This window comes from Arthrobacter sp. MMS24-S77 (genome assembly GCF_054888235.1).
In genome coordinates, this window is the sequence record NZ_JBTZRN010000001.1 from 452,259 (window position 1) to 509,929 (window position 57,671).

Below are 57,671 nucleotides of genomic sequence, written 5' to 3' on the forward strand. Positions count from 1 at the left end.
CGAAGGTGCACGAACTGACGGGCCTCGCGCCGACCGTGGCTCTGCACATCCCGTGGGACAAAGTGGACGATTACGCGGCCCTCCGCGAGTACGCTGCCGGTCTTGGCGTGGGACTGGGAACCATCAACTCCAATACGTTCCAGGACGACGAATACAAGTACGGCTCCCTGACGTCCTCTGACGCAGCCGTGCGCCGCCGCGCCATCCACCATCATCTGGAATGCATCGACATCATGCACGCCACCGGCTCCCGGGACCTGAAGATCTGGCTGGCAGACGGCACCAACTACCCGGGCCAGGATGACATGCGGGGCCGCCAGGACCGCCTGGCCGAGTCGCTGCGGGAAATCTATGCGGCCCTAGGCCAGAACCAGCGCCTGGTGCTGGAGTACAAGTTCTTCGAGCCGGCTTTCTACCACACCGACGTTCCGGACTGGGGTACGTCCTACGCACAGACCCTTGCCCTGGGGGAGAAGGCCTTCGTCTGCCTGGATACCGGCCACCATGCCCCGGGCACGAACATCGAGTTCATCGTGATGCAGTTGTTGCGTCTGGGCAAGCTCGGATCCTTCGACTTCAACTCCCGCTTCTACGCCGACGACGACCTGATCGTTGGGGCCGCGGATCCGTTCCAGTTGTTCCGCATCATGCACGAGGTCATCCGCGGCGGCGGCTTCGGGAAAGATTCGGGCGTTGCCCTGATGCTGGACCAGTGCCACAACTTGGAGGAGAAGATCCCGGGCCAGATCCGCTCGGTGCTCAACGTCCAGGAAATGACGGCCCGCGCACTGCTTATCGACGGCGCTGCGCTGGCCGAGGCACAGCGCGAGGGCGATGTCCTGGCCGCCAACGGCATCTTCAACGATGCCTTCTATACAGATGTCCGGCCCGTCCTGGCCGAGTGGCGTGAATCGCGTGGCCTGCCCGCGGACCCGATGACCGCGTTCAAGGCGAGCGGCTACCAGAAGAAGATCAACGAGGACCGCGTGGGCGGCCAGCAAGCCGGATGGGGCGCGTAAGCATGAACATGCAGAACACAACGAACAAGACTGTTGAAGAACTGATCACCCGTTCCAACCGCCTGGGCGCGGACAAGCGGAACACCAACTTCGCCGGAGGGAACACCTCCGCGAAGGGCACAGAAAAAGACCCTGTCACCGGCGAAGATGTCGAGCTCCTCTGGGTCAAAGGTTCCGGCGGCGACCTGGGAACCCTAAAGGCCGAAAACCTGGCTGTTTTGAGCCTTGACCGGCTGCAGGCACTCAAGGCCGTTTACCCCGGCGTCGAGCGTGAAGACGAAATGGTGTCCGCGTTCGATTACTGCCTGTTCGGCAAGGGCGGCGCCGCGCCGTCAATCGATACCGCGATGCACGGACTCGTCGACGCAGCGCACGTGGACCACCTGCACCCGGACTCGGGCATCGCGATTGCGACGGCGGTGGACGGCGAAGCGCTGACCTCCAAGATCTTCGGCGAGAAGGTCGTGTGGGTTCCGTGGCGCCGCCCCGGTTTCCAGCTGGGACTGGACATCGCCGCGATCAAGGAAGCCAACCCGCAGGCAGTCGGCACCATCCTTGGCGGCCACGGCATCACCGCTTGGGGCGCCACGAGCGAGGAAGCCGAAGCCAACTCCCTGTGGATCATCGAGCAGGCCGAACGCTACATCGCCCAGAACGGCAAAGCCGAGCCTTTCGGCGCCAAACTCCCCGGCTACGCCGCGCTTCCGGAAGCCGAAAGGAAAGCCAAAGCAGCCGCCCTGGCCCCGGTGATCCGCGGCATCGCTTCGGCCGACAAGCCGCAGCTGGGCCACTTCAGCGACGATCCCCGTGTCCTGGAATTCCTCGAAAGTGCCGAGCATCCCCGCCTCGGGGCGCTGGGCACCTCCTGCCCGGACCACTTCCTGCGCACCAAGGTGAAACCCCTGGTCCTGGACCTGCCCGCCGACGCCGGCATTGAGGAGAGCATCGATCGCCTCAAGGAACTGCACGCCGCATACCGCGAGGATTACCAGGCCTACTACGACCGCCACGCGGACGAAAACAGCCCGGCCCTGCGCGGCGCGGACCCTGCCATCGTCCTGGTCCCCGGCGTCGGAATGTTCTCCTACGGCAAGGACAAGCAGACCGCCAGGGTTGCGGGCGAGTTCTACCTCAACGCGATCAACGTGATGCGGGGTGCCGAAGCCATCTCCTCCTACGCCCCGATCGAGGAATCCGAGAAATTCCGGATCGAATACTGGGCCCTTGAGGAAGCCAAGCTCGCGCGGATGCCAAAGCCAAAGTCCCATGCCACGCGCATCGCTTTGGTGACCGGCGCGGCGTCGGGCATTGGGAAGGCGATCGCCACCCGCCTCGCCGCGGAGGGCGCCTGCGTGGTCATCGCGGACCTCAACCTGGACAACGCGCAGGCTGTTGCCGCCGAACTCGGCGGCGCGGACGTCGCCATCGGAATCCAGGCTGACGTCACCGACGAAGCCCAGGTGGCCGCGGCTGTCCAGGAAGCCGTCCTGGCTTTCGGCGGATTGGACCTGATCGTGAACAACGCGGGCCTGTCCATCTCCAAGCCCTTGCTGGAAACAACGGAGAAGGACTGGGACCTGCAGCACAACGTCATGGCCAAGGGCTCGTTCCTGGTCTCGAAGGCCGCGGCGAAGGTCATGATCGACCAGGGCATGGGAGGAGACATCGTCTACATCTCCTCCAAGAACTCGGTGTTCGCCGGCCCGAACAACATCGCCTACTCGGCCACCAAGGCAGACCAGGCCCACCAGGTGCGTCTGTTGGCCGCGGAGCTGGGCGAGTACGGCATCCGCGTCAACGGCATCAACCCCGACGGCGTGGTCCGCGGTTCCGGTATCTTCGCCGGCGGTTGGGGCGCCAAGCGCGCCGCCGTCTACGGTGTCGACGAGCAGGAACTGGGCAAGTACTACGCCCAGCGCACGCTGCTCAAGCGCGAAGTCCTGCCCGAGCACGTCGCCAACGCGGCCGCCGTCCTGACCAGCAACGAACTCTCGCACACCACGGGCCTGCACATCCCGGTGGACGCGGGGGTCGCCGCGGCCTTCCTGCGATGAGCGGGCAATTGTTCGCCGCGGTTGATATCGGGGCGTCGTCCGGCCGCGTCATGCTCGGCCGCGTGGGCGAGGATAGCGCCTCGCTGGAAACGGTGCACCGTTTCCCTAACGGCGTGGTAGAGCTCGACGGCGGACTCCACTGGGACTTCGACGCTCTGTTCGAGGAGGTGCTCAAGGGACTTGCGGCGGCCGCTGAAACGGCCGCCGCGAGCGGTGAGCGGATCGTCAGCATCGGCATCGACACGTGGGCCATCGACTACGGGCTGGTTGATGCCTCCGGCACACTCCTCGCGCAGCCGTTCAGCTACCGCGACGAGCGGGGCCGCACCGCCGTCGCGAACGTCCACACGGTGCTGGACCCGGCGCGGCTCTACGCCACCACCGGGCTGCAATTCCTGCAGTTCAATACGATCTACCAGCTCGCTACCGAGCGGGAACTGCGCGGCGTGCAGGCATTGCTGATTCCGGACCTGATCGCGTTCAAACTCACCGGACAGCGCCGGACCGAGGCCACCAATGCGTCCACCACCGGGCTCTTCGACGCCGTCGCGGGGGAGTGGGCCACCGAACTTTTCAAGCCGCTCGGCCTGCCCAAAAACCTGTTCCCCGCCATCATTCAGCCCGGCGAAACCGTGGGCACGCTGCTAACAGACATCGCAGCCCGGACCGGGTTGCCGGCGGAGACTGCGGTGGTTGCCGTGGGATCGCACGACACCGCTTCGGCCGTGGCAGCGGTACCGGCGTCGCGAGAAGACTTCGCCTACATCTCTTCCGGGACATGGTCCTTGGTGGGCGTGGAACTGGATTCCCCGGTCCTTGGCGAAGCAAGCCGGCTGGCCAACTTCACCAACGAGCGGGGGGTCGATGGCACCATCAGGTACCTGCGCAACGTGGGCGGGCTGTGGCTGCTCAGTGAATGCATGCGCACCTGGGCTCTTGAAGGGCACGCGCCGTCGCTGGCCAGTCTGCTCGACGCCGCGGCGGCACTGTCCGCCGGCGGACCCCAAATCAACGCAGACGATCCGGCGTTCATCGCCCCGGATAACATGCCCGAGCGGATCCGATCCGCGGTGCGCGCCACGGGTGCCGTCCTCCCGGACCGGCCTGCCGCCGTCGTGCGCTGCATTCTGGACAGCCTAGCCGCCGGCTACGCGAGAACCCTGGCACGCGCCGAAGAACTGTCCGGAAAGCGGACGTCCGTGGTCCACATCGTGGGCGGCGGCTCGCAAAACCGTTTGCTGTGCCAGCTCACAGCGGATGCCACCGGCAAAACGGTTGTTGCTGGTCCAGTGGAGGCCACGGCGCTTGGGAACGTCTTGGTACAGGCACGCGCAGCTGCCCGGGAGGATCGCAGTCTCCAAGAAATGCGCCGACTCGTAGCCGCCAGTTCAATGCTGCAACGCTACGAGCCCGCCCGCGCGGGAACGGCGGCACTCCAGGAATTGAGTCCGTGAGTAGTATTGGATCACTTATTGATTCGATTCATATAGCGGGAGGTCAACGTGCCGAACAACTTGGGCGCCAAGCTGAAGGATGTCGCGGTCCTGGCCCAGGTTTCCGTCGGTACGGTGTCAAATGTCTTGAACAAACCCGAGCAGGTCTCGGCCGACAAGAAGAACCGCGTCCTGGCCGCAATCGACCAGCTTGGATTCGTGCGCAACGAATCGGCCAGAAGCCTGCGGTCGGGTTCCAGCAGGAGCCTGGGCATGCTGGTTCTGGATGTCCGGAACCCCTTCTTCACGGATGTGGCGCTCGGAGCCGAGGACGTAGCCGATGCCCACAAACACTCATTCATCCTGGCCAACAGCGCGGAAAGCAGCGACCGGGAGCAGTCCTACCTTGACCTCTTTGAACAACAGCGAGTCCAAGGCATCCTGATTACTCCGTTGGGGGATGTCATCGAGCGTCTTGAGGTCATGCGCTCCCGTGGCATACCTTCAGTGCTCGTGGATCGACTCGCGAGGACCGGCGACTTCTGCTCAGTTTCAGTCGATGATGCAGCGGGCGGGAGGGCCGCGATGGAGCACCTCCTCAGCGTCGGTTCAACGCGTCCAGCCTTTGTTGGGGGGCCGTTTACCCTTCAACAGGTTGATGATCGCTACCATGGTGCCCTTGCCGCAACCGAGGCGGCAGGCGTCCGGCTTCAGTTGTTTGAAACGCCGAACCTGAAGTTCGAGCGCGGCCGCGACATTGGCGACGTGATCAACGATCTCGAGCCGGACGCGCGCCCTGACGGCGTTTTTGCCGCCAACGACCAGCTCGCCCTCGGGCTCCTGCAATCCTTCACCGCGCACGGGCTGCGGGTACCCGAGGACATCGCGATTGTGGGCTTCGATGATATTGACTTCGCCTCCCAATCAAGCATCCCTCTCACGTCCATCAGGCAGCCACGGCAACTGATCGGCGAACGCGCGGCCGAACTCCTTTTCGACGAAATCGACAACGGGCCCGAACACGGACACCAGCAAGTCGTGTTTACGCCGGAACTTGTTGTACGACGGAGCAGCCAGCGCACCTGAGTGGATGATGGTCCGGGGTTCGCTTCTGAAGATCGCTTTTTTAGAGGCCATCTGCTGGCCTAGTCGAGTGCCAACCAGTAGGCCGAACCGTCCGCCGTGCGGCTTACGATACCGGAGTCCACGAGGTACCGCCTGAGCATCGGCACGTCGTTGGTGAGCTGGGCCAGGCGCTCGTTCAGCTCTTGTTCCGCCACGCGATCGCCGCTGTCCAGGATGCGCCCGGCTACCCATGCGAGAAGCTTGAGTCGCTCTGTTTCCCGGGCGGGATAGCGATCGATGCGGCCGTCTGCCGTCAAGAAGCGCTCGACGCCGGACCTGCGGGGCGCGGACGGGAGGCTCGCTAGTGCGTCTCGGAAGACATGTCCGCGAATGCGGTAGTGCACGCTGCCTTCGGTCTCGACCGTCTCGACAAGCCCCGCTTCGGTCAGGAGCCCGAGCGCCCGTGCGAATTTCGCTGGCGAGAGTTTTCCTGGCGTGAGTTTCGCCGGCACGAGCGAGCCGCCAATGCTGATCTCAGCAAAGACCCTCCGAGCCTCGGCGTTCGCCAGCGCCGCGAGCACGCGCCGCGCATCCGGCGTCGTCGATGAGTCACTCCCCATATGCCCCAGCATAGGCACAATGAGGCACTGCAGGGGGCGGGCGCCGTCGTGACCTTCTTTGGTTTTGGAAAGCGCTTGCGACACGGCGAGTCGCGTCATTCCGGAGCAAAGCAAAAGGCCCCCGATCCCTTGTAAACAAAGGGAAGCAGGGGCCTCGCTACTTGGCGGTGACGGTGGGATTTGAAACCTTTTCAGCCCCAATGAGGGCATGAAAAACCCCTAGAATTCAAGGATTTTGGTTACCTCAAATCACCCGTTTTTACATCGGATGTGCCCAAAATGTGCCCAAAAAGTGCCCACCGACGACTTGCGAACTTTCTGCGGGCAAGCCATGTCCGCCTGGCTCGACACCCCTTTAACCGTCCTTGAGCCGGCGGACAGATCGTCGGGAAGACAGTGCCGCCCGGCACGTCAATTTTTGGCTGGGTCACGCCGGCTCAAGGACTGTTCCAGTATTACCGTGTTTTGGCTGCTGTCCTTATGTTGTTACCGGGTGAAGTTCGGCGGCCATTGTAGGGTCGTGGCTACCCAGGGGAGGCGGGTATGGCTTTGGCTGCTGTGCCGGACGACTCGTGCGTGACGGCTTCGAAGGATTGGCCGCCCGCCACCCCCGCGATGACCCCGACCGCTGATTGAGAGACGCGACACGATCGCCGGATAAGGACACGACGGCGCGGTCACCAGATGGCGGGAACGACAGGAACCGATCGAACTATCAATTGCCCGCGAGGAAGCAGTTCGGTTGGCTCGCCGCGTTCGCGAAGTGACCACTCAACTTGCTGCGAACCAGAAGCGCATGACCGAGCTGATCCAGCAAAGCCCCGCGGCGCCGCTATTGGAGATGGTGGGCGCCGGGGCTGTCACAGTCGCTACTGTCCTGACAGCTTGATCACATCCAGGAAGGGTCCGCAGTGAGGCTGCCTTCGCCTCACTGGCAGGCGTGAATCCCTTGCCAGCCTCAAGCGGTAACACTGTCCGACACAGACTCAACCGCGGCGGTGATAGACGCCTAGACCGAGCCTTGCGCACCATCACCCTGACTCGGATGGTCCACGACCCCGGAACACGGGAGTACGTCACCAAACGCACCCAAGAAGGACGTAGCTACCGGGAAATCCGCAGATCCCTCAAGCGCTACATCGCCCGAACCCTCTACCGCCAGCTCAACACCCTTATACGCCACTGCGTAACCAGGGATGCCCCATGTTGCAGAGGTTGAAGCAGCCCGCGGTTAAGGAAGCGATTATCAATGACGCGCGATCCTTTATGGGGAGGCTAAATTAGGTACCTAAAGCCGGGGGTACCAGCTACCGCGCGGCCGACTCAGCTACGCCCGCCCCGATGGAACGAGACAGAGTGACCGCTTACGAAGACGTACTCGACTGGATCGCTACCCGACACTGGTGGCAGCAATGCGCATTGGCACGCATTGCGAGCGGTGAAAAGATCGACGAGAACGAGTATGAGGAGATCGCTAAGAGCATGTTCGCGGAGCCGCCCGTTGCTCCGGACGGCGGCTGGCTCGCATCGGTCGCCGCCCCTCAGAACGCCAATCACGAACCCGTGCGGATCATCTCTGTCAAAGGAGTGGCGAATGTCAATCAACTTGCCGAGAACCAGGAGCTGACGTTCGAGCCGGACGGTCTGACCGTCGTGTACGGCAACAATGGCAGCGGGAAATCCGGCTACGCACGCATCCTGCAGTCCATGGTGCGCGTCCGTCACCGTGCAGACATCCTCCCGGACGTTTTTGCTGAATCTCCGGGAGAGCAGTCGGGCCAGGTGACGTTCCTCATCGCGCAGACGGAACACACCTCGTTGCTCGGGTCCACCGCCGATCCTGCCCTCGGTCGCGTCGCCCTCTATGACGAGCACTGCGGAGACACTTACCTCAACTCGGAGGCCGAGATCTCCTACCGACCTTCCGCGGTGCAGCTTCTTGACGACCTCTCCACAGTGACCGCCGGCGTGCGACGTGTCATCGACGGGTGGAAGACCGAGAAGAGCGTTCCCGGAGCTCTCCCCGTCGTCACCGATATAGGATCGGCAGCCACGTTCCTGGGGGCTCTCACGGCCAAGACGACGGACGCAGAGATCGCCGCGATCACCGCTTGCCCTCACGACGTCGATCAGAAGCTGAGGTCTCAGGTCGAGGAAGTGGCGCGGCTCCGGACTGCTGATCCTGCGCAGGAGAAGCAGAAGCTGCTCCGCACGGCCGATGCACTAAATCTGGTCGCTAATCACCTGTCCGGCCTCGACCGCTCGTTCGGCTCCGCGGTGCACGAGAAGCTCAAAGGGCTGCGCGAGAGCGCGAAGGTGGCCCAGGAAGCGGCGGACGCAGCGTCCTTGACCGTGTTCGGAGACGAGCCGCTCGCCGGCATCGGGTCGCCGGTCTGGAAAGCGCTGTGGCAAGCGGCGGAGAAGTACTCGCTCGTTGCTTACCCGGGACACGACTTCCCGCACGCAGACGACGGAGCAGTCTGCGTCCTGTGCCAGCAGTCCCTTGATGGCGGAGGAGCAGCACGGCTAGAACGGTTTCACGAGTTCGTCTCGGACACGACGGCTAAGGACGCCGAGTCGGCCAAGAAGGAGCTCGAAGCTGTCCTCGCGGCTCTGGGCCGGCAGCCGGTCGAGAGCCAATCGGTCGCAGTCGCCATCGCAGCGGTAGAGCAGTCAGAACCGGGGTCCTCCGCGCGGGTCCAGTCGCTATTCGACGCATTCCGTGCACGCCAGGCAGCCATGATCGCCGATGAACAGCCGGCGGACGTAAGCGTCGTCGCTGACATCACCGCACTTGCCGCCCATGAGAAAAGCCTCCGCGACCAAGCCGGCTCAATAGATGCCGCTGATTTCGCCGAACGTCTCGCTCAGGCCCAAACCGACGAGAACCGGCTGCGTGACCAGATCGCAATGCGGGACGGGAAGCCCCAGATCGAGTCGGAACGCGCCCGCCTGCTCGAGTACACGGTGCTCAATGACAAGTTCTCCGAGGCGAACACGCGCGCCATCACCGACAAGGTGGGCGAGCTGACGAAGAAGTACGTGACCGAAGAAGCCCGAGACCGTTTCACACGCGAAACCGACCGGCTCGAACTGGAGCGAGTCACCTTCAAGGCAACCAGGTCGCGCCAAGGAATGGGCCTGCTCCACAAGGCCGACTTCTTGAACGCGCGGGCAGGCGCGCGCCTCGGTGAGGTACTCTCCGAAGGCGAGCAGACGGCGCTCGGCTTCGCCGGATTCCTGACCGAAGTGCACTTCGACACAAGCAAGTCGGCGCTGGTGTTCGACGACCCCGTGTCCTCGCTCGACCACATGCGGCGAGAGGCCGTCGCCAGCCGGATCACAGACCTGGCGGGAGAGCGGCAGGTAATCGTCTTCACGCATGACATCGCCTTCACGATGATCCTTCGCAAGACCGCAGAAGCAGCGAACGTCCCCTTCGCGACCCGCGGGATCGAACGCAAGCGCAAGATTGGCCCAGGGTTCACCACGCTCAAGCATCCCTGGACGGCGCAGGATGCCGCGCAACGCGTCGATACTCTGCGGCAGGAGGTCGCAGCGCTACGACGTGACGAAGAAGGCATGTCCGATCCGGACTACCAGCGCGCCACCGAGGAAATCGCGGGTCACATGTCGCAGACATGGGAACGCATCATTAGCCAAGTACTGGCCGAGCCGCTTGTGGACTATCGAACCTTGGAGGTCCGCGTCGGGAAACTTAGAGTCATCGGCCGAGTTACTCCTGACGACATCAAGACGTACGACGATTCCTACAGCAGAATCTCTGGTTGGGCTTCCCGTCATGATCCGCACCCCGAGCTGAACTACACGCCGCCATCGGTGGATACCCTCAAGGCCGAGATCGAGGTGCTCGATACATGGTTGAAAAGCGTCAAGAAGTACCAAGGGAGCTGACGTTGGAGTTGGACGAGAAGGTCTCGTAGCTCAAGCGATCTATTGCTTCGCCTCGTATCCCTAGCGTTTTGAGGCACCTTGGTTATGAGACACACATTCCCTTCGGTTCCGAGAATGGTTCATCTGCCCGTAAAAAGCCTTTAGCCGAACCGGACCCAAGCACGTTACTACCAACGTACAATCTGTCATTGATCGCTCCGATTCAGATCGCGCGGGAAAGCTTCGTGAGGCTTTGGAGCACTAGACAACGACCGGGGAAGTCTTTGCTGTTGTCCCGGCCCGGTCCCGCCCTCGCTAGGCCGCGGTCGGCCGGGAGGCTCCCTGTCCGCTGCCAAGACCGCCGAAGTCCCTCACGAGGTGAAGGGTGAGGCTGCCTCGTCGGCGGTTCTGTGGACGTCTCCGGTCCGGATTTGAATCCAATCTCTTCGCGCGCTGCCGCAGTGAGACTACCCCTCTAGGAAGCCCCGCCACACTCGACAGCGTTGCCGTACGGCGTTACGATGAGAAAAACGTAAACGAAAAAAACGAAAAAACGACAAGCGTAAAAACAGAAACTAGAGAGCCTGCTGCCATGAGCATAAGTCCCGCCGCCGTTAAGGAAACCTTCTTCGCCCCCGAAGCTCCAAGGACTGGGCAAATTTACGACTTCATCGAGGCGCACACTGAGCGGACTGGGGCTGCGCCGCGGCCGCAATTCTTCCTGTCAGGATCCACCGCCGGCGATCAGGTGGAGATCCCTTCTGAAATCTACGATGTGCTGGTCAAAGCTGTTGAAGCTATGCGTAAGGGACTGGCCGTCACAATCACTCCGAGTTCCATGACGCTCACTACACAACAGGCCGCAGAACTCCTTGGCGTGACGCGCCCCACACTCGTGAAGCTTCTTGATGCAGGCAAAATTCCGTTTGAGAAACCTGCCACCCATCGGCGAGTCAGGCTCGAGGATGTTCTGGCTTTCAAGAACGAGAGGAAAGCAGAGCAGTACGCAGCATTAGCTTCACTTGGTGACATCGATGATGAAGACCCAGCGGCCCTTATTGAGGACCTGAAGTACGCTCGAGCGGAAGCAGGCCGCAGGCGCCGAGCTCGGCAAGTGAAACTATAGGGAGCATGTTCACCGCCCTTCTTGACAGTTGTGTCCTCTGGCCCAGCACTCAACGTGACTTTTTGCTCTCGCTGGCGTTCGAGGGGGCGTACCGCTTTGTCTTCAGCGAAGCCATTATCGAAGAGGTTGAGGTCAATGAGGAGCGGAAACGCATCAAACGGGGTGATTCAGAAAAGGATGCCGCGAAAAAGGCGCTTCACCTGAGTACTCAGCTCCGGCTTCACTTTCCGGATTCGATCGTGAGGAACTGGGAAGGGCTGGACGGGTCCTATGGATTGCCCGACCCCGACGATGAACACGTGCTGGCCGCGGCGGTTGTCGGTGGAGCGGGCAGTATCGTTACTGCTAACTTTCGAGACTTCCCAGCCGACAAGATCCCGAGTGGTATCCAGATTGTCAGCGCGAAAGATTTTGCCTACGAAACAGTCTCCATGCGACCGGACCTAGGCGTCTCAGCAATCCAAGCAATGGCCAGCCGGTCCGGGACCAAACATGCCGAGCAGTCAGCGATGGAGATCCTGGACACGCTTGACAGGCTGTATTGCCTGGAAGCGGCAACTTCCCTAATCCGAGAGCTTCTGTAGCCTCGGCTACGGATCGCCCACGAAGAGCTGGCAAACCGGGTGAAGCGCCTGCTTGTAAGACTGCGAGCGGCGAACGGAGGCCGCTGCGTCCCGTAAAGGATCACTTTTCGCGCACGAAACGGTTGCGCTCCACCTCAAGCAGGCCCACGTCGAGCGTCATGCTGGTTTCGCGCTATCCCTTTGGGGGGTTGGGATCATTTCCATAGGAGTTCTTTCCACCGATCTTTCCGTTGAGATTGCGGATCGTGTGTTCGACTCCGCGATCACGAGCCATGGCTCTGAGCGGTCGGCACCTTCGGCCAGCGATGGGAAGTGCGACGTCTAACTCTAGATTCGCAGGCCCATGTCCCGTGTCGAATGGGAGGGCTGGTACGGGTGCACATTTTCCGTGGCGGGTCCGGTGCGGGGATGGATAACAGGGGAGAGCTTCGTCTGGAGTCGTTGGCGTTGGTTTTGCATGTCGGGTTCTTCCCAGCTGACAGGGGTTCCGAGCGGGTTTGTGTTGTCGGTGATGGCCCAGCGGTCCCGGTAGATGAGGATTTCCCGTAGCGTTCGCCGTCGCCGGTCCGGGTCTGGGATGTTCTGGAGTTGCGAGGCAAGGGCCTGCACCCATGGTTCCTGGCTGGTGGGGATGTGTGCGGCTACGAGTTTGGCGCGGTTGCGGATGCGCTGTTCGACCTGGGTAACAAGGTTGCTCAGGTCGGGACGGTTGCCGGGGCACCGGACGAGCCCCTCGGGTGCTCCGTCTCGGTTGGCGGCGGTGTGCAGCCGGTTGTGGATGATGGCCGTCAGGTCGCGGACTTCGCCGCGGGGCGTCATTGCGTTGAGCACTTCGTGCTCGGCCAGGTTCCGGTCATGTGCTGCCAGCTGCTTCCATGCGGCGACGGCGGGCCCCCATGCCGGGGAGCGCCGCAGGTCCCCGGCCGAGCCTGGGGAGTTGGTGGTGAGGAAATCGGTGAGGTCCTCGTCGGCGGCGAGTTGGGTGAGGTAGTCGTGCTCGGCGGCGAGCTGTTGGAGGGTATCGGTGCTGTCCTGGAGTTCCTGCCGGGTTTCGTGTGCGGTGTGTTCGGCGCCTTCGGTGGCCAGGACTTCGCCGAGGATCTCCGGCCAGCCAGGCAGACTTGTCGGATCAATCCGTTCGTCCGCGTCGGTGTCGGGTTCGACGATGTAGGCGGTGTTCTTGGTCCGGCCGCGGGTCATGCCGACGTAGAACAGTTCGCGGGTGAGTCTGCCTTCGGTGACGGCGATGTGCCCGGTGTCGACGGTGATTCCCTGCGAGCGGTGTGCTGTGGTCGCGTACCCCAATTCTGTAAACCCGGACAGGTAGCTCCGGTCAAGGTTGATGGTGGCGCCGGTGTCGTTTCTGACGCAGGGCACGGTGCCGGCTTTGGTGGGGTGTGCGGTGATGGTCAGGAGGGTGCCGTTGCTGATGAACCCGCCCAGGCTGTCCCTGATCCTTCGGTCGTTGCGACGGGCCAGGATCACATCCCCACACCCGGCTGTGAGGCCGTCGGCCAGGGGCACGGTGTGCCGGGTGTCAACGGCTCCTGTGGCGGCCCGGTCGTCCTGGGCGCGCCGGTTGAGGATGGTCACGGTGTCATTGTCGGGGGCGATGAGGATGGAGGCCAGTCCCGTTTTCTCGTCGTCGGCCCATCCCTTGTAGGCCGCCTCGATCATCCGGTGGTCGTTTCCCGCCTGGATCCGGCCGTGTCGCTGGTACTGAAGGATCCCGTCCCAGTTCCCTGCCCGCAGCTGGAGCGATGCGGCGTTTTCCCAGGCGTGGGTGAAGCGGTGCAGTGAGGTCAGCCTCACTGCCCGGCCGGTGCGGTCGAGCCAGCCGAGCATCCCGCCGGCGTCGATGGAGTCCAGCTGGGCAGGGTCACCGACCAGCACGAGTTTCGCTCCTGCCGTGGCCGCCATTCCGGTGAGGGCGGCGAGCTGGTAGGTGGGGACCATGGATGCTTCGTCGATGATGACGAGCTGGCCGGGGTGGAGCTGCCAGCGGGACTGTTCGGCCGTGACGGTGGCGAGGAGCTGTGCCGCCTGCCGCCGCCGCCTCTGCGTCGGGCCGGCAGCACGTGGGTGTTCGAGGGCGTGTTCGGCGAGGAGGTAGCGGCGGGCGCGGTTGGCTGCTCCGGGGCCGTTGGATTCGTAGAGCCATTTCGTCACGTTCTCCGCTCCGAGTCCCAACGCGTCACCGAGGACGTCGGCGGACACGGCGGCCGGGGCGAGGGCGACCACGCTGCCGGGGCCGTGGACCTGTTGCCAGCCATCGCTCACGGCCTTCATCGTGGCGGTCTTCCCTGCCCCGGCCGGGCCGGTGAGCGCGTCCAGACGGCGCCGGCTGGTCAGGACCTGGATGGCGGCGTCCTGCTGGTCCGCGAACAGGCCAGGCCCCGCCCTGCCGGGCGTGGCGGTGACGGCGTCGACGGCGTCCCAAAGCTCCAGCCCGGGCGCGTCGGTGGCGTGGCTGGCGGCCATGATGGCTTCCTCGTCGGCAAGGATGCGGGCGTTGGTGAAGACCGTTCCGGTGACCGGGTCGAAGACCGTGTGCCCGTCGGTGGCGAGATCGGCCCGGGCGTTGTCGGGGGCGGTGTACCGGTAGTCGTTGAGGGGGACAGAGAGCGTCTGGGCGTCGTCGGCGAGGGCTTCGATCATCGCTGTGCGTTCGGCCGGGCTGGCCATCCGGATGTCGGCGCAGACGCGTTCGGCCTCGGCGAGTAGATTCCACCGGTTCCAGGTGGCGCGTTTTTGGGCGACCAGGTCCATCACCAGCCGCCCGGTGACCTGCCGCCATTCCGGGGACAGGTCCGCGCCTGTGAGGGGCCGGGTGCGGGACCGGTCGACAGTGCCGGTAATCAAATGTTCCGGCGTGCAGCCAAGGCCGTCGGCCCGGCGACGCCAGGACGTGAGCCGCTCGGCCAACGGTACAGGTTGGGCGTCCTTGGCCGTCCGGGTGGAGAGGGTGGCCTGCTGCCGCAGCTTCAGGACAGTCGAGTCGGAGGGATCGGTCCCGTGCTCAAGGTTCCAGAGCCGGACCAGCCGGTCCTTCTCGAGTTCGATGATCCGTGCCCGGGCGGAGAACTCCGTGATCAGCCCGGCATCGACCCCGGATAGCTCGCGGCCGGGGTTGCGTTCTATCGAGGCCGGTGCCCGCAGCTCAGTCTCGGTTCCCAAGCTGCGCCGCAGCTCGTCGAAGAGCAAGCCGTTGTAATGCTCACTGGCCGCGACGACCGCCTTGTACAGGGTCCGGGAATCGAGAGTGGCCCACGCCCCGTCGCTGGTTCGTTGGACGCGGTTGGCGATGACCAGGTGGGTGTGCAGTTGCGGGTCACCGGCCCGGGATTCCCAATGATCAAACGCGGCGGCGATGGCTCCGCGGACCGGGACGTGGGCCACGCCGTTGCGGCCCGTCCGGGTGCCGATGGCCCGGCACTCGAGCCAGACCAGGGTGTCCCGTAGGGCACGGTGATGCGCCGCCAACACCCGGTCCCGGACGGCTTGCGGGCTGAGCGCCCACAGGACCGAGACCGACTTCGGAACACTGAACGTCAAGTCGAACCCGGCAACCGGGTAACGCGCGGACGTTCCGGTCTTCGGTCCCGGCCCTGCCGGGACGGTGGCCCGCTGCCCGTGTCGGCGGCCCAGCGGCTCACCGGTGACCGGATGCAGCGCTCCTTCGAAGACTGCCCTTGCCGAATCATCCGTCAGGACGGTGCCGGGGGCCAGGCCGATGCCGTCCATGCCGGCGCCCAGCCAGGTCCCGGGCGGGTTACCGGATGTCGTGTAGTAGTCCGTCAGATTGCGCACGGTCACATCACCATGGGCCGTGGTCTTCAGCAGGTACTTCACCCCGGCATCCGCAGACAGCCGGGCAATGGACATCGTCACCGCAATGCCCCGGGAACACCCGCGGAGTGCCGGCAAGCGCAGTCCGGGCATGAGGAGGTGATGTCGTTTCGCCGTTGCTTCACGCCCCTTCATCGTCAGCAACGGCTTCAGGCACATGACTACCGGCGGCCTGTCACCTTTCCGTCGATAATGCCCGGTCCCCGCTTGGATGCCAGACGTGTGAAGGCAGGTCATGCGCCGTCGAAAGTTGGGTGAAGGGCCATCCGGGTGGGGACGATCAGGGCGATGGATCCAGCGGCAGAGGGGTCGACAATTCTTGTGTGTGGATCGAGTGTGGTGCCCTTGTCCAAGGTAATGTCAGCGGGATCCGGTGTCGGATGCTTGGTTGCGCCATCGCGTGCGAAGGATGCGGGCAGCCGCCTTCGGGCAGCGGTCGGGGGTGAACACTCTCTTCCGGTTGTCATCAACACGGAAGGCACCGCTCGTGGTCTGGAAGTCGGCGAAGTTCCACACCTGCTCGCCGACGACGGCGGGGATGCAGTCGAAGACCCGATGGTAGGTGTCGAGGAGCGCGACCTGGTAGTCCTCGGTCCATGGCTGATCGAGGACCGAATGCACTCCAGACAGAGTGTCTGCTCCGTACTCTGTGATGATCATCGGCTTCCCGAAGGTTCAGGCAGAAGTCGTGAACCATGTATACCGGGTCGTGGCCTTTTCCACGATGGCACTGTCTTCGTGCTTTCCGAAGCCTCGGAAGTAGAACGGCTCGCCGTTCATGAGGAGTTCCGTACCGCGCACCTCGACGGTTCGCACCCCGACAGGCAGGTAATAGGAGTCAATGATGTGCTCCCCATCCATGACGTCGACGACGAGATCGTAGAGATATGTAGCTCCCGGCTGCCAGAGCACCGCGTCCGCGATGCGAAGTTCCCCCGTGGCTCGGTGTTCCCGCGCGACGAGCATTCCATCGGTACCGCGTACGCTCACGCGCACATCCGCTTCGCCGTCGACGACGGCGACGGAGGGGACGCTGTACAGCCACACAGATCTCGCGAGGCCGCCGTAGTTGAAGAAGTCGTGAAGGTACTTCTGCTGACGGCGACCGTCTTCGGTCACTGTGACGAACCCGGGCGGCATAGTGGATTTGGTGAGTTCGTTGTTGACACCGATGGTGAGACGGAACTCCTCACCGGCGTCGACGAGGGATGTGACGTCCGCTTCGAAAGGTGTGTATCCGCCGATTTGCTCGGCGACGAGTGCGTCGTTGACGAAGACCCTGCCCTCGTGAGTGGCGGCGTCCACCCGGACCCTGATGCGTTCCACGGCCCAGCCGCGGGGGTCGCGAACCGTGCGTTGGTACCAGACCCATCCGACGTGGTCCCGGATGTCCAGGTCTTCATGCTGCCCACGCCGGCCCCGCACGAGAAGCCGGCCCCGGATCCGAAACCGACCGCCCATCGGCGCGTCTTGGCAGTAGGGAATCACCTTGGCTGTTAGGACTGCGAAAATTCAGTCTGTAGCCGCAGTTGACCGGGTGGCTCTCTAGAGGCCACTTGCCATGACCGGCTCGACCTCAACATGCCGGCCTAAGTGCGTCGGAAATCAGCACCAGCGACGCAGGCGAGCTTCTTGTTGAGTTTCCGGGGTAATAGATCGGGACTGCAGGGTTAGCAGCAACCAGTGGTGGGCAGCCTCTGGCCGATCAATTCGTTGCTGTAATGCCGCTTCCGGGCGTCGATTACATGGGCGGCCGGGTCATGGCCTGTGGCGGAAAGGTCGTCGTGCACCGGGGTGAGCAAGTCGTCGACGTCGTGGAGCACTCCTTGTGCCATGACCTTGCGGACCTTCGCAACCGAAGTGATGTCCCGTAGGGGGTCGCCTTCGACGAAGATCAAATCTGCCAGGAAGCCTGGCTGAACCTTGCCCAGTTCGTTCTCGGCTCCCAGAACGATGGCGGCGTTGTGTGTGGCGGTGCGCAGAGTGTCGTAAGGGCTGATGCCATGGGCCACCATGGCGCGCAGATTAAGGTGCGTGCCAACAGCTGTATGGTCAATGGGCGCGTCAGTGCCGTTGATGACAAGGCCGCCGCGGTTCATGATGCGTTGCACGACGGACACTTGCGATGCCAATGCGGTGCGCAATCTCTCGGTTACTGCCGGACTGGATTTCACGAGGTTTGCCTTTTGTGCGAGGGCTTCCAATTCCCAGGGCGGATAGAGCGCCCTTATGCGTCGGTCGATGAGCCATGAATCGTCGTTTGCCAGTAGTACGGATGCGATCGACAGGGTCGGTGTGATGGACATTCCGGTTTCGCCGAAGATGGTGACTACGTCGTCGTAGGCGCGGGCGCGGCGCGTCATCGTTTGTGAATAGCCCAGCCGGTTCGAGCCGAAGAGGTGTTCCACACCGTCCATACCCAGCAGGGCGGCCGGGTAGAGGTAGTGGGAGGTGACCCATCGCCCGTTGCGATGGGCCCGCTGGATTGCGGTGCGTTGCGATGTGATCGGCAATCTGACATAGGTTTTCACCAAGTCGTAGTCGAATCCATCCACCCTGCTCAGCTCGAGTTCGAGGTCGTCGGGGGTGGTGGGACGCATGAAGTTGTAATAGACTCGGCTGCCGTCAATTGCTTCTCCGGTGCCGAAGTAGCGCGGTCCAATCCGACGGCAAGCCTTGATCGCCTCGCGCTCCTCCAGCGCCTGATACACCGGGTCCCCGGGTGATCGGATGGTCGTTATACCGAACGCGAGCCAGATACGGCCCTGACGTGAACCGAAGAATTTGCCCCTCATGTGCGGGTGCACGTGCATGTCGGCCAGACCAGGCATCACCGTAAGATTGCTTGCGTCGATGACCTGCCCGTCGCGGATTTCGGACCGCCGCCCGACGTCGACAATTCGGTCGCCTTCGACGACAATTGCCACGTTCTCGCGAAGCCCCTGGGATTCGCCGTCCCACAGGCGGCCCGCGTGGATGATTGTTCTCTTCGGAGATGACGTACGAATCCGCGGCCAGGCGATAGGGATGGTTTTCGCGGGTCCGCCGCCAGCCGGAATCAGGCGGAGGCGGCCTTGAGAAAGGTATAGCAGTCGTGCCGAGTCGCCGCTCCAAGTGGGTGCATCCGTTACCTCATGTGTCAGCCGCCGTGCAGGGCCTGCCGGGCGACCTGTGCCGTCGACCTGGATGACCCAAAGCGTGCTGCCCATCACGAACGCCATGCGGGAGCCGTCCGGGGACCAGACAGGTCCGTCGTAACCCCTCGTGCTCAGCGAACGGTGTGGGCTTGGATCGAAATGGGTTGTTTTCCCGGTGCGTAGATCGAGCGTGAGGATCTGATTGAACCCTTCGCGGAACCGCCTGGACGACGGCTGCACCGCGGCAAAGGCCAAGACTGCGCCATCGGGCGACCAGGTTGGCCGGCCAGGCTGCCACATCGGTCCAAGGACCTTAGACACCTGGCTCGTTTCGACGTCGGCAACATACGTGGCGCCTTCATGGTCCTGGAAGGCGATCCTTGTGCCATCAGGCGACCACGCCGCCGCAACGGCGGCGAATCCGCAGGCAGTCAGCCGTCGCTCCGCTCCGGTGCTCAGCTCCCGGATCCATATGTCAGGGTTTCCGGACCGGTCCGAGGTGTAGGCGAGAAAGCGATTGTCCGGGGACCAGGCCGGGTCGGTTACGAAGGAATGGCGGGTGAGTCGTTGCGGCTGGCCGCCGTCCACTGGCGTGAGCCACATATCGCCCAACGCGCAGAAGGCGATCTTGCTCGCATCTGGCGACAACGCCGGGCCGACGATACCCATCGGGGAACGCTCGTCCGTCCGTTTCTGCTGCCTGGGAAGTTCCCGGCGCGCGGTGACCCGCGCCCGGGCGGTGAATTCGACGTCGGCGACGGCGCCGGTGGCGAGGTTACGGCGACGGATGCCTCCGTCCGCTGTATAGAGCACCTCACGCGCGGACAGCCAGACCGCCCGGAACGGGAACACGTCCTCGTCCTTCGAACTGACGGTGTTACCCTCCACAACGAGTCTCGTGGGGCCGAAGCCGAAGGGGCCGGGCAGCTGTCCGTCGAAGACTATGTACGCTACGTCGAGTCCGTCGGGGCTCCAGCTCGGGGCGTACACCAGGGCGTCATCGACTTTTGCATGGCGACGGCGACCTCCTGCGGCGTCGACGGAATCGATGGCCACGCCGTCGACGGTGAACGCCAGTCGAGTGCCGTCTGGTGACCAGGCCGGCGTTGCCTCTTCGGACGTGCTGTTGGCCCAGACGGTCACCAGGCCGGAGGTAAGGTTGAGAACATAGATCCCGTAACTGCCTTCGCGATCGGAGGAGAAGGCGATCTGTGTGCCGTCCGGTGAAAATCTGGGTTCACGATGATCAAACGGCCCGGTTGTCAACTGACGCAGATTGGTTCCGTCGGCATCCACTTGCCAAATGTGAAAATTGCCGGAACGGTACGACTGAAAGACGATGGTCTTGCCGTCCGGTGACCAGTCAGGTTGTGTTGCGTCGGCAAATTCGTCGCTGATAGGACTGGCTTCGCCACCGGAAATAGGCAAGGTCCACAGCACCCCGAGCAGATCGAGTGCTAAAGAGGAACCGTCCGGCGAGACGGTGGCGCAAATATTGGTGCCCTCGTGCAGCTCAACCCACCGCTCCTCCGGCTGCCGCTTCTGCGCCTGTGGCGCGTGAACCGCTTCCTGGATCACAGCTGACCAGTCCAGCCCGAGGGAAGCTCTTTTCCGCGCAATCGACGCGATGGTGTTGTTTTCCTGCCCATCGTTCTCCTCTACCGGCCGCACTTCTGCAAATCCGGATTCCTCCAACAGCGAGCGACCCGGATCTCGGCCCTTTGGACAAATTAGGGCAGGGAGGGTCATTGATCAAATAGTGATTTTCGATCGAGAACATCGGGAAAGCCGATAGCGGCATCTGGGGCTGAGCAGGGGGCAAATTCCGAGCCATCAGCGAAGTTGATCGCCGCGATCCAAAACTTCGTCTTCTTTGATGACGTCGTCTTTCCGTACCGTTAGGGCCTATGACCGACATCACAGTTTGCGGCATGACGTGGGCTGGAGGCTGGGCACCCTTCTGTTCGCGGGCTCAGGCACGGATCGGCTTTTCCACCCTCCCCATGTCATTAGAAATAGGAAGTCAGGAACACGTATGAACGCGATGAAGGGAATTACCGACGCTGCAGTGAACGTTGGCGACAGTGTTGAGGTTTTCCGTGCGCAGTTTCCGGTGTTGAAGCGGAAGGTGCATCTTGCAAGCAACGCCCGCGGTGCGATGAGCATGCATGTGCGTGATTCCTACCATGCGTACTTGGACAGTTGGGCGAATGAGGGCACAGCATTTACTGGATGGCTTGATCAGCAGGAGGCTTTCCGGGGCGCGGTGGCGTTACTCATCGGCTCATCGACGGCAGAGGTCGCCGTGACCGCTTCCGTGACTGCCGGACTTGCTTCGTTGCTTTCGGGCATTAACTGGCAGTCCGAGGGTCGGCGGGTGATCGTAGCGGATGACCAGAATTTCCCGTCTGTCATGTATCTGCTCCATGCTCAGGCACGGCACGGTGTGGAAGTCCGCATTGTCCCGGCGGGGAACTCCGAGGCGGCCATCGCCGCGTTCGAAGCCGCCATCGACGATGACTGCAAGCTTGTCTGCGTGTCGCATGTCTCCTTCCGGAACGGGCGCCGCCTGGATCTTGCGCGCCTCTCGGCCGTGGCACACAGGGCCGGGGCCTGGCTGGTCGTTGATGATTATCACTGCGCTGGCACGCGGGTCGTCGACGTCGAAGCTGACGGAGTCGATGTCCTCACCTCGGGCACGGCAAAGTTCCTTCTTGGCAGTCCCGGAGTGGCGTTCTTGTATGTGCGTGACTCACTGTTGGCGGACTTGCACCCGACAATCACGGGATGGTTCGCCCAACGCGACCCGAACGACATGCAGATCGCTGAGCACCGTGAGGCCGATGATGCCAGGCGGTTCCAGGTCGGCTCGACACCGGTGCCGGCAATTTACGGGAGCCGCGCTGGCATCGAAGTGATCGCCTCCGTGGGTCTTCACCGGATCCAGAACCGGATCAGCACACTGACGGCCCAAGCAATCGACGCCATCGAATCTGCGGGATTCGTCACGGACACGCCACGGGACGCGGAGCATCGGGCAGGTCTCGTGGCCATCCGGGCCGACCGGCCGGAGGAGGCGGTGCGCGAGCTCGCGGCACGGGACATCCTCGTCACCACGCGATCAGGAAACATCCGCACGGCGTGGCATTACTACAACACAGAGCAGGACCTAGCGGTGCTGATGAACGCCCTTGAGGACATCGGCGGCCTGCTGGTCCCGCGCCACGCTCTCTGACTATTTCGCCAAAGAAGCTTCGTCCCCTTCCCACCCGCATTCCTCCTTCCAACCCAACGTTCAGTGCAAAGTCGCACGTGCTAAGGAGCAAGAGAATTGAACTATCTTCGTAAGTTGTCTGCCGTCGCAGTCTTCGTCGTCGCCGCCACCCTAACGGGCTGCGGAAGCGACGCCGGAAACAGTTCGGCGCCCACAACCCATGCGGCACCAGGCATCGCGCTGCCAGCCGGCATCAAGCAGGCAGGAGTGGTCAACGTCGCCGGGTACATGGCCTTTCCCCCATACCGCTACCTCGACGCGTCCGGTAAACCGGCCGGCTTCGAAATCGACCTGGCCAAGGCCGTCGCCGGGAAGCTGGGGGTCAAGATCGAATTCCACAGCGTGGAATTCCCCGCACTGATTCCCTCGATTTCCAACGGGCGTTATGACTGGTCGCTGGGGACTCTCAGCGATACCGAAGAGCGCCGCAAGGTCGTCGATATTCTCGACTGGGCGCGGCCGGCTTATGTGGTCCAGGTCCAGGGAGGCAATCCCCACGGAGTCGACCCCGCGCAGCTGTGCGGCGTGACCTTCGGCCACCTTCAAGGCTCCGCACAGGCCTCGGCGTTCGACCTGATCGCCGCCGACTGCGCCAAGCGTGGTGCCCCTGCGCCGAAGCAGATCCTTTTCCAGGACCCCGGAACCCAGATGCAGGCCCTGCAGAACAACCGGTTCGATGCAGCTCTGCAAAACCCTCCGGCAGGGGCCCAAACGCAGCGCGAGACCAAAGGCGCGCTGGTCGTGCTGCCCGGCAAAGTTTCGACCATCCCAGTGGATCCCTCGGGCTGGGTCTTCGCCAAGGGCAATACAGAACTCGAAAAGGCTGTCAGCCAAGCGATCCAATCCCTGATCCAGGACGGCACGTGGGCGAAGATGCTCAAGGACAACGACTTCCTTGACTACGCCATCGTTCCGCCGACGCTCAACACCAAGCCGACCACCTTCTAGTGCGGAGCCTTTTCGATGTCGAGTGAAAAGTCAACCGACCTGGCTCCAAGAATGAGGCTAGGCGATATCCAAGCTCCACCGGCGGGCATGCGCGTCATTGCGCTCCGGCACCCCGTGCGGTGGGCGTCCGCCGCCGTTATCATTCTTCTCCTGTTGTGGTCCGCGAAGGTGCTCGTCACAACGGCAGCATTTGAATGGGACGTGGTGGGCAGCTACCTCTTCAACCCGCTGGTGCTCGACGGCGTGGCGCAGACGCTCGGGATGACCGCCCTGGTGCTCGTGATCGGCATCATCGGGGGGGCGATCATCGCGATTATGCGGCTCTCGCCCAATCCAGTCCTGCACTCGATGGCACATTTCTACCAGTGGTTCTTCCGCGGAACGCCGCCGCTCGTTCAGCTGATCTTCTGGTTCAACCTCTCCTCGGTATTCCCCAAGTTCGAACTGACGCTCTTCGAGCACACGTTCTACAGCATCTCGACCAACAGCCTCATGACACCGTTCGTCTCCGCCCTGCTTGGCCTGGGATTGCCGTTGTCGGCGTATTATTCGGAAATTGTCCGCGCGGGCATCCTCGCCGTCGATGAAGGACAATGGGAGGCTGCCTCTGCCTACGCCCTCACGCCCTTCCAGACGATGCGCCACGTGGTCTTGCCTCAGGCGATGCGCGTCATCATCCCTCCCACGGGAAACGAAGCCATCGGCACCCTGAAGTTCACCTCCTTGGCCACGATCGTCTCCTATTCGGAGCTCCTCCACACGGTCAGCTCGATCTACAACACGAACTTCCAGACGATCCCGCTGCTCATTGTCGCCGCGCTCTGGTACCTCTTCCTGACGAGCGTTTTGAGCATCGGGCAGTACTTCCTGGAGCAGCGCTTCGCCAAAGGAAGCACACGCTCGGCGCGGCAGCCCCTCATTTCCAAGTTCTGGTCGACCATCCTAAGGCAGGTGAAGACGGCATGACTGTCATGGTGTCTGCGGAGGGAATCCGCAAGAGTTACGGCCGGCTCCCCGTACTCAACGGGGTTTCCCTTGAGATCAAGACCGGCGAAGTCTGTTGCCTGCTCGGACCGTCAGGGGCCGGGAAGAGCACCCTTCTGCGCTGCGTCAACCACCTCGAAAGCATCGATGGCGGCCAGCTCGTTGTCGACGGTGAAGTCATCGGTTACCGGGAGAAGTCCGGAAAACTGTACGAAATGCACGGCCGGGATATCGCGAGGCAACGCGCATCGATCGGGATGGTCTTCCAGCATTTCAACCTGTATCCACATATGACAGCGGAACAGAACGTGAGCCTGGCGCAGGTAGCCGTGCACCAGCAGGGGAAGGTTGAGGCCAGGAACCGAAGCCGGGAATTGTTGGAACGCGTGGGCCTGGGCAGCAAGGCCGGAAAGTACCCGCGCCAACTTTCGGGCGGGGAACAACAGCGCGTCGCCATAGCCCGGGCGCTAGCCATTTCCCCGAAGCTGATCCTCTTCGACGAGCCGACGAGCGCCCTGGATCCGGAGCTGGTCGGCGAGGTTCTGGAAACCATTCGCGCGGTCGCGTCGGAGGGAATCACGATGATGGTCGTAACTCACGAAATCGGCTTCGCGCGGGAGGTGGCAGACCGCGTCGTCTTCATGGACGGCGGCGTGGTCGTGGAGCAAGGGCCACCCGGCGAAGTGCTCGAGGCGCCAGCTGAAGGACGGACGAGGGCGTTCCTGGAAAGGGTGCTGTGAGCTGGAACGACCCGGTCGTTCTCTTGAACGACGCCAACGAACCAATTGGGACCTGCCCCAAAGCGGACGCACACCAAGGCGACGGAATCCGCCACTTGGCCTTCTCGTGCTACGCGTTCGACGCGAACGGACGAGTGCTCCTGACCCGGCGTGCATGGACGAAGGAGACCTTCCCCGGTGTCATGACCAACACCTGCTGTGGGCATCCCGTGCCGGGGAGACTCTGGTGGAGGCCGTCAAGCGCCGAATGCGCGACGAACTCAATCTCGAAGTCAACGACCTGCAGTTGGCCTTGCCGGACTTTGAGTACGTCGCACAGAGCAACGAGTATGTTGAGCGGGAGTTCTGCCCTGTCTTTGCGTGCCGGGTGGATCATGACCCCGTCCCCAATCCCGTCGAGGTTGATGAGGCATGGTGGGAGCCGTGGGTTGACGTCGTTGCCCTGGCCGAGGTCCAGCTCTCCCCACTCTCTCCGTGGGCGAGGCTTCAGGTGCCGTTGCTCTCTGCAATGGCCTTACCGGTCTGACGTCAGGGTCGGAGGAGTACCTTCAGGGACTCACGGGCATCCATCGCACGGTACCCCGCTGCCATCTCATCCAGGCCGATCGTGCGGTCGAAGACCAGTCCGGGGTTCACGGTGCCGTCCAGGATTGCGGGCATGAGGCGTTCCACGTAGCCGGCCACGTGGGCGACGCCGCCGGTGAGCGTGATGTTGCGGCCGAACAGGCTTGCGTTGCCCACCGGAGCCTGCTCGTACTGGGGGACGCCGACCCGGGCGATCGTGCCGTCGCTGCGGGCGACACCGATCGCCTGCTCGTAGGCGGGCATGTGCCCGACGGCCTCGAGCACGATTTCCGTGCCGAGGCCGTCGGTGAGCTCCCGGACCCTCGTCACACCCTCGGCGCCGCGTTCGGCGACGACGTCCGTCGCACCGAAGGTGCGGCCGAGGTCGGTGCGCGCGCAGTGGCGGCCCATGAGGATGATCTGCTCGGCGCCGAGCTGCTGGGCGGAGAGGACCGCGAGCAACCCCACGGCCCCGTCACCGATGACAGTGACACGGCTGCCTTCAGTCACGCCGCCCTTGACCGCGGCATGGAATCCCGTTCCGTAGACATCCGCAAGGGTCAGCAAAGAGGGGAGCAGTTCGGAATCCCCACCGACCGGGAGCCGGAAGAGGCTTGTATCGGCCAGAGGGATGCGCACTGCCTCGCCCTGGCCGCCGTCGAACCGGGACCAGTACCCGCCGTGCAAGCACGACGTTGTGTGGCCCGCACGGCAGAAGGAGCACGTGCCGTCCTGATAGGTGAAGGGGGCAAGGACCAGATCACCCTTCTTCAGGCGCCGGACGTCCGCCCCGGTATCTTCGACCACCCCGATGACCTCGTGGCCCATCCGTTTGGGATTGCTGTCCGTCCAGGAATGGTAGGAATGCAGATCTCCGCCGCAGATGCAGCTCAGGACCACGCGGATGACGGCGTCGGTCGGCGACTCTATGACGGGGTCCGGGACGTCCTCAACTCGGACGTCACCGAGACCATAAATGAGGGTGGCGCGCAATGGCGTATCTGCCTTTCAGAGACTTACGGATGCTAGCGGCGGGCCAATTGGGGATCGACTCGCAGGTTGAATTCTTCATGGGTGCTTCAGAGCGCCAGGTCGTCCAAAGGAGCGCCGTCATCGAAGGTCGTGACGCTATCTGTGGTGTTGCCCGTGATCAGTTGGAGGGTGGTGTTACGGAGACGATGAATCGTGCTTTTTCCGGGTGCGGGTTGAGGAATCTGTGGGGGAGCGCGGAGTCGAAGTGGCAGCTGTCTCCCGCGTCGAGGGCGTAGTCAATGGCCTCGAGCTCGACGATGAGTGATCCTTCCAGTACCAGGACGCATTCTTCGGAAATGTGCGTACGGGGGGATTCGGAGGATGCGGCGCCGGGGTCGAGCGTCCCCTCAAGGACTTCGACCTTCCCGCCCGAACGCGACACCTGCGAGTAGGTGAGGTGCCGGTGTGGTGTTGAGACCAGGCGGCGTTCGTCGTGGCGGATCACGGCGACCGGTTCGGGGCCTTCGGTGCGGAATAGATCGAAGAGGGGAATCCGCAGTGCCTCGGCGAGTCGTCTGAGGGATTCCAGGCTTGGGTCGCTCTGGCCCCGTTCGACCTGACTGAGCATGGCGACGGACAGACCTGTTTGTTTGGAGACCTGGCCCAAGGTCAGGCCGCGGCTGCGCCTCAGTTCGCGAATCCGTGATGACAACAAAGCGAGGACATCTCCCTATGGGAATATCCGGGCTGCCGGAGTGGCAGCCCGGACACTCATTGCTAGACCGGCTTCGCTGCCGGTTCGGGTGTGCTGGTGTCTGCGTCGGTTTTGACCGTTGTTTCGGGGATGCCTACTGCGATTGCGGTTGCCGGGGGTCGTTTGGTGAGGAGGCTGACGATGATTGCCAGGAGGAGGTTGATGATCAGTGCCGGGACACCTACGACCATGCCTGGCGGGAAGACGGTGAGCAGTGCCGAGCCCAGCGCGGGGATGGAGACTATGGCTCCTCCGGCGATGGCTCCTGTTGTGAGTCCGGCGGCTGTTGTGCGCCGCCAGAGGAAGGACAGGAAGAGCGCCGGCGCCAGTTGTCCGACCGCGCTGTAGACGCCGGTCATGATGCTGAGCAGGGCGTCGCTGTTGAAGGCTGTGATCAGGACCGCGAGCAGGGTGAAGACAACCACGCTGGTCCGTGTCGCGACGAGGGAGCGCTTCAGAGTGGGTTTGATTTCACCGAGCACGTTCGAGGTGAACATGCTGCTTGCGGTGATCATGATGACGGCGGTTGGCACGAGCGCAACGATCACGCCGCATCCTGCCAGCAGGCCGACGACCCAGTCGGGGTAGTTGTTGGCCACGAAGATCAGCAGTGAGCCGTTTGCCTGCTTGGCGGGCAGGTTGGGCAGGGCCAGGATGGCTGCCAGGGCGATGATGGTGATGAGGACGTAGAAGAGCGAATACAGGGGTTGGACGATCTGGTTCTTGCGCACGGTCGCGGAATTGCGTGCGGTGTATGAAACCTGGAAGGCGTGGGGCAGGGCGAAGGCGCCCAAGGGAGTCAGCAGGAGGAAGCTCATCCACCACCATTCGTTCATGGACGCGAGACCGCCGATTCCGGGCAGGGTTCCCGATTCCGGGTGAACCTTCTTGACTGCGTCGAAGATGCCGCCCAGGCCGTCGACACCTGCGGCGTGTGCCGCGCCCGCGGCCACGATCAAGAGCATCAGAACCAGAAGGACGTCCTTGACCACGGCGACGAAAGCGGCGCTGCGCATGCCTCCTGCGAAGACGAATACGGCGACAAGGAGACCGCCGGCAAAGACGTAGGCGATGGGGGGAATGGCTGTTCCGAAGAGGGTTGCCAGGATGAGGGAGAGCCCGGTGAGCTGGACGCGGGTGTAGAGCAGCAGGGCGATAATGCCGAAGACGGTGATCAGTCCGCCGAACCAGCGGGCGTTGAAGCGGGCGCTGAAGTAGTCACCCATGGTGGTCAGTCCGTGGGCTTTGCCGGCCCGCCCGATCCGGGGCACGAGGAAGTAGCCCACAGGTGCTGCCAGCGCGACGGTTCCCAGGACGTAGTAGCCGGGTGCGCCGCCGCTGAAAATGGCCTGCGATGATCCGAGCAGGGCGGATGCGGTGAATGTCTCGCCTGCGAGGAGGAACCAGAAGAGCCAAGGGCCGAAACGGCGGCCCCCTACTGACCATTCCTGGACGTCCACTTTGGTTCCGCGGGAGGCCAGAAGCATGCCTGCGGCGACGGAGCCGATGACCAGAATGATGCCGATTGCCATGACCATGGTCAGATCCTTTCCAGGTCGCCGTGACGGCGGTCCACAAAATAGACGGCGGCAATGCAGCCGCTCGAGACGATCACGCCGGCGATCATCCACACGAGAAGGAACGGGATGCTCCCGAAGACGTACCCGACGCGGTTCACGGCCGGGATCGCGGCGATGCACCAGAGGTACGGAAGAACAAGAAGCCACCAATGCCGCCTGGGCCTTGGGTGTTCCGAGCGTCCGGATCGAACAGGGGGCTGGGGGAAAGCTCATCACTGTGAGTCACAGTGTCTCCTTTGAAAACAGCGTCCCCTCCGCACGGGCACTTCAACGTGCCCGTTTTCCGGAGGGTCGCCAACCGAAATCAATGATGTTATTCTAGTCACACTTCAATTATTCGTCCAGAGTGAAAACTGGGCGTCCCACTCAGGAGGCAAAATGTCTACAGTTATCCGGGCGCACCGGCTTCTGACGAGCAGCTCTGCGGACATCATCGCCGATGGTGCCGTCGTCGTCGATGGAGCACGCATCGTCGCGGTCGGAACATGGGACGAGGTCGGCCAGGCCGGTCGCGGGTCTGCCGAGGTCGTTGAGCTCGGAGATGTCACCCTCATGCCCGGCCTCTTCGATTGCCATGTGCATTTGTCCTTCGACCCGGCATCTGGAACGACGACGACGGCGGTTACCATCCCTGATGACGAGGCGCTTGAACTCATGCGTTCGAACGCGGGCAAGCTCCTGGACGCGGGAGTGACGACGGCCCGGGACCTGGGCGCACCCGGCACCCTGGGTAGCCGGATCAAGGCAGAGATCGCCTCCGGAGAGACCTCCGGTCCATCGCTGCAGGTCACCAACGCCCCCATCACGGTAAAAGGAGGGCATGCCTTCGCGATGGGTGGGGTCGCCGAAGGGGTCGAAGAGGTCCGCGAAGCCGTTCGGCGCAGGGCCGCTGAAGGCGCGGACCTGGTCAAGGTCATGACGACCGGCGGCTTCATGACGGCCGGTTCGCATCCGTGGCAGACCCGTTACTCCCTTGAGGAACTGCGGGCCATCGTTGAGCAGGCCCACGAGCTTGGCCTGTTGACGACCACCCATGTTCTTGGCGTGGAAGGAATCGACCGGGCCGTCGAGGCCGGCTTCGACGCCATTGAGCACTGCGGCTGGGTCACCGAGTCCGGAACGAAGTTCAACCGGGAGATCGCCCGGAAGATCGTGGAGCGCGGAGTCGTGGTCAGCCCCGCCATGAACACCGCCTGCATGGCCGACAGCTACTTCTGCCCGTGGGACGAACACGACGCGGTGGTGGGCAATCTGCGGGCCCTGCACGATATGGGCGCGCGGATCATTGCGGGAACCGATGCGGGCATCGGCCTGGTGCACTTCGCACGTTTCGCCGACGGGCTCTCGGTCTTCGCCGACGCGGGAATGGGCCCCCGCGAGATCATCGCAAGCGCCACCGACGTCGCGGCGGAAGCCTGCGGCCTCGGCGAGGTGACCGGCAAGCTCGCGCCGGGCCTGCGCGCGGACGTGATCGCCGTCGAGGGCGACCCGACGGAGGACTGGGAAGCACTCAGGCGGCCCATGTTTGTCATGGCCGCCGGACGCCGGCACGAACTGCGCCCTATCCCGCCGCGGGACATCGATCCGGATATGGCGCAGAAGATCCACGACACCCTCACACAAGGGGCCGGCCGTCCCCTCGCCCACGGCCACGACCACTGATCCCAGAGTATTTGGAGCATCCAATGACAACAATGACTCCCGAAGTTTTCCGCGCCCAGTTCCCGGGTCTGGAGCGGAGCGTCCATCTGGCCAGCTGCAGCCAGGGAGCGCTCTCGCGCGAGCTCGCCGGGGAGCTGCTGGACTTCCAAAGCAGCATCATGGAGCGCGGAGCGCCCTGGGACCTGTGGATGGAGAAGGTCGAAGAAGCACGGAACCGCTTCGCGGCGTTCATCGGCGCTTCCCCGCAAGAGATCGCCGTGGTGCCGAACGCGTCCGCCGGGGCATACCAGATCGCATCCACCCAGACATACGGCAACGGCCGGGACCGGATCATTACCAGCGAACTCGAGTTCCCGTCCGTGGCCAACGTCTGGGTGGCCCAGGAAGCGCGTGGCGCTAAAATCGGCTTCGCGCAGGAACACGCGGGAACGGTTTGCGCGGAGGACTATGCCGCCCTCATCGACGAGAGGACCAAGCTCGTCTCGGTTCCCTTGATCACCTACCGCAACGGATCACGCCTGCCCGTGGCCGAGGTGATTCAGATCGCCCGGGCCCACGGCGCAAAAACGTTCATTGACGCCTACCAGGGCGCCGGAGTCGAACCGATCAACGTGCGTGAACTCGGATGCGACTACCTGGTAACGGGCTCGCTCAAATACATGCTGGGCGTGGCAGGGGTGGCGTTCCTTTATGTCCGCGGGGGTCTTACCGATGAAGTCTCCCCTCAGCTGACGGGCTGGTTCGGACGGCGGGACCCGTTCGCCTTCGACCCGAGGGCAGTCGACTACCCCGAAACAGCGAGGCGCTTCGAATCCGGCACCTACGCCGTGCCCGCAGTGTATGCGGCCATCGCAGGAATGAAAATGCTCGCCCAGATTGACCAAACAGAAGTCCAGCGGCACGTCGCAGCCCTCACCCGAGAACTCACGGAGGAACTCACCACAGCAGGGTTGCAGCTGGACTCGCCACTGGACGCAGCCCGCCGGGGACCCCAGGTCGCCCTCATCGACGAGAACCCCTCCGAGCTCGCCGCTTTCCTCGAATCAAAGCACATCATCGCCAGCCCCCGCGGACGCGCCGTGCGCATCGCGTTCCACTACTACAACCTCAGCGAAGACATCACCACACTCCTCAAAGCACTCGACGAATGGCGCCACATTTAAACCATGGGGACTATCTCCGTGCCACCGAGATCCCCGCTGTCTTCCTCCGGTTGGTTCCCGTAAGGAAGACGTGATCAACGCGGGCCACAACTTAAACTGCTGTGCTTCGGCGTGCCATGAGCCTGCCGAAGCAGGCCCTGACCCTTGGCTGGCCCCCAACCTGGGCTGGTCTGCATCGGCAATTAACTACAAAGGACGGTGAGACTGGTGGCCGAGAACGCGCCAGAAGCACGCACGCCAAATGATCGCGCCGCAAATGAGGACACTAACGATCAGCCGGCTGACGCATTCCTGGCCGGGAGCCTTCGCAAGGCGCCTGGCCCATATTTCGGCTCCTTCGGAGGTCGCTGGATGCCCGAGTCCCTCATCGCGACCCTCGACGAGCTCGAGGAGACATTTGAGAAAGCGAAACAGGACCCGGACTTCATCGCGCAGGTCGTTGAGCTCAACCGAAACTACACCGGTCGCCCGTCGCTCCTGACCGAGGCGCAGCGCTTCTCCCAGCATGCCGGCGGTGTCCGTGTGTTTCTCAAGCGCGAGGACCTCAATCACACTGGCTCGCACAAGATCAACAATGTGCTCGGCCAGGCACTCCTTGCCAAGCGCATGGGCAAGACCCGCATCATCGCGGAAACCGGGGCCGGTCAACATGGAGTTGCCAGTGCGACCGCGGCCGCATTGTTGGGTCTGGAGTGCGTCGTGTACATGGGCGCCGAAGACTGTCGCCGACAGGCGCTCAATGTGGCTCGCATGCAGTTGCTCGGCGCGACGGTCGTTCCCGTGACGAACGGCTCGCAAACGCTCAAGGACGCCATCAGCGAGGCGCTCCGGGACTGGGTGGCGAACGTGCGCACGACTCACTACCTGCTGGGCACGGCCGCCGGGGCACACCCCTTCCCCGCCATGGTCCGCTTTTTCCATGAAGTAATCGGAGACGAAGCGCGCGAGCAGATCCTCGCCCAGGCCGGCCGTTTGCCCGATGCCCTATGCGCCTGCATGGGAGGCGGCTCAAACGCGATCGGCTTCTTCCACGGCTTCCTCGACGATCCGTCGGTCCGCCTGTACGGTTTCGAAGCGGGCGGCGAAGGCATCGAGACGGGCCACCATGCGGCGACCATCACGCTCGGCCGCCCCGGCGTCCTGCACGGTGCCCGTACCTACGTCATGCAGGACGAGGACGGGCAGACGATCGAATCCCGCTCGATCTCGGCAGGTCTCGACTACCCGGGTATCGGCCCCGAGCACGCCTATCTGCATGACATCGGCCGCGCGAGCTACGAGCCCGTCACCGATTCCGAGGCCATGAGCGCTTTTGCACTCCTGTGCCGCACGGAGGGCATTATTCCTGCCATCGAGTCTGCACACGCACTCGCTGGAGCGATCAAGGTCGGGCACCGACTTGCGGAGCAGGGCGGTGATCCCGCAGAGCGGATCGTGATCGTCAACCTTTCCGGGCGCGGCGATAAGGACGTCCAGACAGCGGCCGAATGGTTCGGCATGCTCGACGGCAGCGGCCAGATCAGGGGCACCACACTGTCAACAAGAAGACCACACGGCCACGGTGCCGACGCCGCTAGTGAGGAGAACGCATGAGAGGGATGGGAGAGCCTGATGCTGAGGGGGCCAGCCCCAAGCGAAAGGCCGTGAGCAGGGCCGCGGCCGCGATCGATCGGGCCAAGGCGGAAGGCCGTGCCGCCCTCGTGGGGTATCTGCCGGCGGGATACCCCAGCGTGCAGGGGAGCATTGAGGCTGCGATCGAGCTCGCCAGCAACGGCGCGGACATCATCGAGATCGGCATTCCGTACTCCGATCCCGTCATGGACGGGACCCTCATCCAGGCTGCCACTACGGAAGCCCTGGCCAACGGCTTCCGAGTGGCGAGCGTGTTCGACGTCGTCAAGGCAGTCAGCGAGGCGACCGACGCCGCCGTCCTCGTCATGACCTACTGGAACCCGGTCGCGCGTCTGGGCGTCGACGAGTTCGCCCGGCGCCTCGCCGAGGCCGGCGGGGCGGGGATCATCACGCCCGACCTCATCCCGGATGAGGCAGCCGAGTGGCTGGAGGCCTCCGAGAAGTACGGCCTGGACCGGGTCTTCCTCGTCGCGCCGTCCACTTCCCCGGACCGCATGGCGATGACGGTCGCCGCGACGCGCGGATTCACGTACGCGGTTTCCCTCATGGGAGTCACTGGTGCCCGGGAGACCGTCGACGAGAGCGCCCGGCGGGTAGTCGCCGCCGCACGCGATGCGGGCGCGGAGCGCGTCTGTGTAGGCCTAGGAATCTCGCACGCCGGGCACGTCCGGGAGATCGCAGCTTACGCCGACGGCGTGATCGTGGGTACCGCCATCGTGGCCGCCCTCCGCCGGGGTGGCCCCGCTGCTGTCGGACGCCTCGCCGCCGAGCTCAGGGCCGGCCTCGTCCCGGGCCCTGCCGCCCCGTGATGGCAGCTCGCTGCTGACTAGCTTTGTCTGACTTACCGGGCTTCTGTAACCCGGAAGAACCGTCATGCCGACCTGGTCAGGTCGGCATGACGCTGGACAAACCGGCCATCCAGCCCGGTTCGTCAACTCCCAAAGGACCCATCATCACCGCATCATCCCGGTAGACGATTTGAATCCCGGTTCTCCGTCCGGCTTACCTGCGTGCCACTCTTCGAGTCCGGCAAAATGCGTCCAATCCACTAATAGTTCAGTTCATCATCAAGGAGGATGACATGGGAAACGAGCATCAAAACGTACCTCCGGTAGTCCACGTCCAACGCCCAAGCCACCCAGGTGCGTCCATGGCGTTCATATTCAGCACGCTATCGTTCCTGTTCTGGGCCAACATCCTTGGGTATTTGGGACCCGGTGGCAGCCTTGCCGTCGGAGTCGTCCAACTCGCTGTATATGGCAGCTACCTCGCCGGATCGGTGATCCTGTTCAAGCGCGGCGACGACTTCGACGGTAATGTCTTCATGGTCTTCGCGGCGTTCTTCGGAGGAGTCGGCGGTGTGCTTAACGTTGGCTCGACGATCAGCGCGATGCTCGGCCTGCCCTTCTCACCCCAAGTCGGCGGCATCTGCTGGATTTTGGTGGGCGTATTCCTGCTTGCCTGCTCTCCGGCAACGCTAAGAAGCAATATCGTCGACGCGGGTGTGTACGTTCTTGCGGCCCTGGCTCTGCTGACGCTCGGCTTCACGATCATCGGATTCCTACCGACAGTAGGGCTGACGGTTGCGGCATGGCTGCTTTTCGTCGTCGGAATCCTCGGAGTGGTGCTCACGGCATCGATCCTGGGGTCCATTATCGGATACCGCATCCCCCTTGGCCCTGCCATCCTCCGCCCGCGGACAGCCACGCGGGCAAAGAGTGCAGAAACCTTCGCTGCGAGCTTATAGGCGAACGCCGCCGGTACCAGAGTCCTCAGGTGCTGCCGCGTGGACGCCGGAGGGCTTCGGGGAGGCCTTGTGCCCTAGGCTCGCTAGGCCAGCACTGGGCGGGCGCTGTTTTCGACGAGGAAGGCTTCGAGTACCTCGTTGAACACCTCCGGGTATTCCATCATGCTGAATCGGCGCGCCCCGGGAATCCACTCCTGCCGGAAGTTCGGGAGGTCGGCAAGGAGTTCGGGCCTGTCGGGTGATGGGTCCTCGGTTCCACAGATGCCAAGAATGGGGCAGGTGATCCGTCGAAGCTCTTCGCGGAGGAAGGGAATTGAGGTGTAGTACTCCCCGGCCTGCACATAGTGCTCGGCCGCATGCCCGGCGAAGATCTCGACCAGTTGCCGGCGGACCTCCGGCTTGTCGGGCGGGAGAATCGGGAGCATGGTCTGGTAGTTCTCCTCGATGAAGTTCTCGAGCCCTTCCCTTCCCTGCTGAAGGAGCACGTCGCGGAACTTCGAATGCAGGTCCGCAAACGAGAGTTGGTGCCTCTTGCGACGCTCCTCCAGGAGGGGAAAACCATCAAGCTCATACCAGGACGACAAGACCAAGGCCTTCACCCGCTCCGGATGCCGCAGCGCAAACGACACCGCGATGGGAGTGCTCATCGCGACGGCGACGATAGTGGCGCGTTCGATGCCTAGTGCATCGAAGAGTTTCCGCATGTCGCCGGTCTGGTTCCACACGGAATACCCGTAAGGCGGAGCCTCGCTCCTCGCGTGCCCTCGACGGTCGTAGGCGATGCAACGGTAGTTTTCGCCGAAATGCTCGAGTTGCCGGTCGAACAAGCGGGTGCTGTGTGATTCGCCGTGTAGGAAGACGATAGGCTCTCCGGAGCCAACAGTCTCGTAGTGGATGTTGCAGGAATTTGCGTGAATGACTGGCATCTCATCTCCTCGGTCGGCGAAATTGCGGCCGTTCGCATGCCGGAAACGCTAGCAGCGAGGTCGACATTGAAATAGCCGATATTTTGGATGGCCGCCATAGGCCTCAGCTATGGAAGCATGCGGCGATCTTCCAGGACTACGTCCAGGAAATGTGCGGCGGGACCGACGAGCGGCTGTGCATCGCGTCGATGCAGCGCGACGATGAGGCGCCGCACGGAAGCTGCAGCGGGCAGTCGGCGAAGGACAAAGCGTCCGGAGTCGATTTCCTCCTGCTCGAGCGCTATTCGCGGCAAGAAAGCCACGCCGAGGTCGCTTTCGACCATTTTCTTGGCAGCGTCGATGCTGTCGAGGGTGAGCACGGCGGCGGGAGGAATCCCCGCCTCGTGGAGGAGGTTCGAGAGGAGCTGTTCGAAGTCAGACTCCGAGAACATGATCAGTTGAGCCGAGGCGATTTCGTGCAAGGAGATTTCGCCGCCGTTGCTCACCGGGTGGTTGGGACCGTGCACGCAGACGATCTCGTCCTGATGGATCGGGATCGACTCGAGCTCCGGATGTTCCGCATCGCAGGCGAAGCCGAGTTGCACTTCCTCGCGCAGCACGAGATCGACCACCTCGTCGGGGTGGGCCGTACGGACGTTGACGGGCACGTCCGGGAAAGCATCCCGGAACTGTTTGAGCATCGGCGGCAGGACCGTCGTCAGCAGCCCGGGTACCGTCGCGAGCGTGAGAACTCCGGCGTCCCCTGTCGTGAGCTGATTGACCAGCTTCCGCCCTTCGTCGATGGCCTGGATGGCCCGCAGGGCATACGGAAGGAATGCCTTGCCCGCCTCCGACAGCCGCACGCCGCGGGACGTCCGGATGAGAAGTGGAGCACCGAGTTCCTGTTCGAGAGACTGGATCCGGGCGGTCAGTGCCGGCTGTGACAGGAAAGACTTCTCAGCCGCACGGGAAATGCTCTTCTCCCGCACCGTCACGAGAAATCCTTCAAGCTGCGCAAGCATCACCCTTGCAACTATACCGGATAGTTATCGGCAGCGTCGATGGATTCCGTTGATTTCCTTCCCGCGACTGATAGCGAGATGGTCATGGGTGTGGGTTTGGCCGGGTGGGCAGCGGCAAGGTCAGGCGGGGTCCAGGGCGCTTTGCAAGTGGGTGAGCTGCTCATGCCAACGGGGCAGCACTGTGTCTGAGGCGTGCAGGATGAACCGGATGCCGGAAGTGACCGTCGCGTACGATGCCCGTTGTTCCCGCACTGCGCGGAGCATGCCGGTGAAGGTGGTCCGCGGGGGGTTAGTCAGGACAGGTCCTTGCTCCTGGACCGTGAACTTCAGGTCGTAGAGGTTGCCGCCGGCGGCAACCGTCACCAGGAGCCGGCCGTTCCGGCGGAGGTTGGCTGCGCCCGTCGAGCCGTTGTGCAGCAGGATCGCGATCCGGCCATTGCTCGTCAGCACCACTTCAGCGAGGCTGAGCAGGGCAGTGCGCGGCCACCCGTCCTCGTCCACGGTCGTGATGGCGACAGCCTCGCATTCGGCACTCATGGCGCCCCCTGGCCCGAATGTGCCCCCTAGCGCGAGGGCCAAGGCCTCCGGGACCCGGTCGCCGTCGCCGCCCGCGCTCATGAGCGCGGCCCGGCGCCATTGCGCGCCATCTCGAGGTGAAGCCCGCCGTCAACGGGCGGCGGCGAGCCCTCGACCTCGGGGGCAACCAGACGACGGGAGGCGGCTGCCGCGGCTGCAGCGGCGGTGCCCGGCCAGCGTGGCAGCGCCGGGAGCTCGATACCGACCTGGTCCAGCATGCGGCCAACGGATTGATCGATGACGTCCTCGAGGTTCTCCGGGCGGTGGTAGAAGGCCGGTACAGGCGGGAAGATGACCGCTCCGAGCTCCGCTGCCTGGGTCAACAGACGCAGATGCCCCAAGTGCAGCGGAGTCTCGCGCACGGCCAATACAAGGGTCCGACGTTCCTTCAGCATGACATCGGCGGCCCGGACCAGCAGATTGTCTGCGTAAGAGTGCGCAATCCCGGACAAGGTCTTCATGGAGCACGGCACCACGATCATCGCATCCGCGCGGAACGACCCGCTGGCGATCGGGGCGCCGATATCGGAGAAACCGTGCACGACGTCCGCGAGTGCACGGACGTCCTGCGCGGTGTAGTTGGTTTCCAGCTGAAGGTTGAGGGCGCCGGCGCGCGAGAGGACCAGGTGTGTCTCCACATCGGGTACCTCGCGGAGCATCTGGAGTGCGCGCACCCCGAGGATGACGCCGGTGCTGCCGGAGATCCCGATGACGATTTTCTTCTTCACTGATGGACTCCCGTCGAATGGGGACGATTGGCAGGGCTGTTCGCCTGGGCCGGGGACGAACGTACCGAGGACAAACGCGCCGGGATCCGCCAGCCGCGCCGGGCGGCACTCATGCGGTTGGCGACGATGATCCCGGAGCCGGCGCCCAGACCGGGGCCGGGGTGGGTGCTTGCCCCGACCAGATAAAGGTCCCTGACCGGCGTGATGTGTCCGGTGAGGTCGGGCCGGGGTCGCCAGAGCAGGCTCTGGTCAAGGGAGAACGCTCCGCTGGAGCCGTCGCCGCCCACGAAGTTCTCGTTGGCGCGTGCGAGGTCGGTGGGAGACATCGCCACCCGTCGGATGATTGAGCTCTCGAAGTTCGGAATGTGCTTGGCCAGAATCTGCTGGGCCCGGTCCGCGACCCGCTCGCGCAAGTCCTCGGTCCACACACCGTCAGGCGCGTCGATCTGGCCGGCTGCGTCGCCCCGCAGGCGGGAGGGCATCTCGTGCAGCTGGACCGCGAAGATCCACCCGCCCTCGGGCGCTCGCGAGGGGTCGACCGCGACAGGTTGGCCGACCGTCAGCGTCGGGAGGGCGGGGATGAGCCCGCGTTCGGCCTCGTTGACCGATCGGGAGATCGCATCGACCCCGGAGGTGAGGTGGATCGTGGCCGCATCCAGGAGCTGGGGATCGGGCCATTCCGGACGCCCGCTGAGGGCGAAGTGGAGCTGCATGCGGGCGCGGCCGTAGCGGAACCGACGGGCTGCCTGGGCGGCGGCGTGCGCCTCCGGTACGTCCGCGAGCAGGCTGCCGTAGAGCTGGGTCGGCGTCACGCCTGCTACGACTCCGCGCTTGGCGGTGACCAAGGTGCCGTCCGCCAGACGCACGCCGGCGGCTCGCCCGCGCTCGACGAGCACGGCGCCCACCCCGTTGCCGGTGAGGCACGTGCCGCCGGCATCACGGATGATTCCTGCCAGGGCGTCGACGAGCCGGTTCCCGCCCCCTTCGGGGACGGGCGTTCCGCGGGCCTCCAGGGACATGGACATCATGCGCGTCATGAAGCCGGAGGATGGCTGCTCCGGTCCCATGCCCGCGTGCAGCGTCCACGGCGCGAGAAGTGCCTGGGTCGTGGGGGAGCGGAAACGATCGCTCCAGTCCCGGCACGATTCCAGGAGCTCACCGCTGAACTTCAGCAGTCCCTTCATCCCCAGCTGGCGGTAAGCCCCGAGACCGAGCACGACCCCCTGCCGGGAGAGCAGGTCCCCGGACATGATCCCGCGGACCAGGTGCGCGACCTCCTGATGCTCGGCACGCAGCCGGCGCCAGGTCTCCCCGTCTCCGGCTCCGGCCCCCTCGAACGCGGTCATGTTGCGTTCCGGATCGGTCGTTAGGGTCGCCGAGTCGCCATCAGCGGTGAGCCCGCCGGCCGGGACACTGCAGTGGAGGTATCTCAAGCCCCGCGCCGCGAGGTCCTCGGCCAGACGGGCGTAGGCCGCCGAGCCGAGGAACATCGCGTGGCTGATGGCGTATAGATCATGGATGTATCCCGGCGCCAACTCCGTGGTGTGGATCGCGCCCCCGAGGTGGTCCTGCCGCTCGAACACACCGCACCGCCAGCCCTCCTGGGCCAGGAGCGCGGCAGCGGTCAAGGTGTTGATCCCGCTGCCGACGAAGACGGCGTCGTAGTCTGCCATTGTTATTTGGTCCAGCCCAGCTGAGCGCCCCAACGTTCACGGACCCGGCGTGCGAGGTCGGGGCTGACCTCGACGACCGGGGCGAAGTCGCGAAGGCGGTGGTAGGGGCGGCAGGCGTTGATGATCGCCCGCGAAGAGACCCATGGACCCTCGGGGTCGGCCAGCATCGGGTCCAACGGATTCGTAGGTGTGTCCCGGATGATCTGGATGCTCTGCGCGGGGTCGGTTCGTGTGGAGATCGCCCAGATGACGTCGTCGATGTCGGTGACGTCGATGTCATCGTCGACGACGACAACATAGCGGCCCATGGAGACACCGCCGGCAACGAGTGCGGCGGCGGCGCCCACTTGTTGCGCGTGACCGGCGTATCGCTGCTTGATCGAAACGACGTTGAAGAAGTTCGCCGATCCGGTCTCGTATTTCCATGCGGCACTGACACCGGGTATAAGCGCCTGCAACTCGTCGAGCAGCAGCGAGGATTCCAGTGCGGCCCGCCAGAAGGAATGGTCGAAGGGGGGCTTACCCGGCAGGGATCCGTAGACGATCGGCCTGCCGCGGGAGTAGACGCGCTCGACATGGATGACCGGGCGCTTCTCGCGGCCGCCTGCAAAATACCCGGTAAATTCCCCGAACGGGCCCTCCCAATCCTCGTCGTCCGGCTCCACCCATCCCTCGATCGCCAGTTCGGAGGAAGCCGGGATCGGCAGGCCCGTGACCTCGCCCTCGATGACGTCGACCGGTGTGCCTGCGATGGCGCCGGCAACCGAGAGTTCGTTGACGCCGTAGGGGAGGGGCAGTGCCGACGCAAGGTAGATGAGGGGTCCGTGGCCGAAGCTGACAGCTATCGGGGCACGTTCGCCTCGTTCGAGGTACTTGTTCAGATGGATGCCGCCGTGGTTGATGGGCTCGATGAATACACCCAGGGAACGCTCGTCCCGAACCGACACACGGTAGGTGCCGTAATTGACGTCATGGGTCTCCGGATCGCGCGTGATGACGCTGCCGCCCGTCCCCAGGTAGCGGGCGCCGTCGCCCTCGTGCCAGAGCGGGGCGGGATAGGAACGGAGGTCGATCTGATCCCCGCTGAGGATCTCGTTGCAGACCGGGCCGGTTTCCACGACCCGCGGCTGGTACTGCGCGGCAGCAGCTTGCCACTGCCGGGGCAGGCCACGCAGCTGCTCGACCAGTTGGTGCACATCGAGCCCCTCCGGCAGACCGAGCGCGGAGGCCACACGCGCCGGGCTGCCCAGGGAGCAGGAGAGGACACTGCCGGCGCCTTCGTAACCGGGGATCCGGTCAAACAGAAGGGCGCGGCCCCGGTTCTTCGCGTTGAGGTCGGTGATGGCGCCGATCTCGTAATCGAGTTCGGCACCGGAGACTTCATCCAACTCGCCGAGACGGCGGAGTTCGTTCAACCATAGTCGGAGGTCGAATCCGGGGTGGCTGACTTGTTCTTCTGCCGTCGAGGGGGCTGCTTCGGTTTCGCGTGCGCTTGTTGTCATGAAAAAACGCTACGATGGCCGCGCCCATAGATAAAGACGTTCTTTTCGATCGCACCCATCGGCAGAATTTATGGGCTTTTCCCATAGCCGAAGCGTATGCCTCCCATCGAAACAATCAATTAGCTGACTCCGCGGGATCTGAGTAGCGTTCGTGTGACCGGCATCACCGCACTCGTGATGGAGCGCCGCGCCCTCTCATTTGATGGGGCGAACCAAGGCCTTGCGCTTCTGACCGCGAACCGCCTTTCCAAGGCCCGGTTCTGCCCTCAATGCTGTCCGGGAAGACAACTTCTCCCCTTGCTAAAAAGTTCCCCTACACAAATCCCCCTACACAAAGAAGTGTTCCCTGAGGAGGTTTCCATGGATGAAACGACCGAAACGTCCATATTGCAGTCTTCGCCCCCGTCCCCGGGTGGTGCCCCGCCTGGAGCCCTGGCGGGACGTGTCCGCTCCGGGGCATGGGTCATCGCCTGCTGTTGGTTCGCGATCATGGTCGACGGCTACGATTTGATCGTATATGGCACGGTGGTGCCCGCCCTGATCAGCGGTCAGTGGGCCCTCACGCCGGCCCAGGCAGGCCAGATCGGGTCTCTGGCACTGGCCGGGATGATGATCGGCGCGCTGCTCGCCGGCGCACTGACCGATCGCATCGGTCGGCGTCGATTGATGATCGCCTGCGTCGCGTGGTTCTCCGTGGGGATGGCACTTTCGGCCCTGTCGCCGTCACCGGAGCTCTTCGGCCTGACGAGGCTCGCATCCGGCATCGGCCTCGGGGGACTCATGCCCACTGCGATAGCGATGACCCTCGAGTACGCCCGCGCCGGACGGCGCAGCACGGCCAACGCCGTCATGTTCTCCGGGTACTCGATCGGCGGCATCCTGGCCTCGTTGAGTGCGATATGGATTCTCCAGGCTTCGGGCTGGCGCACGATGTTCTGGATCGGGGCGGCGCTTGGCGCTGTGCTGCTAATCGTCATCCTTGCTGCATTGCCCGAGTCGGTCACCTTCCTGGTGGGCCGCGGGCGCCGCGCGGAGGCGACCGCGCTTGCAGCCCGATACGGGATTCAGGTCCCAGACCCGGTCCCCGACGGCGCAGAGCGCACTGGGGTAAGGGCGCTTCTCGATCGCCGCTACGCGGCGACCACCATCCTGTTCTGGCTCGTCGTCGCTTTCGGGCTGCTACTCGTTTATGGGCTGAACACCTGGCTCGCCCAGATCATGCGTGAGGCGGGGTATCCCTTGGGGACCTCGCTGGCCTTCCTCCTCGCCCTGAACGCCGGAGCGATTCTAGGCACTCCGCTGCTCGGCCTGGTCGCCGACCGCATCGGCTCCCGCATCGTCGTGGCCGGTATGTTCGCCGGCGCGGCCGTGTCCATCCTGCTGCTCATGATCCGCTTCCCGACCCCGGTCCTGCTTGCCTTGGTCACGGTAGCGGGAGCATGCACCATCGGCACACAGACACTGCTCACGGCCTTCATTGGCAGCTTCTACCCTGAGCGGTTGCGGGCTGCGGGGCTGGGCTGGGCATTGGGCATCGGTCGGATCGGGGCGATCGCCGGCCCGCTCTACGGCGGATTGATCCTCTCGACCGGCTGGGGTTTGCAAGCCAATTTCCTAGCGTTTGCGGTGCCCGCGCTGCTCGCATCCGTACTGGTGATGCTGATCCGCCGACGGGGACACGGCGGAACCGTAAACGTGACCGCCGCCGCCCAGCAGACGCCAAGCGTTGAAAGCGCGGAAAAGGACACCGCCCGCCAACACTGACGCTGCGGTCCCCCTGAAAGCAGAGGCCGTCCTTAGCGGTATGGGTCGTGGCGGCCTCTGCATCACCCATTCAGGATTGATCTGTTGAGCAAGGCACAGAGACAACTCGTGTGCATCGTCACCAAGACGGTACGCCACGAGGACAATACGACACCAACGCGGCGCACAGAGTCGCCGACCCTCCCATCTATTTCACAAAGGAGTCCCTATGTCACAGCTGACCGGGCTGCTCGCTTCACTCGCTGCAGGCGAGGTGCGCGTGGTCGACTTGACCAACACACTGTCGAACGAAACCCCGACCATCCGTTTGCCGGAGCCATTCGCGAATCTGGTGGATTTCAGCCTCGAGGAAGTTTCGGCCTACAACGAGCCCGGGCCGCTCTGGAAGCACCACAACATCAGCACCGGCGAGCACATCGGAACCCATCTCGACGCACCCGTTCACTGGGCGACAGGCCGGGGCGGGAAGGATGTGTCGCAAATCGAACCCTCGCGGCTGGTCGGCCCCGCCTGCGTGCTCGATGTCACGCGGGAGGCAGCCGCAGATGCGGACTTCCTGGTCGACGTCGAGCACGTCAAGGCGTGGGAAGACCGGCACGGGCCCATTCCCGAGAATGCGTGGCTGCTGGTACGCACGGGTTGGGGCGCGTACGCCCAGGACCCGATCCGGTTCCTCAACGCCGACGAGGCCGGAGCCCACACCCCGGGTTTCACTGTCGAGTGCGCCCGGTGGCTGGCGGACGTGGCGCCCATCTCCGGGGTCGGGGTGGAGACCGTAGGGATCGATGCAGGGCTCGCTCCGACGATGGACCCGATCTTCCCGTTGCACCACTTCCTGCTCGGCGCGGACAAGTACGGCGTCACCTCCCTGCAGAACCTTGACCGGCTCCCGGCCACGGGCGCCGTCATCGTGGTGGCGCCACTGCCGATCCTGGGCGGGACAGGCTCCCCGGCCCGGGTCCTCGCCTTCGTGGACGGAGCCCACGGATGACGACCCCGCTCCACGCCTCAACCAGCCCGGAGGCCCCCTCGGCACCCGTCAGTGAAACCGTCGCCGAATTGGTCGGCCGAACGCTCGCGGAACTGGGCGCCGGACACTGCTTCGGCGTCGTCGGTTCCGGCAATTTCGACGTCACCAATTCTTTGATCCGGCACGGCGTGCCGTACACGGCCGCCCGCCACGAGGGTGGCGCCGCCACCATGGCCGACGCCTTCGCAAGGATGTCCGGTAAAGTTGCCCTGCTTTCCGTCCACCAGGGCTGCGGCCTGACCAACGCCGCAACGGGCATCGGCGAGGCCGCGAAATCACGCACCCCTCTCGTGGTGCTCGCCGCCGAGACGGCCGGCGCCGCGGTGAAGTCGAACTTCGCCATGGACCAGCCAGGCCTTGCCCGATCTATTGGCGCGGTCTCCGAACGGGTCCATTCCGCCGCCTCCGCGGTGGCCGACGTCGTCCGCGCATTCCGCACCGCACAGAACGAACGCCGCACCGTCGTGCTCAATCTGCCCCTCGACGTCCAGACGCAACAGGTGCCCGCCCCGGAGCAGGCCACCCGCATCGATCCTCCCGCCCGGGTCCGCCCTGCCGTATCGAGCGTCGATGCCCTCGCCGACCTCATTCTCGGCGCCCGGCGGCCCGTATTCGTCGCCGGGCGCGGCGGCCGGTACGCCCGGGAGGAGATCCTGGCACTCGCCGCGCACTCAGGGGCGCTTGTGGCGACCTCCGCGGTGGCCAAGGGACTGTTCGCCGGCGAGCCGTTCGGCCTGGGGATCTCGGGCGGGTTCTCTTCCCCGACGACGGCGGAGCTCATCGCAGGCGCGGACCTCATCGTCGGCTTTGGATGCGCCCTGAATATGTGGACCATGCGCCACGGCACCCTGATAGGCAAGAACACCGCCGTCGTGCAGGTCGACGTCGACGACGCCGCCTTGGGCGCCAACCGGCCCATCACCCTGGGTGTCCTCGGCGAGGCCGGCGCCACCGCCGCCGAGGTCCTCGCCGAACTAAAGCGCCGCGGGGCGGCTCCCAGACCGGGGTACCGCACCGAGGAGATCCGGGCCAGAATCGCCACCTCGTCGCGGTGGCAGGACGTGCCGATCCGCGACCTCTACGAGGCCGGTGAAAATGGATCGCGGCGCATAGACCCCCGCGTGCTCACCAGCAGGATCAACGAACTCCTCCCTCCCGAACGCGTGGTCGCTGTCGACTCCGGAAACTTCATGGGCTACCCGAGCCAGTACCTGGACGTCCCGGACGAGAACGGGTTCTGCTTCACCCAGGCCTTCCAGTCAATAGGGCTCGGCCTGGCCACCGCGGTCGGGGCCGCCCTCGCCCAGCCCCGCCGGCTTCCGGTGCTCGGAACCGGCGACGGGGGTTTCCTCATGGGCATCAGCGAGCTTGAAACGGCAGTCCGGCTCCGCCTGCCGTTGCTGTGCATCGTGTATAACGACGCCGCTTACGGTGCGGAAGTACACCACTTCGCGGCAGACAAGTCGGTGGATGTCTCGACGGTGACATTCCCCGAGACCGATATCGCGGCCATCGCCCGCGGCTACGGCTGCCAGGCCATCACCGTCCGGACCCCCGAGGATCTCGCTCCCCTGAGCGCTTGGGCCGGCTCCGGTCCGGACCGGCCCCTCGTCATCGATGCGAAAATCGCCTCAGACGGCGGCGCTTGGTGGCTCGCCGAAGCCTTCAGCGGCCACTGATTGCGGACCACGTAGCCGAGAACGAGGCGGTGCCCCTCCGACTGGATCTCCAGGCGGAGGGGCACCAGCGGCACGCCTCAGGGGTATTTGATTGGAGGGGAAAGTGCTTCGGAGAACGTGGCTCAGGTCCTGATCAGTTGGAGGGCGGTGTTACCGAGATGATGAATCGTGCCTTGTCGTGGTGCGGGTTCAGGAACCTGTGGGGGAGAGTGGAGTCGAAATGGCAGCTGTCTCCGGCGCCGAGAGCATACTCGGTGCCGTCGATTTCAGCGATGAGTGATCCTTCGAGCACCAGGACGCACTCTTCGGAAATATGTGTGCGGGGGAGTTCGGAGGATGCCGCGCCCGGGTCGAGTGTGCCCTCCAGGACTTCGACCTTCCCGCCCGAACGCGACACCTGGGAGTAGGTGACGTGCAGGTGCGGTGAAGAGACCAGACGGCGTTCGTCGTGGCGGATCACGGCGACCGGTTCGGCTACTTCGCCGCGGAAAAGGTCGAACAGGGGAACCTGCAGAGCTTCGGCCAGGCGCCGGAGGGATTCCAGGCTTGGGTCGCTCTGGCCCCGTTCGACCTGGCTGAGCATGGCGACGGACAGTCCTGTTTGTTTGGAGACCTGGTCCAGGGTCAGGCCGCGGTTGCGCCTCAGTTCGCGAATCCGTGATGGCAACAAGGCTGGAATCCCTCCTGACGCAGGCTTCAGGCTGCCGGTGTCGTAGCCCAGAACTTCATACTAGTCCGCGTCGGCCGTTCGCAATGCCTGGCCTGAGCACGCCACTGTTCGTGCCCACGTAGGCGCTTCCTAAGCGGGCAGGAGCAGCCAAGGAACTCCCAAGCCGGCTAGCGCTCGGGGATGACGGCGATGCCCTGGATTTCGATGAGGGCTTCCTTCTGCCATAGGCGTGTGATGCCGATTCCGGCCATGGCGGGGTATTCGGATCCGGCCATTTCACGCCAGATCCGTCCGATCGCGCGTCCGTTGGCCATGTAGTCGTCCACGTCGGTGAGGTAGATGGTCACGCTGACCAGGTCCTCGGGCTGACCGCCTGCCTCGCGCAGCGTGGTCAGGACGTTCGAAAACGCCTGGGTGAACTGTTCGACAATTCCGCCCGGGACGATGTTCATGTCCTTGTCCAGGGCCGTCTGGCCACCCAGGAACAAAGTGTTTCCGGCGAGCATTCCGTGTGCAAAACCTGATGGCTTGGGGAGCGACTCCGGGTTGATCGTCCTGTGGCTCATGCTGTTCCTCCTCGTTGTTGGCACTTGCGAAAACTTTTGAAAAGCCTCTGTGCAGATCATTCCTGTCGTGCTACGTTGAGCATATGTGACGATCGTAAAAAAGTCGACATACACATTCGGGAAGCAGCATTGGAAGGAAAGAACGCATGAAACTCGCCACCCTGCGGACAGCCGAAAAGGGCACGACGGCGGCGCTCGTCACGGGCTCCGACTCCTACCTCGCGCTGCCGGCCAGCGACGTCGGGGCGCTTCTTGCCCAGCCGCAGTGGCGAACCATCGTGGAAAAAGTGGCGACAGCCGGAGGCAACGCCATCAGTGGCGTTGCCTTCGCCCCGCTGCTTCCCGGGCCGGCAAGGTCATCTGCTGTGGCCTGAACTACGGCGACCACATCCAGGAGATGGGCCGCGATCTTCCCGAGTTCCCCACGCTGTTCGCCAAATACGCGGACACCCTCACCGGCCCGGCCGACACCATCCACGTCCACGGCAGCGTGAAGGTCGACTGGGAAGCCGAGTTGGCCGTCGTCGTCGGCTCCGAGCTGTTCCGCGCGGACGAAGACGAAGCACGGAATGCCATCGCCGGGTACACGGTGGCCAACGACGTTTCCATGCGGGATTGGCAGAACCGCACGTTGCAGTGGTTCCAAGGCAAGGCTTTCGACCGAACGACGCCGGTGGGCCCGGTCATGCTGACCGCGGACGAGGCCGACGGCGATTTCGAGGTTCGCGGCTATGTCAACGGTGAGCTCGTGCAGCACGGCAACACCAGCACACTGGTGTTCGGCCCGGCGAAGCTCCTTTCCTACATTTCCCAGTTCACCATCCTGCGCCCCGGCGACCTTGTCCTGACTGGTACGCCCGGGGGAGTGGGGATGGGCATGACGCCGCCACGCTTCCTGAACGACGGCGACGTCCTCACCACCGAAATCGACGGGATCGGAAGGCTGGAAAACCATTTCCGGATCCACGCACCCGTCCCCGCCAACGTCTAGACCAAGACAACGACCAACCACTTCAAAGGAGTGACCACCATGAACCCCACTGCTACCGATTACCGCCTCGAAGGCGACAACTCCATCTACGCCCAGCCGGACGGCAAAGTGGTACCTGTCGTCACCCGCGGCGGCGAAGAGGACACCAACACCGCCCAGTCCGGCGACTGCATCCGCGTCTCCGGCGTCAGCATCCAGCACACGCCGGCCACCAAGATCTGGTTCGGGCAGGTCTCCAACGTTCCCGGCTACCGCTCCCTGCCGCACCACCACGGCGAAGCGGAAACCGGCGGCTACGTGCTCCGCGGCCACGGCCGCATCTACTTCGGCGAAAACTACTCCGAGTTCCTGGACATGAAGGCCGGCGACTGGGTATTCGTCCCGCCGTTCATGCCGCACGTCGAGGCCAACATGTCCGTCACCGAAGAACTCGTGTGGTTGACCGCGCGCACCCCGGAGAACCTCGTGGTCAACCTCGAAGACGTTGCCGACGAGACCCTCGCAGACTTCCGCAGGGCCTGATGGACATGTCCACTGGAACTTTGACCGCGGAGGCATTCCTCAAGGCCATCGAACTGACGGCCGTCCCCGCCCAGATCCACGACGAAGCCTACGAAGCCACCTCGCAATACGTTCCGTGGCCCAAAGCCTACGGCGGAGACATGGTGGCCCAGGCCGCGGCAGCGATGATGCGCTCGGTCGACGCCGACCGATCGCTGCATTCCATGCACAGCAACTTCATGCGCCCCGTGGAGATCGGGGCCACGGTCCGCTACGAGGTCGAACGCCTCCGCGACGGCCGCGGATACTCGACCCGCAGCGTGCGGGGCTACCAGAACGGCAAGACCGTGTACGCGGCGATGGGTTCTTTCCAGGTGCCCGAAGACGGCCCGGATTTTCAGCCCGAGGCGCCATCCGCCGTCGAACCCGAATCCCTCCGCAGCGCTGCGGAGGTGCTGCAGGGCGTCGAGGGGTCCGCTGCCGAGTACTGGTCCTCGAAGCGAAGCTTCGACATGCGACACATTCCCGGTCCGGTATATCTGCAGGTGGAAGGCGATTCCATGCCACACCAGGCCATCTGGGTGAAGGCTTTCGAGCAATTGCCCGACGCGGGCAACGAACACGCGACCGCCGATCTGCACCGCGCGGCACTGGCCTATGTCTGCGACTACACCATCCTGGAGCCCCTGCTCCGGGTGAACGGACTCCACTGGTCCAGTCCCGGACTCGCCACGGCCAGCCTCGACCACTCCATGTGGTTCCACCGGGACGGCCGCGCTGACGACTGGATCCTGTACGCCCAGGAAGCAGTGTCCGGGCAAAGCAACAGGGGGCTGGCCATGGGCCGCTTCTTCGACAGGCAAGGACGCCTGCTGGCAACGGTGGCCCAAGAGGGCATGATCCGCGCCGGCTCCTGAACACTTTCGACTTATCCGCCGTATTACCGAAAGGAGTGGCCATGACAATGTTGAGATCAGCCCACGTGGACACCTTCACCCGCGACCATCTGCCACCGGCGGGCATGTGGCCGACCCTGGAATTCACCCTGCCGGAACTCCAGTACCCGGCGACGCTCAACGCAGCAGCGGCGCTCATTGACGACGCCGTCGCAAACCATGGTTCGGAGCGGGCCGCCCTGCGTACCCCGGACGGCACGGTCTGGACGTACGGCGACTTGCAGCAGCGCGCCAACCAGGTCGCCCAAGTCCTCACCGAGGACTTCGGGGTGGTTCCCGGCAACCGCGTCATGCTGCGCGGTCCGAACAATCCCTGGATTGTCGCGGCCTGGCTTGGCGTGCTCAAGGCCGGGGCCGTGGTGGTCACCACCATGCCGATGCTGCGTTCCAGCGAGGTCGGCACGCTTATCAGCCTCACGCGTCCGGTCGTAGCCATCTCCGATCACCGGTTCATGGACGAACTGGCCGCGGCCGCAGGAGAGGACACCGTTGTCCTCTCCTATGGATCCGACGACGCCGGGGACCTCGCCTCTCGCTGCGCCGCGAAGAGCGGCGAGTTCATTGCCGTGCCCACCGCCGCCGACGACGTCGCGCTGCTGGGCCCGACGTCGGGCACCACGGGCACGCCCAAGATCACCATGCATTTCCACCGGGACATCCTCGCGAACGCGGACACTTTTGCCCGCCACATCCTGCAGCCAACGGCCGACGACGTGTTCGCAGGGTCGCCGCCCCTCGCCTTCACCTTCGGACTCGGCGGGCTCGTGGTCTTCCCGCTGCGCTTCGGCGCATCCTCGCTGCTGACCGAAAAAGCCGGGCCGGTGGAGCTCGCGGAACATGCAGCGGCCAACGGAGCCACGATCCTGTTCACCGCACCCACCGCATACCGTGCGATCCTCAAGGAAAATCGCGGCGAGCTCCTCCGGGGCCTGCGCATCGCCGTTTCCGCCGGGGAGCACCTGTCCAAGGAGACCTGGGAGGCGGTCCGGGAGGCCACAGGCCTGCGGCTCGTCAACGGCATCGGAGCCACCGAAATGCTGCACGTCTTCATCTCGGCATCGGGGGACGACATCCGGCCTGGGACCACCGGACGGGCCGTTCCCGGGTACAGGGCCACCATCCTCGACGACAACGGCAATGAACTCGGTCCGGGGCAGTCCGGTCGTTTGGCTGTCATCGGCCCCACCGGATGCCGCTACCTGGACGACCCGCGGCAAGCAAACTATGTGGTCAACGGCTGGAACGTCACCGGCGATACGTTCACGAAAGACGAGGACGGGTACTTCACCTACCAGGCCCGCTCGGACAACATGATCGTCACCTCCGGCTACAACATCGGAGCCCCCGAAGTGGAAACGGCCATCGACCTGCACCCGGACGTGGTGGAAAACGCCGTCATCGGGATCCCTGATGCGGAACGTGGCAGCGTTGTATGTGCTTTTGTCGTCCTGCGCGAAGGCGTCATCGGCGATGCTGTAAAGCGCAAGGAGATCCAGGACTTCGTCAAGCAGACGATCGCCCCTTACAAGTACCCGCGGGACATCCGGTTCGTCACCGAATTGCCACGCAACCCCAGCGGCAAACTCCAGCACTTCAAACTCCGCGATGGAGTTCTCAATGAATGCAACCCACGCGGAACTCAACAACTTACCCCGGCCGGCATGGGCCAGGCCCCGGAAGGAGCAAAAGCATGAAAATCGCAATCGTAGGAGGCGGCCCAGGCGGCCTGTACTTCGCGGCCCTGATGAAGCAACTGGACCCGTCACACGAGATCACCCTCTGGGAACGCAACGCCGCCAGCGACACTTTCGGTTTCGGCGTCGTGTTCTCCGATGAGACGCTCGGCGGCATCGGGAACGCCGACCCCGTCGTGGCCGAGTACATGGGCCGGCGCTTCGCCCGTTGGTCCGATATCGACATCCACTTCGGCGGGGAAACGGTGACGGTGGGCGGCCAGGGTTTCGCGGCCATGAGCCGCAAGGAACTGCTGGAACTGCTTCAGCGCCGGTGCGCCGAGCTCGGCGTCGACCTGCGTTTCCAAACCGTCGCGCCGCCGGTTGAGGAGCTTGAGGCTGGCTATGACCTGGTCCTTGCAGCAGACGGCGTCAACTCCCAGATCCGCGCCAAGTACGCGGACTCCTTCTCTCCGAGCCTGAACCTGCGGCCCAACAAGTTCATGTGGTTGGGCACGGACCAGGTTTTCGAGGCTTTCAAGTTCTTCGTGAAGGAGACCGAATGGGGGGTCATGCAGATCCATGGATACCCGTACTCCGACGAAGGGTCCACGTTCATTGTCGAAATGCACGAGGACGTGTGGCGGGCTGCCGGCTTCGACGAGACCGCAGCCGACATCTTCCCGCCGGGTGTGTCCGACGAGAAAGCGATCAGCAAGATCCGTTCCATCTTCGCCGAGGAACTCGATGGCTACGAGGTCCTCTCCAACAACTCCAAGTGGCTCAACTTCACCACAGTCCGCAATCAGAGCTGGCGCCACGGCAACGTGGTGCTGCTAGGCGACGCTGCCCACACCGCGCACTTCTCCATCGGCTCCGGAACCAAACTGGCCATGGAAGACTCCCTGGCACTCGCCGCCTGCCTGCACGAGCACCCGGATGTGGAATCTGCGCTCTCTGCCTATGAATCCGAGCGTCGTCCGGTGGTCGCCTCCACCCAGCGTGCAGCCCAGGCGTCACTGGAATGGTTCGAGCGGATCGCCCAATACAAGGAGCAGGGCCCCACGCAGTTCGCCTTCAACCTCCTCACGAGGAGCCGCCGCATCACCCAGGAAAACCTGCGGCTCCGCGACCCGGAATTCGCCGACGCCGTGGACCGCAACTTCGCCGCAACACAAGGCCTGGCCGAGGTCTCGCCTGCCATGTTCCAGCCGTTCAGGATCGGCGCACTGGAGCTGAAGAACCGCATCGTCGTCTCCCCGATGGACATGTATTCAGCCGTCGACGGCGTCCCGGGCGACTTCCACAAAGTCCACCTCGGTTCCAAGGCACTCGGCGGCGCCGGACTGGTCATGACCGAAATGGTCTGCGTCTCCGAAGCCGGCCGCATCACCCCAGGCTGCACCGGGCTCTACACCGACAGCCAGCGCGACAGCTGGAAGGAAATCGTGGACTTCGTCCACGCCAACTCGACGGCGAAAATCGGTGCCCAAATCGGACACTCCGGCCGCAAGGGCTCCACCCGGCTGATGTGGGAAGGCATCGACGAGCCACTCGCATCCGGCAACTGGGACGTCGTCGGACCATCAGCCCTGCCTTACGGTCCCGGCAACCAATCCCCGCGCGAACTCGACCGTGCCGGCATGGAAGCCATCAAGGCCGAGTTCGTGGATGCTGCGCTCCGGGCCGAGCAAGCAGGTTTCGACCTCCTCGAGCTCCACGCAGCCCACGGCTACCTGCTCTCCTCCTTCCTTTCGCCGGTCTCGAACCAGCGAACGGACGAATACGGAGGCAGCGTGGGGAACCGCCTCCGGTTCCCCCTGGAAGTGTTCGACGCCGTCCGCGCGGCCTGGCCCGCCGGCAAACCCGTGACGGTACGCATCTCCGCGACGGACTGGATCGACGGCGGCAACACCTCCGATGATTCCGTGGAGATTGCCCGGGCGTTCGTTGCCCACGGCGCCGCCGGCATCGACGTCTCCACCGGCCAGGTCGCCAAGGAAGAACAGCCGGCTTTCGGCCGCAGCTACCAGACACCGTTCGCTGACCGCATCCGGCAGGAAGTCGCCGCGCCGGCCGGAGCGGCTGTCATCGCCGTCGGCGCCATCTCCAGCTACGACGACGTCAACTCCATCCTCCTCGCGGGACGCGCAGACCTCGTCGCCCTCGGCCGCACCCACCTCTACGACCCCCAGTGGACCCTGCACGCCGCAGCCGAACAGGAATACCAAGGCCCCGGCGCGCAATGGATCCCGCAGTTCCGGGCCGGCCGCCGCAAACCGCCGAGCTCCCGCACCGACGCCGTGCGGCCCCGGCTGTCCCTGCTGAAGGAACCCGACGCTGAAGGGATCAGCACCCACCTTCGATGGACCCCCGCATCCGCGTCGGTCTTGGTGAAGTAGCCATGGCCACTGCTCCGAACGACTGGAACGTGAACGCGGCCGCTCTCGATACCCTCTCCGGGCCATTGAGCGTTGGCTGGATCGCCAGCTGCAAGCTGATGTTTGAAGGCAAGCGGGCATGATTCCGAATCCCGGGTCTCCTTCGGCGTTTCCGTCGACGGAGACCCGGAAAAGCGGAGAGCGTCAGCGTCGCGAGGAGAACCATGGCTCACGCTGAGTCGTCGAGGAGTGCGCGGTTGCCTATGGCAAGCGTTCAACGCACTGTGGAATGGGTGGACACAGACGCCTCTGGCCACCAGCACAATTCGGCCATCCTGCGCTGGGTGGAGGCTGCAGAGGCCGAGCTGTTTCGAAACCTGGAATTGCCGGACTACTTTCCGAGCGCACCGCGGGTCCAGCAAGTGATCAACTATAGGGCCAAGCTGTGGTTCGGCCAGCGCGTCACCGCGACGGTGAGCATCCAGGCGCTCGGCCGGACGTCGCTCACCATGGCGTTTGATGTCCGCGGGGAAGCACCCGGCACTCCCGACTTCGACATCGTCGCGGCCTACGGTACGGTGACCACGGCGCATGTTCCCGCCGGATCGACGACTGGACAACCGTGGCCGGGGCACATCGTCAGGGCTCTGACGGCAGGCAGATGATTGGTGGTGAGGTGCCGTTGGCTTCATGATCATCACGGAACGGAACCGTCCCGCGCCTATGATGAACGTGATTGGCGCCCCGACCATGGCGCGGAAATGAGGACTACCCCATGCTTGCCGTCCCGGCACCCCCTGTCCGCCACCAGCAACTCATCGTCACGATTTTCGGGCTCTACGGCCGGAACGCGGGTGACGCACTGCCGGTTTCAGCGCTGATTTCGATGCTCGGCACGCTCGGTTACGATGCACCAGGCGTGAGATCGTCGGTGTCCAGGCTCAAGGCAAAGGGCGTGCTGAAAAGCGTACGCGAGGACGGCGTGGCCAAATACCGCATCTCGGAATCCATCAGGGACGTCTTCCGCGAAGGCGACCGGCGAATCTTCGCACCCGAACAGCCCGTCCCCCTGGACGCCTGGGTCCTGGCCGTCTTCTCCGTACCTGAATCTATGCGGAACCGCCGGCATCAATTGCGCTCAGAACTGTCCGGTCTCGGATTTGGCTCCGTGGCATCCGGCGTGTGGATAGCACCATCTCAGAAGCTTGAACAAGCCAAAGAACGTCTGACTTCACTCGGCCTGATCCAGTTCGTGGACCTGTTCCGAAGCGACTACGTCTTCGACGGTCCCATGCGTCCGAAAATCTCCGAGTGGTGGGACCTCAAGGAGCTCGATGAGGAGTTCACCGAGTTCCTTGAACTCTACAAGGGGGCAGAAAAACAGTGGCTGGAGCTCGTGGGTGACGACCCGCAGTCAGCACTCGCCAATTCCACGGAAGAACTGCGGAGCGATGCGTTCCGCTACTACATCCCCATGCTGACCATGTGGCGCAGGTTTCCATACCGGGACCCCAACCTGCCGGCCGACTACCTTCCCGAAGACTGGCACGGGCCGGCGGTGCGCAGGTCTTTCCAGGCCGTGCACCGTTTGGCTGCACCCTTGGCCGCCGCACATGCTCGCGAACTCATCAGGGGCGCGTTGAACCCGGCTGCTGCTTGAGCTACCAGGTAGTGTCCGGCCCAGTCGAAGCTCTGCGCACGCACATCGCGGGCTGGACAGTCGGAGCTGCCGGACGCCCAGGCGATCGCCACCGCCTGACTGTCGCCCGATCTCACAGTGCTGCGTCACCCGTGTCAGGACGACGGGGCACGCGCCGCCTTACGCGTGCATGTGTCGGCCTGTGAGCAGATGACAGTCGAACGGACCGCGAACGTGAGCACCCCGGACGTATCCGGGCCTGCCGCGTTGGATCGCGGCCGCGCGGCGGTCTTCGCCTCGGGAGAGCCGGCGACGCGCTCTCGATCACGACAGGCAGGTCACCTGGTTGCGTTGGCAGCGATCCAGCGATCCAGTGGCCCATCGGTGCAGTGTCGTCGAGCACGCCTAGGTGGGTGGCGCGGGCACAATGTCGGTGGTGACGTTATGCGCGTGCTGGTTCGCGTAGGCGATGACTTTGGTGGGGTCGAATAGGGGAGTGGCGGTGTCTTCCGGTTCGATGAGCCCCTGCTCTACGAACTGCCGGGTGCCGGGAACCTCCGCTACGCGGATTCATCGACGACCCCACCTGTGACCGCAGCACCATATGGATCAGTGACCAGCTTGGCCGGCAAGGTCTGCTCCACATCGCAGATGGCTCGTCAGGGGCTCCCGGGTGTCGCGACAGGGTTCCACCGCATTTTCGATCCTGGCGTTGAGGTCGTTGTTTCTCGGCGGTGTTGGGAGCGAGACCGGCAGACGAAGCTCGACTCGATCGCCGAGCTGACCTCAGCGGGTTCGGGAGGCGAGCGGCCTCGTCATCGGGTTCCTTTGATGCGTTTGCGGGTCTTGGCGACGACGAAGGGGAGCGAGGCGACTGTTACTGCGGCGATGAGGGTTGCGGCGATCAGGATGCTGATGCGCGGCGGGAATGGGGCATCGGAGTGGATGTCCGAAAGTGGGTACTCGATGTACTTGGCTGCGGTGAACGCGACGTCCGCGCCGGCGAGTTGGGCGATGTCCTGGAAGATAGGGTCGAAAGCAGATTGGCCGTCCTGCTGCTTTGCCTGCGGAAGGAAGGTCGGTGCGCCGTCGATGTGGAGCGAAGTGTGTGTTGCGCCGGGGACGATGAGCCGGTCGATGTGTGGTGCGCGGGCTATTGTGGTGGCGACGAGTACGAAGCCGTACTTGGTGCTGATGGTGTCGTCCTGAGCGACGGGGATGGTGTGGGCGAGAAATGATGCGCCGCCGTAGAGCTCGGCGCTAACGGCGACGGCGATTTCATCAACGCCGGGGGTGAGGCCAATGGCATACGTGGGCTGGAAGCCGGGAAGGGTTGCGGCCAGCGCGTAGGGGTAGTCGGCGGGCGAGATCTCGTTGACGGGCATCTGCTCCGGCGGGCCAGGCCTCCAGGCCGGGTATCCGACGGTTGCTGCGATGCTGGTGGCCGCTTTGACGCCTGCGTATTGCTCGACGAGATGTAAGGATCCTGCGATGCCGGAGCTGACCCCGGCAGTGGTGATGACGTTCCCGTCTTCGACCCACCGCACGCCGCTTTCCCATATGGTCTTGGGGTGGCTGTGTCGAAGTCCGTCGATGTCTGACCGGAAGGAAGTTGCGTGTCGACCGTTCAGGACGTCTGTCGCGGCGAGAACCTGCGCGCCCGCGCAAACGCTAATGACCATGTTGCCGTTGCGGTGGACACGCTCGATGAGGCTGCGAAGCGGGGCTTCGGCGGGTCCCTATGGGTCTGACATGGCTGGGTTGACGATGATGGCCGGCTGGGGTGCGACGCCGTCGAGAACATCCTTGACGGAGTAGTCAGGGATTGCGGTGAGGCCGCCGGAGAGCGCGACGGGTTCACGTCGGACGGAGACCGTGAAGACGTGGAAGCGTGGGGAGCTTGCAAGCACCCCATACGGTCCGAGAACATCGGTGGCGACTGAGCCGTTGGCGCCCAGGAGGATCGCCACAGGGATCCGGTCCTCCTTGTCGGAGGATGCCCGCGGTGCAGGCGTCATCGCAGCAGGCGCGGTCACGTGGAATCCTTGGCTCATGGTGACGGCGAAGCCGCTGCCGAGAACGGCGGCCAGGGTTGCGAGCCCGAGGACCCCGCTGAGGACGCTGAGCAGGACGATTCGGAGGGTTTTTGGCATGGAGGTACTCCCGACGGTAGGGGTGGGCCTGTGGTGCAAGCCGGAGGGAACGGGCTAGTTGGTCAGGCGGCGGTGCTGAGTCGGAACGCGGAGGGTGAGATCCCGTGTTGTGAGGTGAAGACGCGGCGGAAGTTACGGTCGTCGTGGAACCCGCACTCGGCCGCGATGTTCTCGATGGGTTGGTTTGTCTGGCGGAGAAGGTTCTCCGCCAGACGCAATTCGCGCAGGTAGCGCGCGGGCGTCGTTCCGGTTGCGGCGACGAACGCGCTGCTGAGGCCGCGCGGCGACAACCGAACGGCACGCGCAAGATCCTGTAGCGAGTGTGTTTCCCGCAGATCTTGCATGATCAGGTCTTGCGCCCGGTGGACTGTGGGATTCAGGTGATCTCGTCGAGAAAGGAACGGGCTCAAGGGCGCCGAATCGCCATTGCGGCGTGCAAAGACCACGAGTTCCCGCGCAAC

General features: G+C 64.0%; 46 protein-coding genes and 3 pseudogenes (2 of these 49 cut by a window edge). 29 read left to right on the forward strand and 20 right to left on the reverse strand.

Annotated elements, in window-relative coordinates; genetic code table 11:
• The 4 genes in view from rhaI to ACX5I4_RS02160 are tightly spaced (at most 48 nt apart) and all read left to right on the forward strand, a layout consistent with a single transcriptional unit that may run on beyond the window.
• Positions 1-1,019, forward strand: partial view of an L-rhamnose isomerase gene (gene rhaI, locus ACX5I4_RS02145; RefSeq protein WP_461835216.1) — the 3' portion only. 148 nt of this gene lie to the left of the window's left edge; 1,019 of the gene's 1,167 nt are visible here — the last part of the coding sequence; its start codon lies off the left edge, out of view; its stop codon occupies positions 1,017-1,019.
• Between the two features lie 2 nt (positions 1,020-1,021).
• Positions 1,022-3,073 carry a bifunctional aldolase/short-chain dehydrogenase gene (locus ACX5I4_RS02150; protein ID WP_461835217.1) on the forward strand — a complete coding sequence of 684 codons (2,052 nt, stop codon included), beginning with the start codon at positions 1,022-1,024 and terminating at the stop codon, positions 3,071-3,073.
• Positions 3,070-4,527, forward strand: a complete 1,458-nt coding sequence (locus ACX5I4_RS02155; RefSeq protein ID WP_461835218.1) for a rhamnulokinase — start codon at positions 3,070-3,072, stop codon at positions 4,525-4,527. The genes ACX5I4_RS02150 and ACX5I4_RS02155 overlap by 4 nt, the downstream gene beginning before the upstream one ends.
• A gap of 48 nt (positions 4,528-4,575) precedes the next feature.
• Entirely contained in the window at positions 4,576-5,592 is a 1,017-nt protein-coding gene (locus tag ACX5I4_RS02160) for a LacI family DNA-binding transcriptional regulator (protein ID WP_461835219.1), read from the forward strand.
• Positions 5,593-5,651: 59 nt separating this feature from the next.
• Here the strand turns inward: ACX5I4_RS02160 and ACX5I4_RS02165 are convergent, their stop codons facing one another.
• Entirely contained in the window at positions 5,652-6,191 is a 540-nt protein-coding gene (locus ACX5I4_RS02165) for a DUF2087 domain-containing protein (protein ID WP_461835220.1), read from the reverse strand.
• 676 nt (positions 6,192-6,867) lie between these two features.
• Between ACX5I4_RS02165 and ACX5I4_RS02170 the strand changes: the two are divergent.
• The 4 genes and pseudogenes from ACX5I4_RS02170 to ACX5I4_RS02185 all read left to right on the forward strand — a co-directional run.
• A pseudogene (locus ACX5I4_RS02170) lies at positions 6,868-7,410 on the forward strand (transposase); the annotation flags it as partial.
• A 137-nt stretch (positions 7,411-7,547) separates the two neighbouring features.
• Positions 7,548-10,106 carry an AAA family ATPase gene (locus ACX5I4_RS02175; RefSeq protein WP_461835221.1) on the forward strand — a complete coding sequence of 853 codons (2,559 nt, stop codon included), beginning with the start codon at positions 7,548-7,550 and terminating at the stop codon, positions 10,104-10,106.
• A gap of 571 nt (positions 10,107-10,677) precedes the next feature.
• Positions 10,678-11,211, forward strand: a complete 534-nt coding sequence (locus tag ACX5I4_RS02180; RefSeq protein ID WP_306963370.1) for a helix-turn-helix domain-containing protein — start codon at positions 10,678-10,680, stop codon at positions 11,209-11,211.
• A gap of 5 nt (positions 11,212-11,216) precedes the next feature.
• Entirely contained in the window at positions 11,217-11,795 is a 579-nt protein-coding gene (locus ACX5I4_RS02185; RefSeq protein ID WP_306963372.1) for a PIN domain-containing protein, read from the forward strand.
• Between the two features lie 327 nt (positions 11,796-12,122).
• Here ACX5I4_RS02185 and mobF read toward each other — a convergent pair whose 3' ends face one another.
• The 4 genes from mobF to ACX5I4_RS02205 form a co-directional block, all read right to left on the reverse strand.
• The gene (gene mobF / locus ACX5I4_RS02190) at positions 12,123-15,737 is read right to left on the reverse strand and encodes a MobF family relaxase (protein WP_461835222.1); all 3,615 of its coding nucleotides are present in this window, start codon (positions 15,735-15,737) and stop codon (positions 12,123-12,125) included.
• A gap of 267 nt (positions 15,738-16,004) precedes the next feature.
• Entirely contained in the window at positions 16,005-16,304 is a 300-nt protein-coding gene (locus ACX5I4_RS02195) for a glycoside hydrolase family 2 TIM barrel-domain containing protein (RefSeq protein WP_306962518.1), read from the reverse strand.
• A gap of 15 nt (positions 16,305-16,319) precedes the next feature.
• A complete protein-coding gene (locus tag ACX5I4_RS02200) occupies positions 16,320-17,105 on the reverse strand; it encodes a sugar-binding domain-containing protein (RefSeq protein ID WP_461835223.1) in 786 nt (261 codons plus the stop codon).
• Positions 17,106-17,314: 209 nt separating this feature from the next.
• A complete protein-coding gene (locus ACX5I4_RS02205; protein WP_461835224.1) occupies positions 17,315-20,452 on the reverse strand; it encodes an amidohydrolase family protein in 3,138 nt (1,045 codons plus the stop codon).
• Positions 20,453-20,816: 364 nt separating this feature from the next.
• Between ACX5I4_RS02205 and ACX5I4_RS02210 the strand changes: the two genes are divergently transcribed.
• From ACX5I4_RS02210 to ACX5I4_RS02230, 5 genes are all read left to right on the forward strand, one after another.
• Positions 20,817-22,016 (forward strand): aminotransferase class V-fold PLP-dependent enzyme, encoded by a 1,200-nt coding sequence (locus tag ACX5I4_RS02210; protein ID WP_461835225.1) that lies wholly within the window; start codon positions 20,817-20,819, stop codon positions 22,014-22,016.
• A gap of 96 nt (positions 22,017-22,112) precedes the next feature.
• On the forward strand, positions 22,113-23,003 hold the full coding sequence (locus ACX5I4_RS02215) for a transporter substrate-binding domain-containing protein (protein ID WP_306962525.1): 891 nt from the start codon (positions 22,113-22,115) through the stop codon (positions 23,001-23,003).
• Positions 23,004-23,090: 87 nt separating this feature from the next.
• Positions 23,091-23,969, forward strand: coding sequence for an amino acid ABC transporter permease (locus ACX5I4_RS02220; RefSeq protein ID WP_461835226.1), 879 nt, complete (start codon positions 23,091-23,093; stop codon positions 23,967-23,969).
• Positions 23,966-24,727: an amino acid ABC transporter ATP-binding protein gene (locus ACX5I4_RS02225; protein WP_306962529.1), complete on the forward strand. Its 762-nt coding sequence runs from the start codon at positions 23,966-23,968 to the stop codon at positions 24,725-24,727. The genes ACX5I4_RS02220 and ACX5I4_RS02225 overlap by 4 nt, the downstream gene beginning before the upstream one ends.
• A gap of 154 nt (positions 24,728-24,881) precedes the next feature.
• A complete protein-coding gene (locus tag ACX5I4_RS02230; protein WP_461835227.1) occupies positions 24,882-25,253 on the forward strand; it encodes an NUDIX domain-containing protein in 372 nt (123 codons plus the stop codon).
• A gap of 2 nt (positions 25,254-25,255) precedes the next feature.
• Here ACX5I4_RS02230 and ACX5I4_RS02235 read toward each other — a convergent pair whose 3' ends face one another.
• The 4 genes and pseudogenes from ACX5I4_RS02235 to ACX5I4_RS02250 form a co-directional block, all read right to left on the reverse strand.
• Positions 25,256-26,284: an alcohol dehydrogenase catalytic domain-containing protein gene (locus tag ACX5I4_RS02235; protein ID WP_306962533.1), complete on the reverse strand. Its 1,029-nt coding sequence runs from the start codon at positions 26,282-26,284 to the stop codon at positions 25,256-25,258.
• Positions 26,285-26,441: 157 nt separating this feature from the next.
• Positions 26,442-26,975, reverse strand: coding sequence for a helix-turn-helix domain-containing protein (locus ACX5I4_RS02240; RefSeq protein ID WP_306962535.1), 534 nt, complete (start codon positions 26,973-26,975; stop codon positions 26,442-26,444).
• A 65-nt stretch (positions 26,976-27,040) separates the two neighbouring features.
• Positions 27,041-28,555 (reverse strand): sodium:solute symporter family protein, encoded by a 1,515-nt coding sequence (locus ACX5I4_RS02245; protein WP_306962537.1) that lies wholly within the window; start codon positions 28,553-28,555, stop codon positions 27,041-27,043.
• 2 nt (positions 28,556-28,557) lie between these two features.
• Positions 28,558-28,731: pseudogene (locus tag ACX5I4_RS02250) on the reverse strand (DUF3311 domain-containing protein); the annotation flags it as partial.
• 244 nt (positions 28,732-28,975) lie between these two features.
• Here ACX5I4_RS02250 and ACX5I4_RS02255 point away from each other — a divergent pair.
• From ACX5I4_RS02255 to ACX5I4_RS02275, 5 genes are all read left to right on the forward strand, one after another.
• Positions 28,976-30,259, forward strand: a complete 1,284-nt coding sequence (locus tag ACX5I4_RS02255) for a metal-dependent hydrolase family protein (RefSeq protein ID WP_306962540.1) — start codon at positions 28,976-28,978, stop codon at positions 30,257-30,259.
• 23 nt (positions 30,260-30,282) lie between these two features.
• Positions 30,283-31,422, forward strand: coding sequence for an aminotransferase class V-fold PLP-dependent enzyme (locus ACX5I4_RS02260; RefSeq protein WP_306962542.1), 1,140 nt, complete (start codon positions 30,283-30,285; stop codon positions 31,420-31,422).
• A 291-nt stretch (positions 31,423-31,713) separates the two neighbouring features.
• Positions 31,714-33,015, forward strand: coding sequence for a tryptophan synthase subunit beta (trpB, locus tag ACX5I4_RS02265; RefSeq protein ID WP_306962729.1), 1,302 nt, complete (start codon positions 31,714-31,716; stop codon positions 33,013-33,015).
• Positions 33,012-33,863, forward strand: coding sequence for a tryptophan synthase subunit alpha (gene trpA, locus ACX5I4_RS02270; RefSeq protein ID WP_461835228.1), 852 nt, complete (start codon positions 33,012-33,014; stop codon positions 33,861-33,863). Before trpB ends, trpA begins: the two co-directional genes overlap by 4 nt.
• A gap of 272 nt (positions 33,864-34,135) precedes the next feature.
• On the forward strand, positions 34,136-34,801 hold the full coding sequence (locus ACX5I4_RS02275; RefSeq protein ID WP_306962546.1) for a hypothetical protein: 666 nt from the start codon (positions 34,136-34,138) through the stop codon (positions 34,799-34,801).
• An 83-nt stretch (positions 34,802-34,884) separates the two neighbouring features.
• Here the strand turns inward: ACX5I4_RS02275 and ACX5I4_RS02280 are convergent, their stop codons facing one another.
• From ACX5I4_RS02280 to ACX5I4_RS02305, 6 genes are all read right to left on the reverse strand, one after another.
• The gene (locus ACX5I4_RS02280) at positions 34,885-35,727 is read right to left on the reverse strand and encodes an alpha/beta fold hydrolase (RefSeq protein WP_461835229.1); all 843 of its coding nucleotides are present in this window, start codon (positions 35,725-35,727) and stop codon (positions 34,885-34,887) included.
• A gap of 107 nt (positions 35,728-35,834) precedes the next feature.
• On the reverse strand, positions 35,835-36,728 hold the full coding sequence (locus ACX5I4_RS02285; protein ID WP_306962550.1) for a LysR family transcriptional regulator: 894 nt from the start codon (positions 36,726-36,728) through the stop codon (positions 35,835-35,837).
• A gap of 120 nt (positions 36,729-36,848) precedes the next feature.
• Entirely contained in the window at positions 36,849-37,346 is a 498-nt protein-coding gene (locus ACX5I4_RS02290) for a pyridoxamine 5'-phosphate oxidase family protein (RefSeq protein WP_306962552.1), read from the reverse strand.
• On the reverse strand, positions 37,343-38,032 hold the full coding sequence (locus ACX5I4_RS02295; RefSeq protein ID WP_306962554.1) for a UbiX family flavin prenyltransferase: 690 nt from the start codon (positions 38,030-38,032) through the stop codon (positions 37,343-37,345). The genes ACX5I4_RS02290 and ACX5I4_RS02295 overlap by 4 nt, the downstream gene beginning before the upstream one ends.
• Complete coding sequence (locus ACX5I4_RS02300; RefSeq protein ID WP_461835230.1) at positions 38,029-39,705, reverse strand: phytoene desaturase family protein; 1,677 nt, start codon at positions 39,703-39,705, stop codon at positions 38,029-38,031. The genes ACX5I4_RS02295 and ACX5I4_RS02300 overlap by 4 nt, the downstream gene beginning before the upstream one ends.
• A gap of 2 nt (positions 39,706-39,707) precedes the next feature.
• Entirely contained in the window at positions 39,708-41,207 is a 1,500-nt protein-coding gene (locus ACX5I4_RS02305; protein WP_306962558.1) for a UbiD family decarboxylase, read from the reverse strand.
• A 360-nt stretch (positions 41,208-41,567) separates the two neighbouring features.
• Here ACX5I4_RS02305 and ACX5I4_RS02310 point away from each other — a divergent pair, with 360 nt between their 5' ends.
• From ACX5I4_RS02310 to ACX5I4_RS02320, 3 genes are all read left to right on the forward strand, one after another.
• A complete protein-coding gene (locus tag ACX5I4_RS02310) occupies positions 41,568-42,971 on the forward strand; it encodes an MFS transporter (protein ID WP_461835231.1) in 1,404 nt (467 codons plus the stop codon).
• A 208-nt stretch (positions 42,972-43,179) separates the two neighbouring features.
• The gene (locus tag ACX5I4_RS02315) at positions 43,180-43,962 is read left to right on the forward strand and encodes a cyclase family protein (protein WP_461835232.1); all 783 of its coding nucleotides are present in this window, start codon (positions 43,180-43,182) and stop codon (positions 43,960-43,962) included.
• Positions 43,959-45,680 carry a thiamine pyrophosphate-binding protein gene (locus tag ACX5I4_RS02320; RefSeq protein ID WP_461835233.1) on the forward strand — a complete coding sequence of 574 codons (1,722 nt, stop codon included), beginning with the start codon at positions 43,959-43,961 and terminating at the stop codon, positions 45,678-45,680. Before ACX5I4_RS02315 ends, ACX5I4_RS02320 begins: the two co-directional genes overlap by 4 nt.
• 133 nt (positions 45,681-45,813) lie before the next feature.
• Here the strand turns inward: ACX5I4_RS02320 and ACX5I4_RS02325 are convergent, their stop codons facing one another.
• Positions 45,814-46,347, reverse strand: a complete 534-nt coding sequence (locus ACX5I4_RS02325; RefSeq protein ID WP_306962566.1) for a helix-turn-helix domain-containing protein — start codon at positions 46,345-46,347, stop codon at positions 45,814-45,816.
• Positions 46,348-46,517: 170 nt separating this feature from the next.
• Positions 46,518-46,916, reverse strand: coding sequence for a RidA family protein (locus tag ACX5I4_RS02330; protein WP_306962568.1), 399 nt, complete (start codon positions 46,914-46,916; stop codon positions 46,518-46,520).
• A 146-nt stretch (positions 46,917-47,062) separates the two neighbouring features.
• Here ACX5I4_RS02330 and ACX5I4_RS02335 point away from each other — a divergent pair.
• The 7 genes and pseudogenes from ACX5I4_RS02335 (at position 47,063) to ACX5I4_RS02365 (ending at position 55,078) form a co-directional block, all read left to right on the forward strand.
• A pseudogene (locus tag ACX5I4_RS02335) lies at positions 47,063-47,907 on the forward strand (fumarylacetoacetate hydrolase family protein).
• A 39-nt stretch (positions 47,908-47,946) separates the two neighbouring features.
• Positions 47,947-48,429 (forward strand): cupin domain-containing protein, encoded by a 483-nt coding sequence (locus ACX5I4_RS02340; protein ID WP_306962571.1) that lies wholly within the window; start codon positions 47,947-47,949, stop codon positions 48,427-48,429.
• A gap of 5 nt (positions 48,430-48,434) precedes the next feature.
• Positions 48,435-49,325: an acyl-CoA thioesterase gene (locus ACX5I4_RS02345; protein WP_461838627.1), complete on the forward strand. Its 891-nt coding sequence runs from the start codon at positions 48,435-48,437 to the stop codon at positions 49,323-49,325.
• 41 nt (positions 49,326-49,366) lie between these two features.
• Positions 49,367-51,058 (forward strand): AMP-binding protein, encoded by a 1,692-nt coding sequence (locus ACX5I4_RS02350; RefSeq protein WP_461835234.1) that lies wholly within the window; start codon positions 49,367-49,369, stop codon positions 51,056-51,058.
• Entirely contained in the window at positions 51,055-53,439 is a 2,385-nt protein-coding gene (locus ACX5I4_RS02355) for a bifunctional salicylyl-CoA 5-hydroxylase/oxidoreductase (protein ID WP_461835235.1), read from the forward strand. Before ACX5I4_RS02350 ends, ACX5I4_RS02355 begins: the two co-directional genes overlap by 4 nt.
• 242 nt (positions 53,440-53,681) lie before the next feature.
• Positions 53,682-54,083: an acyl-CoA thioesterase gene (locus ACX5I4_RS02360; protein WP_306962577.1), complete on the forward strand. Its 402-nt coding sequence runs from the start codon at positions 53,682-53,684 to the stop codon at positions 54,081-54,083.
• Positions 54,084-54,193: 110 nt separating this feature from the next.
• On the forward strand, positions 54,194-55,078 hold the full coding sequence (locus ACX5I4_RS02365) for a PaaX family transcriptional regulator (protein ID WP_306962579.1): 885 nt from the start codon (positions 54,194-54,196) through the stop codon (positions 55,076-55,078).
• Positions 55,079-55,872: 794 nt separating this feature from the next.
• Here ACX5I4_RS02365 and ACX5I4_RS02370 read toward each other — a convergent pair.
• Positions 55,873-56,733 (reverse strand): DJ-1/PfpI family protein, encoded by an 861-nt coding sequence (locus ACX5I4_RS02370; protein ID WP_306962734.1) that lies wholly within the window; start codon positions 56,731-56,733, stop codon positions 55,873-55,875.
• Between ACX5I4_RS02370 and ACX5I4_RS02375 the strand changes: the two genes are divergently transcribed.
• Complete coding sequence (locus tag ACX5I4_RS02375) at positions 56,674-56,808, forward strand: hypothetical protein (RefSeq protein ID WP_306962742.1); 135 nt, start codon at positions 56,674-56,676, stop codon at positions 56,806-56,808. The two genes, ACX5I4_RS02370 and ACX5I4_RS02375, sit on opposite strands and share 60 nt — an antisense overlap.
• On the opposite strand, the gene ACX5I4_RS02380 is transcribed toward ACX5I4_RS02375, so the two are convergent.
• Together ACX5I4_RS02380 and ACX5I4_RS02385 are read right to left on the reverse strand one after the other, a co-directional pair.
• Complete coding sequence (locus ACX5I4_RS02380) at positions 56,797-57,210, reverse strand: type 1 glutamine amidotransferase family protein (protein WP_306962580.1); 414 nt, start codon at positions 57,208-57,210, stop codon at positions 56,797-56,799. The genes ACX5I4_RS02375 and ACX5I4_RS02380 overlap by 12 nt on opposite strands.
• Positions 57,211-57,272: 62 nt before the next feature.
• Positions 57,273-57,671 carry the 3' portion of a GlxA family transcriptional regulator gene (locus ACX5I4_RS02385; RefSeq protein WP_306972606.1) on the reverse strand. The gene runs 48 nt beyond the window's last position, so only the last 399 of its 447 coding nucleotides appear in the window; its start codon lies off the right edge, out of view; it ends in the stop codon at positions 57,273-57,275.

Coding starts and splice junctions, on each gene's coding strand:
- ACX5I4_RS02350 (WP_461835234.1), top strand. CDS start 49,367: ATGACAATGTTGAGATCAGCCCACGTGGACACCTTCACCCGCGACCAT.
- ACX5I4_RS02280 (WP_461835229.1), bottom strand. CDS start 35,727: ATGCCAGTCATTCACGCAAATTCCTGCAACATCCACTACGAGACTGTT.
- trpA (WP_461835228.1), top strand. CDS start 33,012: ATGAGAGGGATGGGAGAGCCTGATGCTGAGGGGGCCAGCCCCAAGCGA.
- ACX5I4_RS02220 (WP_461835226.1), top strand. CDS start 23,091: ATGCGCGTCATTGCGCTCCGGCACCCCGTGCGGTGGGCGTCCGCCGCC.
- ACX5I4_RS02380 (WP_306962580.1), bottom strand. CDS start 57,210: ATGCCAAAAACCCTCCGAATCGTCCTGCTCAGCGTCCTCAGCGGGGTC.
- ACX5I4_RS02255 (WP_306962540.1), top strand. CDS start 28,976: ATGTCTACAGTTATCCGGGCGCACCGGCTTCTGACGAGCAGCTCTGCG.
- ACX5I4_RS02245 (WP_306962537.1), bottom strand. CDS start 28,555: ATGGTCATGGCAATCGGCATCATTCTGGTCATCGGCTCCGTCGCCGCA.
- ACX5I4_RS02315 (WP_461835232.1), top strand. CDS start 43,180: ATGTCACAGCTGACCGGGCTGCTCGCTTCACTCGCTGCAGGCGAGGTG.
- ACX5I4_RS02200 (WP_461835223.1), bottom strand. CDS start 17,105: ATGGGCGGTCGGTTTCGGATCCGGGGCCGGCTTCTCGTGCGGGGCCGG.
- ACX5I4_RS02230 (WP_461835227.1), top strand. CDS start 24,882: ATGGACGAAGGAGACCTTCCCCGGTGTCATGACCAACACCTGCTGTGG.
- ACX5I4_RS02150 (WP_461835217.1), top strand. CDS start 1,022: ATGAACATGCAGAACACAACGAACAAGACTGTTGAAGAACTGATCACC.
- ACX5I4_RS02365 (WP_306962579.1), top strand. CDS start 54,194: ATGCTTGCCGTCCCGGCACCCCCTGTCCGCCACCAGCAACTCATCGTC.
- mobF (WP_461835222.1), bottom strand. CDS start 15,737: ATGCCCGGACTGCGCTTGCCGGCACTCCGCGGGTGTTCCCGGGGCATT.
- ACX5I4_RS02310 (WP_461835231.1), top strand. CDS start 41,568: ATGGATGAAACGACCGAAACGTCCATATTGCAGTCTTCGCCCCCGTCC.
- ACX5I4_RS02360 (WP_306962577.1), top strand. CDS start 53,682: ATGGCAAGCGTTCAACGCACTGTGGAATGGGTGGACACAGACGCCTCT.
- ACX5I4_RS02185 (WP_306963372.1), top strand. CDS start 11,217: ATGTTCACCGCCCTTCTTGACAGTTGTGTCCTCTGGCCCAGCACTCAA.
- ACX5I4_RS02155 (WP_461835218.1), top strand. CDS start 3,070: ATGAGCGGGCAATTGTTCGCCGCGGTTGATATCGGGGCGTCGTCCGGC.
- ACX5I4_RS02290 (WP_306962552.1), bottom strand. CDS start 37,346: ATGAGCGCGGGCGGCGACGGCGACCGGGTCCCGGAGGCCTTGGCCCTC.
- ACX5I4_RS02225 (WP_306962529.1), top strand. CDS start 23,966: ATGACTGTCATGGTGTCTGCGGAGGGAATCCGCAAGAGTTACGGCCGG.
- ACX5I4_RS02285 (WP_306962550.1), bottom strand. CDS start 36,728: ATGCTTGCGCAGCTTGAAGGATTTCTCGTGACGGTGCGGGAGAAGAGC.
- ACX5I4_RS02275 (WP_306962546.1), top strand. CDS start 34,136: ATGGGAAACGAGCATCAAAACGTACCTCCGGTAGTCCACGTCCAACGC.
- ACX5I4_RS02340 (WP_306962571.1), top strand. CDS start 47,947: ATGAACCCCACTGCTACCGATTACCGCCTCGAAGGCGACAACTCCATC.
- ACX5I4_RS02180 (WP_306963370.1), top strand. CDS start 10,678: ATGAGCATAAGTCCCGCCGCCGTTAAGGAAACCTTCTTCGCCCCCGAA.
- ACX5I4_RS02210 (WP_461835225.1), top strand. CDS start 20,817: ATGAACGCGATGAAGGGAATTACCGACGCTGCAGTGAACGTTGGCGAC.
- ACX5I4_RS02330 (WP_306962568.1), bottom strand. CDS start 46,916: ATGAGCCACAGGACGATCAACCCGGAGTCGCTCCCCAAGCCATCAGGT.
- ACX5I4_RS02320 (WP_461835233.1), top strand. CDS start 43,959: ATGACGACCCCGCTCCACGCCTCAACCAGCCCGGAGGCCCCCTCGGCA.
- ACX5I4_RS02260 (WP_306962542.1), top strand. CDS start 30,283: ATGACAACAATGACTCCCGAAGTTTTCCGCGCCCAGTTCCCGGGTCTG.
- ACX5I4_RS02345 (WP_461838627.1), top strand. CDS start 48,435: ATGTCCACTGGAACTTTGACCGCGGAGGCATTCCTCAAGGCCATCGAA.
- ACX5I4_RS02355 (WP_461835235.1), top strand. CDS start 51,055: ATGAAAATCGCAATCGTAGGAGGCGGCCCAGGCGGCCTGTACTTCGCG.
- ACX5I4_RS02195 (WP_306962518.1), bottom strand. CDS start 16,304: ATGATCATCACAGAGTACGGAGCAGACACTCTGTCTGGAGTGCATTCG.
- ACX5I4_RS02165 (WP_461835220.1), bottom strand. CDS start 6,191: ATGGGGAGTGACTCATCGACGACGCCGGATGCGCGGCGCGTGCTCGCG.
- ACX5I4_RS02305 (WP_306962558.1), bottom strand. CDS start 41,207: ATGACAACAAGCGCACGCGAAACCGAAGCAGCCCCCTCGACGGCAGAA.
- ACX5I4_RS02300 (WP_461835230.1), bottom strand. CDS start 39,705: ATGGCAGACTACGACGCCGTCTTCGTCGGCAGCGGGATCAACACCTTG.